The 55,933-nt window shown below is 70.8% G+C and carries 54 protein-coding genes and 4 pseudogenes (1 of these 58 running past the window's edge); 22 read left to right on the forward strand and 36 right to left on the reverse strand.

All coding sequences use genetic code 11. The features are described from left to right. The coding region (gene ggt / locus SSOG_RS10635) for a gamma-glutamyltransferase (protein WP_009714222.1) at positions 1–1,811 on the reverse strand (1,811 nt) is incomplete at its 3' end. 137 nt (positions 1,812–1,948) lie between these two features. Between ggt and SSOG_RS10640 the strand changes: the two genes are divergently transcribed. Beyond that, positions 1,949–2,701 carry a hypothetical protein gene (locus tag SSOG_RS10640; RefSeq protein ID WP_009714223.1) on the forward strand — a complete coding sequence of 251 codons (753 nt, stop codon included), beginning with the start codon at positions 1,949–1,951 and terminating at the stop codon, positions 2,699–2,701. 172 nt (positions 2,702–2,873) lie between these two features. Further along, a complete protein-coding gene (locus SSOG_RS10645; protein ID WP_039937145.1) occupies positions 2,874–4,472 on the forward strand; it encodes an alpha/beta fold hydrolase in 1,599 nt (532 codons plus the stop codon). Positions 4,473–4,481: 9 nt separating this feature from the next. On the opposite strand, the gene SSOG_RS10650 is transcribed toward SSOG_RS10645, so the two are convergent. From SSOG_RS10650 to SSOG_RS10670, 5 genes are all read right to left on the reverse strand, one after another. Continuing rightward, positions 4,482–5,342 (reverse strand): amino acid ABC transporter permease, encoded by an 861-nt coding sequence (locus SSOG_RS10650; RefSeq protein WP_009714225.1) that lies wholly within the window; start codon positions 5,340–5,342, stop codon positions 4,482–4,484. Continuing rightward, complete coding sequence (locus tag SSOG_RS10655) at positions 5,339–5,983, reverse strand: amino acid ABC transporter permease (protein ID WP_009714226.1); 645 nt, start codon at positions 5,981–5,983, stop codon at positions 5,339–5,341. The genes SSOG_RS10650 and SSOG_RS10655 overlap by 4 nt, the downstream gene beginning before the upstream one ends. Before the next feature lie 11 nt (positions 5,984–5,994). Continuing rightward, positions 5,995–6,912, reverse strand: coding sequence for a glutamate ABC transporter substrate-binding protein (locus tag SSOG_RS10660; RefSeq protein ID WP_009714227.1), 918 nt, complete (start codon positions 6,910–6,912; stop codon positions 5,995–5,997). 8 nt (positions 6,913–6,920) lie between these two features. Further along, the gene (locus SSOG_RS10665) at positions 6,921–7,667 is read right to left on the reverse strand and encodes an amino acid ABC transporter ATP-binding protein (RefSeq protein WP_009714228.1); all 747 of its coding nucleotides are present in this window, start codon (positions 7,665–7,667) and stop codon (positions 6,921–6,923) included. Positions 7,668–7,749: 82 nt separating this feature from the next. Further along, the gene (locus SSOG_RS10670; RefSeq protein ID WP_009714229.1) at positions 7,750–8,190 is read right to left on the reverse strand and encodes a DUF6278 family protein; all 441 of its coding nucleotides are present in this window, start codon (positions 8,188–8,190) and stop codon (positions 7,750–7,752) included. Positions 8,191–8,344: 154 nt separating this feature from the next. Between SSOG_RS10670 and SSOG_RS10675 the strand changes: the two genes are divergently transcribed. Continuing rightward, entirely contained in the window at positions 8,345–10,162 is a 1,818-nt protein-coding gene (locus tag SSOG_RS10675; RefSeq protein WP_039937148.1) for an SGNH/GDSL hydrolase family protein, read from the forward strand. Positions 10,163–10,350: 188 nt separating this feature from the next. Here the strand turns inward: SSOG_RS10675 and SSOG_RS10680 are convergent, their stop codons facing one another. The 14 genes from SSOG_RS10680 to SSOG_RS10745 all read right to left on the reverse strand — a co-directional run bounded on the left by SSOG_RS10680 (position 10,351) and on the right by SSOG_RS10745 (position 24,659). Beyond that, positions 10,351–11,130, reverse strand: coding sequence for an exodeoxyribonuclease III (locus SSOG_RS10680; RefSeq protein WP_009714231.1), 780 nt, complete (start codon positions 11,128–11,130; stop codon positions 10,351–10,353). Positions 11,131–11,163: 33 nt separating this feature from the next. Continuing rightward, the gene (locus SSOG_RS10685) at positions 11,164–11,808 is read right to left on the reverse strand and encodes an MBL fold metallo-hydrolase (RefSeq protein ID WP_009714232.1); all 645 of its coding nucleotides are present in this window, start codon (positions 11,806–11,808) and stop codon (positions 11,164–11,166) included. 51 nt (positions 11,809–11,859) lie between these two features. Then, positions 11,860–13,197 (reverse strand): bifunctional 3-oxoadipate enol-lactonase/4-carboxymuconolactone decarboxylase PcaDC, encoded by a 1,338-nt coding sequence (pcaDC, locus tag SSOG_RS10690; RefSeq protein WP_009714233.1) that lies wholly within the window; start codon positions 13,195–13,197, stop codon positions 11,860–11,862. A 33-nt stretch (positions 13,198–13,230) separates the two neighbouring features. Continuing rightward, a complete protein-coding gene (locus tag SSOG_RS10695) occupies positions 13,231–13,716 on the reverse strand; it encodes a hypothetical protein (RefSeq protein ID WP_106516617.1) in 486 nt (161 codons plus the stop codon). Between the two features lie 164 nt (positions 13,717–13,880). Next, positions 13,881–15,035: an ROK family glucokinase gene (locus SSOG_RS10700; RefSeq protein WP_009714235.1), complete on the reverse strand. Its 1,155-nt coding sequence runs from the start codon at positions 15,033–15,035 to the stop codon at positions 13,881–13,883. Positions 15,036–15,239: 204 nt separating this feature from the next. Beyond that, a complete protein-coding gene (locus SSOG_RS10705) occupies positions 15,240–16,040 on the reverse strand; it encodes an ATP-binding cassette domain-containing protein (protein ID WP_009714236.1) in 801 nt (266 codons plus the stop codon). Further along, positions 16,037–17,107 carry an ABC transporter permease gene (locus SSOG_RS10710; RefSeq protein WP_009714237.1) on the reverse strand — a complete coding sequence of 357 codons (1,071 nt, stop codon included), beginning with the start codon at positions 17,105–17,107 and terminating at the stop codon, positions 16,037–16,039. The genes SSOG_RS10705 and SSOG_RS10710 overlap by 4 nt, the downstream gene beginning before the upstream one ends. After that, a complete protein-coding gene (locus tag SSOG_RS10715; protein WP_483754814.1) occupies positions 17,104–18,087 on the reverse strand; it encodes a sugar ABC transporter substrate-binding protein in 984 nt (327 codons plus the stop codon). The genes SSOG_RS10710 and SSOG_RS10715 overlap by 4 nt, the downstream gene beginning before the upstream one ends. Positions 18,088–18,246: 159 nt before the next feature. After that, positions 18,247–18,966 carry a GntR family transcriptional regulator gene (locus tag SSOG_RS10720; RefSeq protein WP_009714239.1) on the reverse strand — a complete coding sequence of 240 codons (720 nt, stop codon included), beginning with the start codon at positions 18,964–18,966 and terminating at the stop codon, positions 18,247–18,249. Between the two features lie 116 nt (positions 18,967–19,082). After that, positions 19,083–20,078 carry an ABC transporter ATP-binding protein gene (locus SSOG_RS10725; RefSeq protein WP_009714240.1) on the reverse strand — a complete coding sequence of 332 codons (996 nt, stop codon included), beginning with the start codon at positions 20,076–20,078 and terminating at the stop codon, positions 19,083–19,085. Then, positions 20,075–21,097, reverse strand: coding sequence for an ABC transporter ATP-binding protein (locus tag SSOG_RS10730; RefSeq protein ID WP_009714241.1), 1,023 nt, complete (start codon positions 21,095–21,097; stop codon positions 20,075–20,077). The genes SSOG_RS10725 and SSOG_RS10730 overlap by 4 nt, the downstream gene beginning before the upstream one ends. Continuing rightward, the gene (locus SSOG_RS10735; protein ID WP_009714242.1) at positions 21,094–21,981 is read right to left on the reverse strand and encodes an ABC transporter permease; all 888 of its coding nucleotides are present in this window, start codon (positions 21,979–21,981) and stop codon (positions 21,094–21,096) included. Before SSOG_RS10735 ends, SSOG_RS10730 begins: the two co-directional genes overlap by 4 nt. Continuing rightward, entirely contained in the window at positions 21,978–22,961 is a 984-nt protein-coding gene (locus SSOG_RS10740; protein WP_009714243.1) for an ABC transporter permease, read from the reverse strand. Before SSOG_RS10740 ends, SSOG_RS10735 begins: the two co-directional genes overlap by 4 nt. A 21-nt stretch (positions 22,962–22,982) precedes the next feature. Next, complete coding sequence (locus tag SSOG_RS10745; RefSeq protein WP_245606272.1) at positions 22,983–24,659, reverse strand: ABC transporter substrate-binding protein; 1,677 nt, start codon at positions 24,657–24,659, stop codon at positions 22,983–22,985. 341 nt (positions 24,660–25,000) lie between these two features. Here SSOG_RS10745 and SSOG_RS10750 point away from each other — a divergent pair, with 341 nt between their 5' ends. Continuing rightward, positions 25,001–26,959: a cellulase family glycosylhydrolase gene (locus SSOG_RS10750; RefSeq protein ID WP_009714245.1), complete on the forward strand. Its 1,959-nt coding sequence runs from the start codon at positions 25,001–25,003 to the stop codon at positions 26,957–26,959. Positions 26,960–27,064: 105 nt separating this feature from the next. After that, positions 27,065–28,282, forward strand: coding sequence for an MFS transporter (locus SSOG_RS10755; RefSeq protein ID WP_009714246.1), 1,218 nt, complete (start codon positions 27,065–27,067; stop codon positions 28,280–28,282). A gap of 32 nt (positions 28,283–28,314) precedes the next feature. Here the strand turns inward: SSOG_RS10755 and SSOG_RS10760 are convergent, their stop codons facing one another. Then, complete coding sequence (locus SSOG_RS10760) at positions 28,315–28,701, reverse strand: MerR family transcriptional regulator (RefSeq protein ID WP_009714247.1); 387 nt, start codon at positions 28,699–28,701, stop codon at positions 28,315–28,317. Positions 28,702–28,754: 53 nt separating this feature from the next. Between SSOG_RS10760 and SSOG_RS10765 the strand changes: the two genes are divergently transcribed. Continuing rightward, positions 28,755–29,921 (forward strand): MFS transporter, encoded by a 1,167-nt coding sequence (locus SSOG_RS10765; RefSeq protein WP_009714248.1) that lies wholly within the window; start codon positions 28,755–28,757, stop codon positions 29,919–29,921. Between the two features lie 110 nt (positions 29,922–30,031). Here SSOG_RS10765 and sigJ read toward each other — a convergent pair whose 3' ends face one another. Next, complete coding sequence (sigJ, locus tag SSOG_RS10770; RefSeq protein WP_009714249.1) at positions 30,032–30,961, reverse strand: RNA polymerase sigma factor SigJ; 930 nt, start codon at positions 30,959–30,961, stop codon at positions 30,032–30,034. Positions 30,962–31,069: 108 nt separating this feature from the next. Between sigJ and SSOG_RS10775 the strand changes: the two are divergent. Next, a pseudogene (locus tag SSOG_RS10775) lies at positions 31,070–31,441 on the forward strand (hypothetical protein); the annotation flags it as partial. Between the two features lie 37 nt (positions 31,442–31,478). Here the strand turns inward: SSOG_RS10775 and SSOG_RS10780 are convergent. The 6 genes from SSOG_RS10780 to SSOG_RS10805 all read right to left on the reverse strand — a co-directional run bounded on the left by SSOG_RS10780 (position 31,479) and on the right by SSOG_RS10805 (position 36,988). Then, positions 31,479–32,762 (reverse strand): cytochrome P450, encoded by a 1,284-nt coding sequence (locus SSOG_RS10780; protein ID WP_009714251.1) that lies wholly within the window; start codon positions 32,760–32,762, stop codon positions 31,479–31,481. 222 nt (positions 32,763–32,984) lie between these two features. Next, positions 32,985–33,506, reverse strand: coding sequence for a hypothetical protein (locus SSOG_RS10785; protein WP_154685919.1), 522 nt, complete (start codon positions 33,504–33,506; stop codon positions 32,985–32,987). Between the two features lie 92 nt (positions 33,507–33,598). After that, positions 33,599–34,447 (reverse strand): transporter substrate-binding domain-containing protein, encoded by an 849-nt coding sequence (locus SSOG_RS10790; RefSeq protein WP_039937158.1) that lies wholly within the window; start codon positions 34,445–34,447, stop codon positions 33,599–33,601. Positions 34,448–34,543: 96 nt separating this feature from the next. Continuing rightward, on the reverse strand, positions 34,544–35,197 hold the full coding sequence (locus SSOG_RS10795; protein ID WP_009714254.1) for a bifunctional 4-hydroxy-2-oxoglutarate aldolase/2-dehydro-3-deoxy-phosphogluconate aldolase: 654 nt from the start codon (positions 35,195–35,197) through the stop codon (positions 34,544–34,546). 183 nt (positions 35,198–35,380) lie between these two features. Then, positions 35,381–36,346: a sugar kinase gene (locus SSOG_RS10800; protein WP_009714255.1), complete on the reverse strand. Its 966-nt coding sequence runs from the start codon at positions 36,344–36,346 to the stop codon at positions 35,381–35,383. Positions 36,347–36,562: 216 nt separating this feature from the next. After that, the gene (locus SSOG_RS10805) at positions 36,563–36,988 is read right to left on the reverse strand and encodes a ribonuclease (protein ID WP_039937160.1); all 426 of its coding nucleotides are present in this window, start codon (positions 36,986–36,988) and stop codon (positions 36,563–36,565) included. Between the two features lie 168 nt (positions 36,989–37,156). Here SSOG_RS10805 and SSOG_RS10810 point away from each other — a divergent pair, with 168 nt between their 5' ends. From SSOG_RS10810 to SSOG_RS10825, 5 genes are all read left to right on the forward strand, one after another. Beyond that, positions 37,157–37,813 (forward strand): helix-turn-helix domain-containing protein, encoded by a 657-nt coding sequence (locus SSOG_RS10810; RefSeq protein ID WP_039937162.1) that lies wholly within the window; start codon positions 37,157–37,159, stop codon positions 37,811–37,813. Continuing rightward, positions 37,810–37,986, forward strand: coding sequence for a DUF6126 family protein (locus SSOG_RS52305; RefSeq protein WP_154685920.1), 177 nt, complete (start codon positions 37,810–37,812; stop codon positions 37,984–37,986). Before SSOG_RS10810 ends, SSOG_RS52305 begins: the two co-directional genes overlap by 4 nt. Before the next feature lie 60 nt (positions 37,987–38,046). Further along, on the forward strand, positions 38,047–38,904 hold the full coding sequence (locus SSOG_RS10815; RefSeq protein WP_039937165.1) for a maleylpyruvate isomerase family mycothiol-dependent enzyme: 858 nt from the start codon (positions 38,047–38,049) through the stop codon (positions 38,902–38,904). A 49-nt stretch (positions 38,905–38,953) separates the two neighbouring features. Beyond that, positions 38,954–39,814, forward strand: coding sequence for an SCO6745 family protein (locus SSOG_RS10820; protein WP_009714260.1), 861 nt, complete (start codon positions 38,954–38,956; stop codon positions 39,812–39,814). A gap of 96 nt (positions 39,815–39,910) precedes the next feature. After that, on the forward strand, positions 39,911–40,384 hold the full coding sequence (locus SSOG_RS10825; RefSeq protein ID WP_009714261.1) for a carboxymuconolactone decarboxylase family protein: 474 nt from the start codon (positions 39,911–39,913) through the stop codon (positions 40,382–40,384). A gap of 240 nt (positions 40,385–40,624) precedes the next feature. On the opposite strand, the gene SSOG_RS50980 is transcribed toward SSOG_RS10825, so the two are convergent. Next, positions 40,625–41,023, reverse strand: a complete 399-nt coding sequence (locus tag SSOG_RS50980; protein ID WP_039937167.1) for a hypothetical protein — start codon at positions 41,021–41,023, stop codon at positions 40,625–40,627. Between the two features lie 165 nt (positions 41,024–41,188). Here SSOG_RS50980 and SSOG_RS10835 point away from each other — a divergent pair, with 165 nt between their 5' ends. The 4 genes from SSOG_RS10835 (at position 41,189) to SSOG_RS10850 (ending at position 46,089) form a co-directional block, all read left to right on the forward strand. Next, positions 41,189–42,472, forward strand: coding sequence for an NsdA family TPR-like regulatory protein (locus tag SSOG_RS10835; protein WP_009714263.1), 1,284 nt, complete (start codon positions 41,189–41,191; stop codon positions 42,470–42,472). Beyond that, positions 42,460–43,008, forward strand: a complete 549-nt coding sequence (locus SSOG_RS10840; protein WP_009714264.1) for a GNAT family N-acetyltransferase — start codon at positions 42,460–42,462, stop codon at positions 43,006–43,008. The genes SSOG_RS10835 and SSOG_RS10840 overlap by 13 nt, the downstream gene beginning before the upstream one ends. A gap of 449 nt (positions 43,009–43,457) precedes the next feature. Beyond that, positions 43,458–45,068, forward strand: coding sequence for an ATP-dependent nuclease (locus SSOG_RS10845; protein WP_009714265.1), 1,611 nt, complete (start codon positions 43,458–43,460; stop codon positions 45,066–45,068). Continuing rightward, on the forward strand, positions 45,055–46,089 hold the full coding sequence (locus SSOG_RS10850) for a UvrD-helicase domain-containing protein (RefSeq protein ID WP_039937170.1): 1,035 nt from the start codon (positions 45,055–45,057) through the stop codon (positions 46,087–46,089). The genes SSOG_RS10845 and SSOG_RS10850 overlap by 14 nt, the downstream gene beginning before the upstream one ends. Positions 46,090–46,351: 262 nt before the next feature. Here the strand turns inward: SSOG_RS10850 and SSOG_RS10855 are convergent, their stop codons facing one another. Together SSOG_RS10855 and SSOG_RS10860 are read right to left on the reverse strand one after the other, a co-directional pair. Further along, positions 46,352–47,605 (reverse strand): APC family permease, encoded by a 1,254-nt coding sequence (locus tag SSOG_RS10855; RefSeq protein WP_039937171.1) that lies wholly within the window; start codon positions 47,603–47,605, stop codon positions 46,352–46,354. Positions 47,606–47,656: 51 nt separating this feature from the next. Beyond that, a complete protein-coding gene (locus tag SSOG_RS10860; protein ID WP_009714268.1) occupies positions 47,657–48,508 on the reverse strand; it encodes a helix-turn-helix transcriptional regulator in 852 nt (283 codons plus the stop codon). 86 nt (positions 48,509–48,594) lie between these two features. Here SSOG_RS10860 and SSOG_RS10865 point away from each other — a divergent pair, with 86 nt between their 5' ends. Continuing rightward, complete coding sequence (locus SSOG_RS10865) at positions 48,595–49,380, forward strand: SDR family NAD(P)-dependent oxidoreductase (protein ID WP_039937172.1); 786 nt, start codon at positions 48,595–48,597, stop codon at positions 49,378–49,380. Positions 49,381–49,391: 11 nt separating this feature from the next. Here SSOG_RS10865 and SSOG_RS10870 read toward each other — a convergent pair whose 3' ends face one another. Next, positions 49,392–49,784, reverse strand: a complete 393-nt coding sequence (locus SSOG_RS10870; protein ID WP_009714270.1) for a nuclear transport factor 2 family protein — start codon at positions 49,782–49,784, stop codon at positions 49,392–49,394. Positions 49,785–49,887: 103 nt separating this feature from the next. Here SSOG_RS10870 and SSOG_RS58850 point away from each other — a divergent pair. Further along, positions 49,888–50,481, forward strand: a pseudogene (locus SSOG_RS58850) (helix-turn-helix transcriptional regulator); the annotation flags it as partial. Between the two features lie 127 nt (positions 50,482–50,608). On the opposite strand, the pseudogene SSOG_RS58855 reads toward SSOG_RS58850, so the two are convergent. Then, positions 50,609–50,722 (reverse strand): annotated as a pseudogene (locus SSOG_RS58855) (hypothetical protein); the annotation flags it as partial. Positions 50,723–50,757: 35 nt separating this feature from the next. On the opposite strand from SSOG_RS58855, the pseudogene SSOG_RS58860 reads away from it, so the two are divergent. Next, positions 50,758–50,913: pseudogene (locus tag SSOG_RS58860) on the forward strand (WCX domain-containing protein); the annotation flags it as partial. Here the strand turns inward: SSOG_RS58860 and alc are convergent. Next, positions 50,910–52,040 (reverse strand): allantoicase, encoded by a 1,131-nt coding sequence (gene alc / locus SSOG_RS10880; protein ID WP_009714272.1) that lies wholly within the window; start codon positions 52,038–52,040, stop codon positions 50,910–50,912. The pseudogene SSOG_RS58860 and the gene alc sit on opposite strands and share 4 nt — an antisense overlap. Next, positions 52,037–53,410: an allantoinase AllB gene (gene allB / locus SSOG_RS10885; protein ID WP_245606274.1), complete on the reverse strand. Its 1,374-nt coding sequence runs from the start codon at positions 53,408–53,410 to the stop codon at positions 52,037–52,039. Before allB ends, alc begins: the two co-directional genes overlap by 4 nt. Positions 53,411–53,623: 213 nt before the next feature. On the opposite strand from allB, the gene SSOG_RS10890 reads away from it, so the two are divergent. Next, on the forward strand, positions 53,624–54,436 hold the full coding sequence (locus tag SSOG_RS10890) for an IclR family transcriptional regulator (RefSeq protein WP_009714274.1): 813 nt from the start codon (positions 53,624–53,626) through the stop codon (positions 54,434–54,436). An 8-nt stretch (positions 54,437–54,444) separates the two neighbouring features. Here SSOG_RS10890 and SSOG_RS10895 read toward each other — a convergent pair whose 3' ends face one another. Then, complete coding sequence (locus SSOG_RS10895) at positions 54,445–54,729, reverse strand: DUF5955 family protein (protein ID WP_039937174.1); 285 nt, start codon at positions 54,727–54,729, stop codon at positions 54,445–54,447. A 221-nt stretch (positions 54,730–54,950) separates the two neighbouring features. On the opposite strand from SSOG_RS10895, the gene SSOG_RS10900 reads away from it, so the two are divergent. Together SSOG_RS10900 and aceB are read left to right on the forward strand one after the other, a co-directional pair. Next, positions 54,951–55,559: a nucleotidyltransferase family protein gene (locus SSOG_RS10900; RefSeq protein WP_009714276.1), complete on the forward strand. Its 609-nt coding sequence runs from the start codon at positions 54,951–54,953 to the stop codon at positions 55,557–55,559. Positions 55,560–55,661: 102 nt separating this feature from the next. Then, a protein-coding gene (gene aceB, locus SSOG_RS10905; protein WP_009714277.1) for a malate synthase A crosses the window boundary here: on the forward strand, positions 55,662–55,933 show its 5' end (the start). It continues 1,348 nt past the right edge of the window; 272 of the gene's 1,620 nt are visible here — the first part of the coding sequence; its start codon is at positions 55,662–55,664; its stop codon lies off the right edge, out of view.

Raw genomic sequence — 55,933 nt, forward strand, 5'->3', positions numbered from 1 at the left:
TCGGCCGCGGCCAGCCACCGGCCGTCGGCGAGCCGCTGGACGCCGGTCGCGGCCCCGATCTCCGGGTTCTGCTTGAAGGCGTGGCCCAGCGCCTCCAGCCGGGCCCGCTCCGGGCTGTTCCACAGCCCGGGCTCCAGCTCCGTCTGGGCGGCGTTGCGCTGGCTGGCGCGCGGCGCGGCGATCGCGTCGACCAGCGGCATGCCCCGGTCGAGGTGGTTCAGCAGGGTCTGGAGCACGGTGGTGATGATCGTGGCGCCGCCCGGCGAGCCGAGCGCCAGCACCGGCTTGTGGCCGTCGAGCACGATGGTCGGCGACATGGACGAGCGCGGCCGCTTGCCCGGACCCGGCAGGTTCGGGTCGTGGACGGCGGGGTCGGCGGGCGCGAAGGAGAAGTCGGTCAGTTCGTTGTTGAGCAGGAAGCCCCGGCCGGGGACGGTGATGCCGCTGCCGCCGGTCTGCTCGATGGTGAGGGTGTACGCGACGACGTTGCCCCACTTGTCGGCGGTCGTCAGGTGCGTGGTGCTCTGGCCCTCGTAGGTGGTGGGGGCGGCGTGTCCGCGGGTGTCACAGGCGCCGGGGGCGCCCGGGTTCGTGGGGTCGCCGGGGGCGAGCGGGCTCTTCAGCACCTTGTCGGGCTTGATGAGGCAGGCCCGGGAGTCGGCGTACCGCTGGGAGGTGAGTGCCTTGGTCGGTACGTTCTCGGCGGCCGGGTCGCCGACCCAGCGGCCGCGGTCGGCGAACGCTATCCGGCTGGCCTCGATGTAGCGGTGCAGATAGTCGCGCTCGCTGAGCTTGGTGAGGTCGGTGCGCTCCAGGATGTTGAGCGCCTCGGCGACGCTGGTGCCGCCGGAGGACGAGGGCGCCATGCCGTACACGTCCAGCCCGCGGTAGGAGGTGCGGGTCGGGGCCTGCCGTTTCGTCTCGTACGCCCGCAGGTCCTCGGCGCGCAGATCGCCGGGGTGCACGGTGCGCTGCGCCTTGGGGTCGACGGGGGGCTTGCGCACCGTGGAGACGATGTCGCGGCCCAGCTCGCCCTTGTAGATCGCGCCGACGCCCTTCTTTGCGAGCAGGGCGTAGGTGCGGGCGAGATCCGGGTTGCGGAGGGTCGAGCCGACGGCCGGGAGCTTTCCGCCGGGCAGGAACAGCTCGGCGGAGGCCGGGAAGTCCTTGAAGCGGTCCTCGTTGTCGGCGGTCTGCTCGCGGAAGGTCTTGTCGACGGTGAAGCCGTCGCGGGCCAGCCGTTCGGCGGGCTTCAGCACCTGGCCGAGCGACCGGGTGCCCCAGCTGCGGAGCGCGTCGCTCCAGGTGGCCGCGGTGCCGGGGGTGCCGACGCTGAGCCCGCTGGTGACGGCGTCGTCGAACGGCAGCGGCTTGCCCTGCCCGTCCAGGAAGAGGTCCTTGTCCGCGCTCTGCGGGGCGGTCTCGCGGCCGTCGAGGGTGGAGACGCTGTGCCGCTTGGCGTTGTAGTAGACGAAGTATCCGCCGCCGCCGACGCCCGCTGAGTACGGCTCGGTGACCCCGAGCGCGGCCGCCGTCGCCACCGCCGCGTCCACCGCGTTGCCACCGCGCCGCAGCACGTCGATCCCGGCCGCCGAGGCGTCCGGGTCCACGCTGGAGACCGCGCCGCCGTAGCCGGTGGCGACCGGCGTCTTGGCGGGGGTGCCGTCGCCCTTCGTGGCAGGCTGCGCACCGGCCGGGGCGACGCCGAGCACGGCGACCATCCCGGCCGCGGCGGCGAGCGCGGGCAGCGCGCGCCGGGCGGCTCGCGCCGTGGTTCTGGTTGCTGTGGCTGGTCGTGCGGCGTGCCCCATCCGGACCTCCAAGCGGACGACAGAGAGAGCGGAGCCTACCGGCGACGCTCATGCTCACGACAGGGGGCGAGTGTCCCTTGAGTGCCCCTATGAGATTCACTCGAACACCACTCGGATGGCAGCTACGATGCGCGGCCATGACTGACACCGTGCAGGACCTGATCGCTTCCGGAGCGGCCCTGATCGTGGGACTGGCGCTCGGCTGGGCCGCGCATTCGGCGGCCGGACGCCGGGGGCGCACCCGCGAGCAGCGCTTCTTCGGCCTGCCGGACGGCTCGGAATGCGTCCTGGTCACCCACCGGGACAGCACCTCGTCGCACTGGTCCATCCCGCGCCATGACGCCCTCGCGCTGCTCGGCCTCGCCTCCGTCGTGGAGAACTGCGGGGCGCACGCCGAGGTGGCCCCGCACGACACGGGGCTCCAGGGCTTCGGCGCGCGCACCGAATTCTGCGTCGGCGACCCGACCGCGCACCGCCGGCTGTCCGCGCATATGACGAACCTGCTGCCCGGCGTGACCGTGTCCCAGGGCGACGAGTCCGGGGCCGACCGCGGCACCTTCACCATCGGCGGCACGGAGTACCGCCCGGAGCCCGGCGCGCTCGAACACGTACTGGTGGCGCGGCTGACGGCCGGTGACGGCGGCCGTCCCGTCTTCCTGGCCGCCGGGCAGCGCCCGGTCACCCACCGCGCCGCCGTACGCCACCTGGTGCGCAACCGCGCCAAGCTGGCCCGCAAGTACGGGGCGCAGGGCTCGTTCTGCCTGCTGCTGAAGGTGGTCAACTCGCAGGCGTACGGCCCGGATGTGGTCGAACTGGTCGCGGACGTCACCAAGGCGGCGACCACGTCGGGCGGCCGGGCGTCCACGAAGACGCTCCTCAAGGAGGGCTGAGCCGGGGGAATATCGCATCGCGGACGGCCCATGGGATCACTACGGCCACATCGTTACCCAGGCGTAACTTACCGCCCTATTACCAGCGGTAAGGCGCGGAGTTACCGTCAGGTCACTTAGCCCCGCACCGGTGCTCCCCGCCCCCCACGGCATCCCCACGTCTGGAGCCACAGTGACCCCTGCCCGCCGAGCGCTGCGTACCACCACCGCCGCCGCCCTTTCGGCGACCGTCCTGGCCGGTGCGACCTCCGTCCTCGCCCCCGCCGCCACGGCCGCCCCCGCCGCGCCGCCCACGTCCACGGCCGCCGCGGCGGCCGACACCTCCGTACGGTTCGTCGAGATCCCCGGCGACGGCGGCACCACCCTCGCCGCCAACGTCGTCGCCCCGGCGGACACCTCGCGCCGCCACCCCCTCGTCGTGCTGCCCACCAGCTGGTCCATGCCGCAGATCGAATACCTCGCGCAGGCCAAGAAGCTCGCCGACTCCGGCTATGTCGTGGTCAGTTACAACACCCGCGGCTTCTGGCAGTCCGGCGGCCGGATCGAGACGGCCGGGCCACCCGACGTCGCCGACGCCTCCAAGGTCATCGACTGGGCGCTGGCCAACACCGCCGCCGACCCCGACCACATCGGCATGGCGGGCGTGTCGTACGGCGCCGGGATCAGCCTGCTCGCCGCCGGTTTCGACGCGCGCATCAAGGCGGTCGTCTCGATGAGCGGCTGGTCGGATCTCATCGGGTCCATCTACAGCGGCCGCACCCAGCACGCCCAGGCCGCCGGGCTGCTCGGCGGCGCGGGCGCGCTCACCGGCCGCCCGAGCGACGAACTCAACCAGATCCTCAAGGACTTCCTCGGCTCCAACCTGGCCAAGGAACAGGACATGATCGAGTGGGGCCGCAAACGCTCGGCGGCCACCTACCTCGACAAGATCAACGCCAATGGCGCGGCCATCATGCTGGGCAACGCCTGGGGCGACTCCATCTTCCCGCCCAACAGCTACGCCGACTTCTACGAGAAGCTGACCGGCCCCAAGCGGCTGGAGTTCCGGCCCGGCGACCACGCGACCGCCGAGTTCGGCGGGCTCTTCGGGCTGCCGAACGACACCTGGGAGCACAGCAGGCGCTGGCTCGACCGGTACCTCAAGGGCGACCGCAACGGCATCGACCGCGAGCAGCCGGTGCAGCTCATGTCCCGGACCGGCGGCGGCTACGAGGGCTACGGCAGCTGGTCCGCCGTACCCTCGGAGCGGCGCCGGATCGCGCTCGACAAGGCCGAGACGGTCACCGCGAACCACGACTCGGGCGCCAACGCCGGGACCGTCATGCTGACCGGCGCGCTCGACCAGTTCCTCAAGCTCCCGCCGCTCGCCTCGATCCCGCTGCTGCCGCGCTCGTACGCCGCGGTCTGGCAGACCGGGGCGTACGCGACCGAGCAGCGCATCCGCGGCACGGTGTCCCTGCACACCACCGTCACCAGCGACAAGGCCGACGGCACGGCGGTCGCCTACCTCTACGACGTGGGCCCGCTCGGCGTCGGCAAGCTCGTCAGCAACGCGCCCGTCACCTTCCACGACCGCACGCCCGGCAAGCCCTTCCCGGTCGACCTGGACCTGTTCTCGACGGCGTACGACGTCCCGGCCGGGCACCGGCTCGCGCTGGTCGTCGACACCGTGGACCCGCTCTACATCGAGCACAACCCGGACGGCGCCCACCTCACGTTCTCCTCGCCGGCCGCCGACCCCTCGTATCTGTCGGTCCCGGTCCGCGACTAGCCGAGCCCCCTAGGGAGTGTCGCCCGGCAACGGGGCGCCCGGGCCGGGCGGCGCCACCCGCACCTTCTCCGTCTTCACGCTGCGCCGCTGTCGCTTCGCCACCCAGTTCGCGCACCACGACAGCAGCATGCACATCCCGATGTAGACGGGCGAGATGACCATTACGACGGGGATGAAGGGCAGGTCGTAGTCCAGGTTGGACGCGATGAGCTTGCCCGCGTGCAGAAACTCCTCGTAGGTGATGAGGAAGCCGAGCGAGGTGTCCTTCAGCGCCACCACCAGCTGGCTGATGATCGCGGGCAGCATCGCCCGTACCCCCTGGGGCACCAGGACGTACGTCATGACCTGCGTCTTGCGCAGCCCCAGCGAGTACGCCGCCTCCCGCTGCCCGCGGTCCACCGCCGCCACGCCCGCGCGGAACACCTCGGCGAGCACCGAGCCGTTGTACAGGGTCAGCCCGGTGACCAGGGCGGGCAGCGGCTGCACCTTCAGCGCCACGAAGACGAAGAAGATCATCACCAGCACGGGCATCGCCCGGAAGAACTCCACGACCAGCGTGGCCAGCCAGCGCACCGGACGGTGGTCGGACAGCCGCCCGGCGGCCAGCACCGCGCCCAGCGCCAGCGAGAGGACGGCGGCGAGCGCGAACGCCTTGAGCGTATTGGCCAGCCCGCGCAGCAGCAGCTCCTGGATGCCCACGTACTCGAAGGGCATCCACTTCCGGTAGGCGAACTGACCCGTGTCGACAAGGAGATAGATCACCCAGCCGATGAGGGCCAGCAGCACCAGCGTGGCGATCACCCCGTAGAGGCGGTGACGGCGGACGGTGCGCGGCCCGGGGACGTCGTAGAGAACGGCGGTGGTGGTCAACGCGGCACTCCCCAGCGCTTCTCCAGCACGGTGAAGATCGCGCTGATGGTCAGGGTCACGAGCAGATAGCCGACGGCGATCCAGACGAAGGACCAGATGATGCTGTAGCCCATCTCGTTGAGCGGTTTGTAGGTGCCGAGCAGTTCGGTGACGCTGAACGACCCGGCGATGGCCGAGTTCTTGGCGAGCGCGATCAGCGTCGAGCCGACCGGCGGGATCACCGCGCGGAACGCCTGCGGCAGCACCACCGCCCCCAGCGTCTGTTCGAAGGTCATGCCCAGACTGCGGGCGGCCTCGCCCTGCCCGACCGGCACCGTGTTGATGCCCGAGCGCACCGCCTCGCAGATGAACGCCGAGGTGTAGCAGCCGAGGGCGAGCACCGCGAAGGCCGTGAACGGCAGGATCAGCCCGAAGCGCGGCAGCCCCAGCATCACCGCGAAGAACAGCAGCGTCAGCGGGGTGTTGCGGAGCACCGTCACCCAGGCGGTGCCGAAGGCGCGCAGGCTCGCGACCGGCGCGACCCGGAAGGCAGCCATCAGGACGCCGAGCGCGAGGGCGAGCAGCGAGGCGTAGACGGTCAGCTGGACGGTGCCGAGCAGACCGCGGCCGTAGAGCGAGAAGTTCTGGGTGAGCACGTCCATGGTTCGGGCTCTCAGTGGTAGCGGTCGACGGCGGGCGGTTTCGGGGCGGGCACACCGGACAGGCCGAGGGTCGCGTTGTACGCCCGTCTCCAGTCGCCGTTGCGCTCATGGGCCTCGATGGCGTCGTCCAGCGCGAAGCGCAGCGCGTTGTCCCGCTTGGGCACGCCGATGCCGTACGGCTCCTTGGAGAAGGGCTTGCCGACGAGCTTCAGCTCCTCGGGGGCTTTGGCCGCGTAGCCGAGCAGGATGACGTTGTCCGTGGTGACCGCGTCGACCTGGTAGCTGAGCAGGTTGTCGACGCACACCGAGTAGTTGTCGTACGCGACCGCGTGCGCCTTGGGGTAGTCGTGCTGGATGCGCTGGAGCGGGGTGGAACCGGCCGCCGAGCAGACCGTCTTGCCCGCCAGGTCGGCGGGGCCGTGGATGTCGTCCGTATCGGTGCGCACCAGCAGCGACTGCCCGGCCATGTAGTACGGACCGGCGAAGCCGACCAGCCGCTTGCGCAGCGGATTGATGGTGTACGTGCCGACGTAGTAGTCGATCTGGCCGTTCTGGAGGGCGGTTTCCCGGTTGGCGGAGGCGATGCTCCGGAAGCGGATGGTCCGGGGCGGGAAGCCGAGGGAGGCCGACATCATCTTCGCGATCTCGATGTCGAAGCCGGAGTAGCGGCCGGTGGCCGGGTCCTTCTCGCCCAGATAGGGCTGGTCCTCCTTGACCCCCACGGTGAGGTAGCCGAGCCGCTTCGCCTTCCGCCAGGTGGGCGAGGAGGGCAGCCGGAAGTCGGTGGCCACCCGGTAGCGCGGCAGTTCCTCGGGCGCGGGGCCCTTGGCGGGCGGGCTGCCCTCCTTGCCGCAGCCGGAGCCGGTGAAGGCCAGGAGCAGCGCGAGGATCACGGTCAGGGTGCGCCTCATGTGCGTCATGTGCGTCATCGCCCGGCTCAGTGCTTGAGGATCTTCGACAGGAAGTCCCGGGCCCGGGCGGACTCCGGCGCCTTGAAGAACTCCTCCGGGCTGCGGTCCTCCACGATGCGGTCGTCGTCCATGAAGATCACGCGGTTCGCGGCGTAACGGGCGAAGCCCATCTCATGGGTGACGACGGCCATCGTCATCCCGTCCCTGGCGAGCTGCCGCATGACCTCCAGCACCTCGTTGATCATCTCCGGGTCGAGCGCCGAGGTCGGCTCGTCGAAGAGCATCACCTTCGGGTCCATGGCCAGCGCCCGGGCGATCGCCACGCGCTGCTGCTGACCGCCGGAGAGCTGCGCGGGGTACTTGTCCGCCTGGTCCGCGAGCCCCACCCGGTCCAGCAACTCCCGGGCCCGCCGCTGGGCCTCGGCCTTGCCGCGCTTGCGGACCTTCACCTGCGCGAGCATCAGGTTGTCCAGCACGGTGCGATGGGCGAACAGATTGAACGACTGGAAGACCATCCCCACTTCGGCCCGCAGCCGCGCCAGGTCCCGGCCCTCCTCCGGCAGCGGCCGCCCGTCCACCACGATGGAGCCGGACTGGATGGTCTCCAGCCGGTTGATCGTCCGGCACAGCGTCGACTTCCCGGACCCGGAGGGCCCGATGACCACCACCACTTCGCCGCGGCCGACGGTGAGGTCGATGTCCTGGAGGACGTGGAGCGCGCCGAAGTACTTGTTGACGTTGCGCAGCTCGATCAGCGGTTCACCCACGGCCATACCGCGCAAACTATCCACATGAAAGCGGCACTTCGGTCAGGACACGCACCGAGGGGTGGATACCGCCCGATAGTGGGCGGCCTCAGACTTCCGAGACCTCCGCGTACAGCTGGGACAGCTCGGGGGCGCCGTCCGCGGCCCACTGGTGGCCCGCCTCGACCACGTCGACCTCCCGGCCGGAGCCGAGCCGGACCACGGGACGGCCGTTGGGCCACACCTGCCAGACCGCGCCCGGCACGGTGCGGATGATGACCGTGCCCAGATACAGCCCGGCGTCGTTACCGAGCCAGGGCAGCTCCTCCGGGTCGTCGCGCCAGCGCGGCACCAGTTGGTCCAGCGCCTCCAGCGATCCGGCCGAGTCGTCGAGTCCGATGCCCGCCTGCGCGGCCCAGGCGCGCAGCAGTTCGCATTCGGAGAGGAGTTGTGCCACGCCTTGGGGGTCCGCCTCCTGGGCGCTCATCAGCGCCGTACCGGAGGCCGCACCGTGCCGCTTGCGCCAGTTGTCCAGGAAGGGGATGTTCATACAGCTCAGCGTCGCACCAAGCGCACGGGCGCACCACAGGGCGCGCGGTGGGCTCCGTGACCCGTTGCTTGTCTTGACGACACCCCTCCGTCTTTCTACGTTCGCCATGCACCTGTCGAATCGCCGGTCGGGTCGGTTACGAGAGGGGACACATATGCGCGTCGTCAGACCATGGTCAGCGGCCGGGATCGTCGCGGGAGGTGCCGTCCTCGTACTCCTCGCACCGGCCGCACCCTCGGTGGCCCAGGCCCCCACCACCACCAAGCCGCTCCCTTTGGAGCGGCTTTTCGACAACCGGGCGGTCGGTGACGACACCGCGCCGGGCACGGCGGACTTCGACGGGGCGGGCAACTCCCTCTCCGCACAGGACCTGCGGGCCGCGGGCTGGACCCCCGGGCGCACCATCGCCCTCGACGCGGCGCGGCTCACCTGGCCGCGGAGCGCGGGATCCGCCCGGCCCGACAACGTGATCGCCGACGGGCAGTCGGTGCGGCTGCGGGGGCGCGGCGACGCGCTCACCTTCCTGGTCGCCAGCAGTACCCCCGGCGGCCCCGGCGCCGGGGCGGGCGGCACCGGCCGGGTCCGCTACGAGGACGGGTCGACGGGTACGTACACCCTGAGCGCCCCCGACTGGCGCGCGGGCCCCGCCGCCACCAAGGCGGTCGGCCTCCCGCACGTCAACACCGCCGACGGGCAGCGGCCGGAGGCGGCCCGGCTGTACGCGGTGACGGTGCCCCTGCGCGGCGACCGGCAGGTCGCATCGGTGACCCTGCCGAGGGACCCGGGCTCGGGGGCCGATCTGCACGTCTTCGCCGTCTCGCTGCGGCAGCCCGCGCGGGGCTGGACCGGCAGCTGGGCCGCCAGCACCGCCGGATACACCAAGGTCGGGCCGTGGACCGACCAGACGCTACGGCTCGTCGTGCACACCAGCGCGGGCGGCCCTGGCGCCCGGGTCCGGCTGGAGAACACCTTCGCCGCCGCCCCCGTCGACATCGGCCACGCCACGGTCGCCCTCCAGGCCACCGGCGCGGCGGCGAGCGGCACCCCGGTGCCGCTGACCTTCCGGGGCCGGGCCGGTACGTCGATCCCGGCGGGCGCCCAGGTCTTCAGCGATCCCGTGAACTTCCCCGTACCGGCCGACGCGAACCTTTTGGTCAGCATTCACCTTCCCGGGCCGGTCGCGGCGGTGCCGGTGCATACGCAGGCCACGCAGCGGTCCTTTCTGAGCGCGCCGGGGAGTGGTGACCGTACGGGTGAGGCGGGCGCCGACGCGTACACCGGCACCCTCACCACCTGGCCCTTCCTCACCGGCGTCGATGTCCGGGGCGGCCCGGGGTCGGTGGTGGCCCTCGGCGACTCCATCACCGACGGCACCAAGTCCACGATGGACGCCAACCGGCGCTGGCCCGACGTCCTCGCGCGGCGGCTGCGCGCGCCGTCGTCCGGCGTGCCCGCGTACGGCGTCGTCAACAGCGGCATCTCCGCCAACCGCGTCGTCACGGACGTCTACCCCGGCGACGGCGTCAGCACGGTCACCAGCGGGGTGAGCGCGGCCAGCCGCCTGGAGCGGGACGTCCTCGCCCAGACCTCCGCCCGTACGGTCGTCGTCTTCCAGGGCATCAACGACCTGCGCTGGGGCACGTCTGCCGAATCCGTCATCGCGGGGTTGAAGGGGCTCGCCGCGCGGGCGCACGCGCGGGGGCTGCGGGTGGTGGGCGGGACGATCACGCCCTGCGAGGGCGAGGCGCTGTGCACCGCCGACGCGGATGCGCGGCGTTCCGTGGTGAACGCCTTCATCCGCGACAACGGCGGGGTGTTCGACGCGGTCCTGGACTTCGACGCGGTCGTACGCGACCCCGCGCACCCGTCGCGGATCCTCCCGGCGTACGACAGCGGCGACCATCTGCACCCGGGGGACGCGGGCTTGAAGGCGATGGCCGATGCGATCCCGCTGCGCTCGCTACTGGGCTGAGCTGCCCCCACCCCGCCCCTCCCCGAAACCGGGGGCAAGCCCCCGGACCCCCGGGCGGGGGCTCCGCCCCCACACCCCCGCTCCTCAATCGCCGGAGGGGCTGAATTTGCGACCCGGTTGTGGGCAATCGTTCCGCGGAGGGGCACCTCCCAGCGGTAGCTGGGGGAGCCGCCAGCCAGGCGGCGGCGTTATGCCTGGACGTCCACCACCACCGGGGCGTGGTCCGACGCGCCCTTGCCCTTGCGCTCCTCGCGGTCCACGTACGCGTCGCCGACCGCGTCGGCGAACGCCCCGTTCCCGTAGACCAAATCGATCCGCATGCCGCGGTTCTTCGGGAAGCACAGCTCCCGGTAGTCCCAGTACGTGAAGGGGTGGTCGTACTTCAGGGGGCGGGGGACGACGTCCGACAGGCCCGCGCCCCGCAGGGCGGCCAGGGCCTCGCGCTCCTTGTCGGTGACATGCGTGAGGCCGTCGAAGCGGGTGCGGTCCCAGACGTCGTCATCGGTGGGGGCCACGTTGAAGTCGCCGAGGACGGCGAAGGGCCGGGGGCCCTTCGCGTCCTCGCCCACGGCCTCCCGCAGGGTGTCCAGCCAGCGCAGCTTGTAGTCGTAGTGGGGGTGGCCGATCTCGCGCCCATTGGGCACGTAGACCGACCAGACGCGCACCGGACCGCACGTGGCGGCTATGGCGCGGGGCTCCTGGTCGCCCTCGTAGTCGGGGCCGCCGGGGAGGCCGGAGACCACCTCGTCGAGGCCGACCCGGGAGAGGACCGCCACCCCGTTCCACCGGCCGGTGGCGTTGACCGCCGCCTCGTAGCCCAGCTCGCGCAGGGGCTCGAAGGGGAAGGCGGCCTCGGCGCACTTGGTCTCCTGGACGCACAGCACATCCGTGCCGCTGCTCTCCAGCCAGGCGAGCAGCCGGGGCAGCCGGGCAGTGATCGAATTGACGTTCCAGGTCGCGATGCGCATGGGGGACAACCTACATCCCGGGTCTGACAAGGCTCAGAGCGTGAGGCCCTCGCCCGGGGTCAGACGGATGTGCTCCGCACCACCCGTACCCGGCCCGTCGGGGCCGAGCATCCGCCCGTACACCGTCGGCCCCAGGTCGGACAGCAGCGCGTCGTGGATGTCGATCGCACGCCGCGGCGCGACCTCGCGCACATAGTCGAGGATCTCGGAGAACTTGTTCCAGGGCGCGTGCAGCGGCAGCAGCAGCGTCTCCACGGGGCGGTCCGGGACGGTGAGCGCGTCGCCCGGGTGGAAGACCGCGCCGTCCACGACGTAGCCGACGTTGGTGATCCGGGGGATGTCGGGGTGGATGACGGCGTGCAGCTGGCCGTGCACCTCGACCTCGAACCCGGCCGCGGTGAAGGTGTCGCCCTCGCCGACCGTGTGGACCCGTCCGGGGAACGCCGCGGAGATCTGTCCGGCGACGCTGGCGAGGGTCCAGATCTGGGCGGCGGGGTTGGCGTCGAGCGCCGCCCGCAGCCGCTCCTCGTTGAAGTGGTCGAAGTGCTCGTGGGTGACCAGGATCGCGTCCGCGCCGACCGCCGCGTCCTCTTCGCTGACCCCTCCGGGGTCGATGACGAGCAGCTGCCCGTCCTTTTCCAGCCGGACGCAGGCGTGGCCCTTCTTGGTGAGGTTCATGGAGATCATTGTCCTCCCCACCACCCGCGTTACGCGCCCGGGACCACGCGCCTACTCCTCGGGGCTGGTCTCCTCGCGGATGACCCGCTGGGCGACGGCGAAGGCGGAGTTCGCGGCGGGCACCCCGCAGTAGATCCCGGTGTGCAGCAGCACTTCCTTGATCTCGGTCGGCGTCAGCCCGTTGCGCAGCGCGGCCCGGGTGTGGAAGGCGAGTTCGTCGAGGTGGCCGCGGGCGACCATGGCGGTGAGGGTGATCACGCTGCGGGTGCGGCGGTCGATGCCGGGCCGGGTCCACACCTCGCCCCACACATAGCGGGTGATGAAGTCCTGGAAATCGCCGGTGAACTCGTCGACCTGTGACTCCGCGCGGTCCACATGGGCGTCGCCCAGCACCTCGCGCCGGACCTTCATGCCCTGGTCGTAGCGGTCGGCGCGGCCGTCCGGCACGGGCTCGGGCGGCTGGGTGTAGCCGATCTCGACGGGCGGGCCGGTGGGCGCGGAGGCGGGGGCGGTACGCGGCGGGGCCGGGGCGGTGACCGGCTGCGGCACCGGCGTCAGCACGGGCTTGACGTGCGGGGCGTTGACCGCGGTCATCCCGGTCGGGTGGTCCGAGGACTGCCACGAGCTGGAGAAGTGGCGTACCAGCAGGTCGGTGACGGCGGCGGGCTGCTCGACGGGCGCCAGATGCGAGGTGCCGGGCACGAGCGCGAGCCGGGCGTCGGGTATGCCGGCGACCAGGACGCGGGCGTCGGCGGCCGGGGTGACCTGGTCCTCGGCCCCGGCGAGCACGAGCGTGGGGATGCCGATCCGGCCCAGCTCGGGGCGGATGTCGAAGGCGGCCAGCGCCTCGCACGCGGCGATGTAGCAGCCGGGGTCGGTGGTGCGGACCATCTGGACGGCCCAGTCGACGATGGCGGGCTGGGCGGCGGCGAAGGTGGGGGTGAACCAGCGCTCGGGGGTGGCGCGGGCGATCGGGTCGAGGCCATTGGTGCGGACCACGACGCCGCGCTGCCGGAAGGAGTCGGCGGTGCCGAAGCGCGGGGAGGCGGAGACGAGCGCGAGTGAGCCCACTCTCAGGGGATGTCGTAGCGCCAGTTCGGCGCCGATGGCCCCGCCGATCGAGCAACCCGCGTAGCCGAAGCGGTCGATGCCCAGCATGTCGAGGGTGGCCAGCAGCCGGGCGGCGAGTTCCGCGACGGACGGGGCGGGGTGGGCGGGCGAGCCGCCGTGGCCCGGCAGGTCGAAGCGGAGGACGCGCCAGTGGCGGGACAGCTCGGGTATCTGGCGGTCCCACATATGCCAGGTGGTGCCCAGCGACGGGCCGAGGACGAGTACGGGCCCGTCCTCGGGGCCGTCGGTCCGGTACTGAAGTGTCTTGGTCTCGCTCACCCGGAAACGGTATCCCGAACGTCGCGAAGGTCCCTACGGCCTGATGGTGGAGACCACGTAGACCTTCGGATGGGCCGGGTTGTCGTTCCTGACCGTAATCCTCAGCTTGGGCTGCGGTTCCTTCTGCTTGATGACCATGCCCGACCAGTCGTGACCGGCGGCTCCGACCTGCCAGCCGACCTTCTTCGCCTGCTCGTCCGTGATCGTCACCGCGCCCTTCTTCAGCGCGGAGGGACCGGTGCCGAGCTTGGCCAGAAAGCGGTCCAGTCCGTCGCGGGAGGTGACGAACTGCACGTACAGCGAGCTGACCTTCCAGGAGTTGGTCTCGAACGAGGCGACCTTGAGCGAGTTCTGCGGAACCGGAATGTCGTAGATGCGCCGCTGCACCCGGGACGGATAGCCCGCGGACAGGCCCTTGGCCTTGGCCGACTGGACCTTCTCCGAGCCGCCGTCGCGGCTCTGCATGGCGGAGATCGCCAGATAGCCCGCCGGGATCGTGATCAGGAGAAAGACGATCACGGCCTTGAGCCAGCGGCGCGGCGGACGGCCACCGTCGCCGCCGGACCCACCGGACCCACCGGACGAACCGGGCGCACCCGGCGCACCGGACCCGCCGGGCCGGTCGGACGTAGGGCTTCCGTTGGTACCGGACACGGACGCTCCGGGGTGCTGCTCTGCGGTGGTCACTCGCGGCCTCCTGCCTGGCCCCGCGGCGCCAGCCGCAGCGGGGAGGATCCGGCGCGTTCGTACCGCTCGACCCGGCGGCGGGTTGCGCGGCGGAAGCGGCGGGCGACGAGCCGGGCGAGGTCGGCGGCGCCGACCATTCCCGCCTCGGGCCCCAGCTGGGCCTTGACGATACGGGCCTCCGGCCGGTAGCCGCGCCCGGTCAGGGTGCGCCGGAAGGCTTCCCGGGCCGGAACGATCAGCAGATCGTCGGCGGCGCTGACGCCACCGCCGATCACGAAGCAGGAGGGGTCGAGGGCGGCGGCGAGGTTGGCGATGCCGACCCCGAGCCACTGCCCGATGTCCTGGAGGAGCTCGATGCACATGGCATCGCCGTCCCGGGCCAGCTCGGTGATCAGCGGCCCGGTGATCTCCTGGATGTTGCCGCCGACCCGGTCGGTGATCCCGTACGCCACCGGCGACTCGGCGGCCGCCAGCTCACGGGCCTCCCGGACCAGCGCGTTGCCCGAGCTGTACTGCTCCCAGCAGCCCCGGTTGCCGCACGGGCAGCGGTGCCCGGCGGGCACGACCTGCATATGGCCGAACTCCCCCGCGACCCCGTACTTGCCGCGCTTGACCTGGCCGTCCTCCAGGATCGCGCCGCCGATGCCGGTGCCGAGCGTGATCATGACGAGATGGTCCTCGCCGCGCCCGGCGCCGAACCGCCACTCGGCCCACGCCGCCGCGTTCGCGTCGTTGTCGACCATGACGGGGACGGCGAGGCGCTCGGCGAGCCGGTCGCGCAGCGGTTCGTTGCGCCAGGACAGATGCGGCGCGAACAGGATCCGGTTGCGGTCCGCGTCCACCCAGCCCGCCGCCCCGATGCCGACCGCGTGCACATCGTGCCGGTCGGACAGGTCCAGGACGAGTTCGGTGATCGTGTCCTCGACGACCTTCGGGCTCTTGGACTTGTCGGGCGTCTCGGTGCGCACCTTCTCCAGGATGTTGCCGTCGGCGTCGACGACCCCGGCCATCACCTTCGTGCCGCCGATGTCGATGCCGACCGTGGGGACCCGGGGCGCGCTCAGATGCGAGCGGCGCTCGCGCGTGCCGACGGTCCGCAGCACGGTGGCCCGGGCCGAGCCCCGGTGCACTCTTTCGCGGTAGATGCTCATCGGCCGGCCCCTTCACCGGTGCGGGGGATGCGGTCGCTGCGGGTGCGTGCTCGCAAGAGTTCGTCGTCCCTGCGGGTGTCTCGGGAGGCCGGGGCCTCGGCGTGCGGTGGTCATGACGCGGGTGGGGCCCGCCGTGCGATTGTGCCTCAACCGCCCCTCACGGTGCATGGTGAGCCGCCGGGCACCCGACCGGTCCCGGCCGACTCAGCGCGCCAGCTCGTGGGTGAGTTGTTCCAGCTCGCTGCCGCCCGCCATCTGGCGGGTCAGGTCGTCCAGGGCGATCTCGTCCTTGGCGTGGCTGCCCGCCATCGTGCCCCGCTTGAGCAGGACGAAGCGGTCGCCGACCAGGTAGGCGTGGTGCGGGTTGTGCGTGATGAGGACCACTCCCAGCCCGGCGTCGCGCGCGGCGGCGACGTACTTCAGCACCACCCCGGACTGTTTGACGCCCAGCGCCGCCGTCGGCTCGTCCAGGACGAGGACCTTGGCGCCGAAGTGGACGGCGCGGGCGATCGCCACGCACTGGCGCTGACCGCCGGAGAGGGTGCCGATGGGCTGGTCGACGTCGCGCAGGTCGATGCCCATGCGCAGCAGCTCGCGGTGGGTGGTCTCGCGCATGGCGGACACGTCGAGGCGGGCGAAGGGGCCGCGGCCCTTGCGGATCTCGGAGCCGAGGAAGAAGTTCCGCCACACCGGCATCAGCGGGACGACGGCGAGGTCCTGGTAGACCGTGGCGATGCCGCGGTCCAGGGCCTCGCGCGGCGAGCCGAGCCGGGTCTCCTCGCCCTCGACGGCGAAGGCGCCCTCGTCGTGCTGGTGCAGCCCCGCGACGATCTTGATGAGGGTGGACTTGCCCGCGCCGTTGTCGCCGAGCACGCAGGTGATCTGCCCGGCGTGGACGTCGAGCGTGACGCCCCCCAGGGCCTTGACGTTGCCGTAGCGCTTGCCGATGTCGCGCAGCGCGATCAGCGGCGTCCCGGATGTGGTCGTGGTCCCGGATGTGGTCATGCGCTTTCCTCCGCCCGCTTGCGGACCCACCAGTTGAGCAGCGTGGCGAGCAGCAGCATCGCCCCGAGGAAGAACTTGAACCAGTCCGCGCCCCACTGCGCGTACACGATGCCCTTGTTGGTCATGCCGAAGATGAACGCGCCGACGGCCGCGCCGACCGCCGAGCCGTAGCCGCCGGTCAGCAGGCAGCCTCCGATGACGGCCGCGATGATGTACAGCAGTTCGTTGCCGACGCCCTCACCGGACTGGACGGTGTCGTACTTGAACAGCAGATGCTGCCCGGAGATCCACGCCGCCAGGGCGACCCCCATGTACAGCCCGATCTTGGTGCCGTTGACGGGCACGCCGACCGCGCGGGCCGCCTCCTTGGCGCCGCCCACCGCGAAGATCCAGTTCCCGGCGCGGGTGCGCAGCAGGATCCAGGTGGCGAGCGCGATCAGGGCGAACCACCACACCACGGTGATCTGGAGTTCCACGTCCCCGATGGTCAGGTGGGAGGCGAAGACCTGCCGGGCGGAGGGGAAGCCCTCCATGTCGGCGATGGTCTTGGTGGAGACGGTCTCGCTGATCAGCTTGGTGAAGCCGAGGTTGCAGCCCTGGAGGATCAGGAAGGTGCCGAGCGTGATGATGAAGCTCGGCAGGTTGGTGCGCACCAGCAGATAGCCGTTGAAGAAGCCGATGGCGAGGGTGACCAGCAGGGACACCCCGGCGCCGACCCAGACGTTCGCCGTCATCTGGTACGAGAACATCGACGAGATCAGCGCGGACGAGGTGACCAGGACGCCGGTCGACAGGTCGAACTCGCCGCCGATCATCAGCAGCGCGACCGGCACCGCCATGATCCCGATGGTGGACGAGGCGTACAGCACGGTGCTGAAGCTCGACCACTGGAGGAAGGCGTCGGCGGCGATCGAGAAGAAGACGAAGACGGCGGCGGCGCCGACGACCGCGCCCAGCTCCGGGCGGCCCGCCAGGCGGCGCAGCAGCGGGGTCCGCGCCACCGGGCGCGCGTCGGCCTTGTCCGTTTCCGTTGCGTCTGTCGCGTCTGACGTGTCCGCCGCGCTCATCGGGTGCCCCGCTTCGTGAACGCCGCCAGCTTCTTGGCGTCGTCCTTGGTGACGATCTGCGGGCCGGTGAGGACCGGCTTGCCGCCGCCGAGGACGTCCGCGTTGTAGCGCTGGAGCCAGAGCAGGTCCACCGCCTCGTACCCCTGGAGGTACGGCTGCTGGTCGACGGCGAAGCCCAGCGTGCCGTCCTGGAGCCCGGCCGCGACCTTCGCGTTGAGGTCGAAGGTGTCGATCTCCGCCTTGCTGCCCGCCTGCTCGGCGGCCTGGGCGGCGGTGTCGGCGAACGGCGCGCCCAGTGTGAGGACGCTGTCGATGTCCTGGTCGGACTGGAGCTTGGCCTCGATGGAGGACTGCACGTCGGGCATGTTGGTGCCCTCGACGTAGATCTTCTCCAGCTTGCCGTCGAAGGTGTCGGCCGCGCCGTCGCAGCGCTGCTCGTGGCCCACGTTGCCCTGCTCGTGCAGAACGCACAGGGCCTTCTTGCGGCCGCGCTTGTTCAGCTCGTCGCCGACGGCCTCGCCCGCGATGGTCTCGTCCTGGCCGACGTGGGTGAGCGCGCCGAACTTCTTGGACTCCGCGGATCCGGAGTTGACCGTGATCACCGGTATCCCGGCCTTCTCGGCGCGCCGCACGACGGACTTCATGGCGTCGGGCTTGGCGAGGGTGACGATCAGGCCGTCGACCTTCTGGTCGATGTACGACTGGACCAGCTGGGCCTGTTCCTTGCCCTCCTCGTTGTGGGCGTAGAGGAACTTGACGTTGTCCTTGACGGCGGCCTGCTTGGCGCCGTTCTGGACGATGTCCCAAAAGGTGTCGCCGTCGCCGGAGTGGGTGACCATGGCGAAGGTCATCCGCGGGGTGTTGACCGCCGCGTGCCCCGAGGCCGCCTGCGCGGCCCGCTTCTCGGCCCGCAGCCCGCCGGTGCTGCTGCACCCCGCCAGGGCCGTACCCAGCAGTGTCGCCAGCACGGCGGCGGTCAGCGCGCGTGCCCCTGTCCCAACTCTGGCCACGAAGAAGCCTCGTCCCTCTTGTCCCGTTTCATGTCGGCGGCCGGGAACGACATGATCGGCCCCGGCCGCCGCCAAGTATCCGTTACGGGGCGCGGCCGGGGTGGTGGGGGGCCAGGGACGTCTGGTGAGTCAGGGACGTACGAGCAGCTGGAACTCGAACGCGTAGCGCGAGGCGCGATAGGTGTGCGAGCCGAACTCGACGGCCCGGCCCGTATCGTCGAAGGTCGTCCGCTCCATGGTCAGCAGCGGCGCGCCCTCGGGCTCGCCGAGCTGCTTCCCCTCGTCGGCGGTGGCCGCGCGGGCGCCGACCGCCTGGCGGGCGCTGTGCAGGGTGATCCCCGCGGCGCGCATCAGTCGGTAGAGGCCGGTGTCCTCCAGTTCCGCGCTGTCCAGCTTGAGCAGTCCGGCCGGGAGCCGGTTGGACAGATGCGCCATGGGCTCGCCGTGCGCCAGCCGCAGCCGCTCGATCACCACCACCTCGGTGCCCTCCGCGATGCCGAGCGCGGCGGCGACCTCGGCGGTGGCGGGCTCGGTGGTGTTGAGCAGGACCCGGGTGGCGGGGCGCTGGCCCGCGGCCTCCAGGTCGTCGTAGAGGCTGCTCAGCTCCAGGGGCCGCTTGACCTGGCTGTGCACCACCTGGGTGCCGACGCCGCGGCGCCGCACCAGGAGGCCCTTGTCGACCAGGGACTGGATGGCCTGGCGGACCGTGGGGCGGGACAGCCCGAGCCGCCCGGCCAGCTCGATCTCGTTGCCGAGCAGGCTCCCGGGTGCCAGCCGTCCTTTTTCGATCGCCGACTCGAGCTGTTGGGACAGCTGGAAGTAGAGCGGGACCGGGCTGCTGCGGTCCACACTGAACTGGAGCGCATCCGCCCCGCCGGATGAGTCTTCTTCCTGCTTTGCCACGGGGCGAGCGTAGCCGGATGAACTGATGACGGGAAGTCGTGAAGTTCGGTTGTCCGGACAAACTACGCAGAGAAACCGACAACGCTGTCGTTCGTGTCCGTCCGTAACCAGCACAGCGAGCGATGGCCCGGGCCCACCTCCGTCTCGGGCGGCCGCCGCGTACAGACGTCCATGGCGTACGGGCAGCGCGGCCGGAACCGGCAGCCGTCCCCCACCACCGCCTCCCGCCGCTCCGCGTCCCGCCCCGCCCGTGCCGCCAGCCGCTCCGCGCGCGCCGCCCGCGCCCGCTCACGCCCCGCGGCCGAGCTGGGCGCGGCGGCGGCCAGCGTCTGGGTGTACGGGTGGCGGGGCGCGAGGATCACCTCGTCGCTGGGGCCGCGCTCCACGATCTCGCCCCGGTACATGACCATCACCTCGGAGGCGAAGTGCCGGGCGGTGGCCAGATCGTGGGTGACGTACAGCAGGGCGAGCCCGCGCTCGTCCTTGAGCCGGTCCAGCAGCCCCAGGATCTCCAGCCGGATCGACACGTCCAGCATCGACACCGGCTCGTCGGCGAGCAGCACCTCGGGCCCCGGCGCCAGCGCGCGGGCGATCGCGACACGCTGCCGCTGCCCGCCCGACAGCTCATGGGGACGCTTGTGCGCCATGTCGTCGGCGGGCGTGAGGTTGACCGACCGCAGCAGCTCCCGCGCCTTCTCCTCGGCATCCGCCCCGCGCCGCGCCCGGCCGCCCACCAGCAGCGGACGGATGAGGTGATGGCCCACGGTGTGCGCGGGGTTGAGCGAGGCGAACGGGTCCTGGAACACCATCTGTACGGCCCGCCGGTACTCCTTCCCCCGCGTCCGCCGCGCCCCGCCCAGCCGCACCTCCCCGGCGGTGGGCGCCACCAGCCGCGAGAGGGCGCGTACGACGGTCGACTTGCCGCTCCCGGACTCCCCCACGAGCGCGAGCGTCCGCCCCGCGTGCAGCGAGAAGGACACCCGGTCCACGGCCCGGAACGGCACCCGGCCACGCTGTGCGAAGTCGACGGTGAGGTCCTGCACGTCCAGTGCGGTCACGGCTGCCGCCCTTCCGGTAGGAGGCCCGCCACCGCGTGCAGATGGCAGGCGGCGGAGGTGCCAGGGGCGAGGCCGGGGGCGAGGGGGACGAGGGTCGGTGTCTCCGTACCGCAGGGCTCGAAGGCGTGGTCGCAGCGGGCGGCGAAGGGGCAGCCGGGCAGGGCGTCGCGGAGGTCCGGCGGGGAGCCGGGGATGCCGCGCAGCGCGCGGCGTTCGCCCGCGAGGTCGGGGAAGGAGCGCAGCAGGCCCTGGGTGTACGGGTGGGCGGGGTCGGCGGCGATCCGCTCCGCGGGGCCGTACTCGACGATCGAGCCCGCGTACATCACGGCCAGCCGGTCGCTGATCTCCAGCAGCAGCGACAGGTCATGGGTGATGAAGACGACGCTGAAGCCGAGGTCGTCGCGGAGCCGCTGCACCTCGTCCAGGATCTCGCGCTGGACGACGACGTCGAGCGCGGTCGTCGGCTCGTCCATGATGACGATCTCGGGTTCCAGCGCGAGCGCCATCGCGATGACGACGCGCTGCCGCATGCCGCCGGACAGCTCATGCGGATACGCCCGCACCCGAGCCGGGTCGATACCGACCATGTCGAGGAGGGCGCGGGCGCGTTCGTACCGCTCGGGGCGGCGCATGCGGGGGCGGTGGGCGCGGAAGATGTCGTCGAACTGGCGGCCGACGGTGGTCACCGGGTTGAGCGCGTTCATGGCGGACTGGAAGACGACGGACAGCCGGGACCAGCGGAAGGCCCGCAGTGCGTCCCCCTCCAGCGCGAGCAGATCCGTTTCGGCGCCCGTACGGTCGCGGTACAGCACCCGCCCCCCGATGAGCCGCGCCGGGGGTCCCAGCATCCGGGCGACGGCGTACGCGAGCGTCGACTTGCCGCAGCCGGACTCGCCCGCGATGCCGAGGAGTTCACCGCGCCGCAGCTCGAAGCCGACGTCGCGGACGGCGTGGGTGGGGCGCTCGCCCTCGTACGTCACGCTGATGTGCTCGGCGCGCAGCACCACGTCATCGGTCATGCGCTCACCTTCCGTACGCGCAGCCGCGGGTCCAGGACCTCGTCCAGGCCGAAGCTGATCAACGACAGGGCCGTGCCGAGTGCGGCGATGCACAGGCCGGGCGGGATGAACCACCACCAGGCGCCGCTGGTGAGCGCCTCCGCGTTCTGGGCGAAGTAGAGCATCGTGCCCCAGGTGAGGTGGGACGGATCGGCGAGGCCCAGGAACGCCAGACCGGCCTGGGTGAGGATCGCGAAGATCACCGCGAAGATGAACTGGGAGACGATGATGGCGAGTTCGTTGGGCAGGATCTCCACCAGCACGATCCGCCACCGCTTCTCCCCGTACACCCGCGCCGCCAGCACATAGTCGCGGCTGCGCAGCGACAGCGTCTGGGCGCGCAGCACCCGGGCGGAGGCGGCCCAGCTGGTGAGGGCGATGACGAGGATGGTGGACCAGGCGCCGCCGCCCTTGACGTACGCCGAGACGACGATGACCAGCGGCAGCCCGGGGATCACCAGGAACACGTTGCTGATCAGGGACAGCGCCTCGTCCGCGAGCCCGCCGAGGAAGCCGCCGCCGATCCCGACGACGACGGAGACGACGGTCGCGATGAGGGCGGAGGCGGCGCCGATCAGGAGCGTGCCGCGGGCGGAGACCACGAGCTGGGCGAGGACGTCCTGCCCGGTCTGGGTGGTGCCGAGCCAGTGCGCCCCGGAGGGGGCCTGGCCCAGATCGGTGGTGAAGGCGTTCGGATCCCCGACCAGCCAGGGGCCCAACGCCGCGGTGAGGACGAAGACGGCGAGCAGGGCGAGCCCGGCGGCGAAGCGCCGGGAGCGCAGTGCGGGCCGCAGCCAGCCGCGGCCGGTCGCGCGGGGCGTCGTGGGAACGGTGGGGGCGGTCATCGGGCCTGCCGGGTGCGGGGGTCGACGAAGCCGTACACCAGGTCCACCAGGAAGTTGGCGGCGAGCACGCCGAAGGTGATGACGAGGAACACGGCCTGCATGAGCGGGTAGTCGGTGTTCTGAACGGCTTGGAGCAGGGTGAAGCCCATGCCGGGGTACGAGAAGACGATCTCCATCACGAGCGAGCCGCTGACGATGAAGCCGAGCGAGATGGCGAATCCGGCGACCGAGGGCAGCACGGCGTTGCGGGCCGCGTAGCCGACCATGATCGTGCGCGGCGGCAGCCCCTTGGCCTCGGCGGCGACCACGTAGTCCTCGGCCAGGGTGGAGACCATCATGTTGCGCATGCCGAGCATCCAGCCGCCGACCGAGCTGAGCACGATGGTCGCGGCGGGCAGCACGGCGTGTTCGGCGGCGGAGCCGAGGAAGGCGCCGCTGAGGCCGATGTCCAGCGTCTCGTCGTAGCCGCCGCCGAGCGGCAGCACGCCCCACACCTGGCTGAAGAGGTAGAGGAGCAGCAGCGCGAGCCAGAAGTAGGGGATCGCGGCGAGGAAGGTGGTGGACGGCACGAGGGAGTCGAACCAGCTCCCGCGTCGCCAGCCGGCCAGCATGCCGAGCGTGAGGCCGAGGGCGACGCTGAGGAGGGTCGCGGCGCCGACCAGGACGAGGGTCCAGGGGACGGCGTCGCCGACGACATCGGTGACCGGGCTCGGGAAGTACGTGACGGAGAGCCCGAAGTCGAGGCGGGCGAGCGCGTGCAGATAGTCGCCGTACTGGACGAGGAGGTTGCCGTGGCCGAGCCCGAGCATGGCGGCCAGGGCCTCTTCCTGGCCGGGTTCGACGGGCCCGGACTGGGCCTGGCGAGCGAGCATCATCTCCACCGGGTCGCCGGGGATGAGGCGCGGGAGGAAGAAGTTGACCGTGATCGCCATCCACGCGGCGATGGCGTAGAAGCCGAGCTTGCGCAGGAGGTAGCGCACGCCGTCCGCCCCCGCCCGCCGCTACTTGCCCTTGCCCGCGGCCGGTTTGATGCGGGCGGCGACCCAGCCGCCGTCGGGGTCGAGCCAGATGGAGGGCGCGGCGTACAGATTGTCCTCGGTGGGATAGCCGGTGACCCGGTTGCCGTTGAATTCCTGCTCGTTCTGCGCGGAGAAGAGCGGAATCAGCGGCATGTCCTTGATGAATTCCTGCTGGATCTTGTAGTACCAGGGCTTCTGCTTCGCCAAGTCGGTGGTTTCGCCGATCTTGTCGAGCGCCTTGTCGATCGCGGCATTGGCGTAGCGGCCGAAATTACCGACGTTGGTCGTCTCACCGATCTTCGGCGGGATCGTACTGTCCAGCATCTGCGCGTAGTAGGCGCGCGGATCGGGCGTGTATCCGGCGTTGTCCAGTAGCATCTGGAACTGGCCGCGGGCCCGGTTGTTGGACCACTGGCTGTACGACTCGGCCTTGACGACCAGGTCGATACCGGCCTTCTTCAGCTGCTCCTTGGCCATCTGGGCGACGCTGACGTAGTCGGTCCAGCCGGAGACGAGTTCGACCGATACGGACAGCTTCTTCCCGTCCTTCCGCCACATGCCGTCCGACCCCTTGGCGTACCCGGAATCGGTGAGATGGCCGTCGACCTTGTCCTGTCCGGTCTCCATCGTCGCGTCCTTCAGTGACGGGTCCAGGACGGACTGGTAGTTGGGCAGCAGCAGCGCCATGGGGTTGGCCGCGGGCGCCTGGCCGTCGTACACGCTCTTGTTCATGAAGTCGCGGTCGAGGGCGGCGCTGATCGCCTTGCGGACGTTCACGTCGGCGGTGGGGCCGCGCTGGGCGTTGGGCACGAAGGACGTGGTGGCCAGCGGAATGTTGACCAGGTCGAACTTCTTGTTCTTGGCGAGGTAGTTCTTCTTGATGTCGGGAATGAATCCGCCCGCCCAGTCGATCTGCCCGGAGGTGACCGCGGCGTTGGCGGCGTTGTTCCCGGTGAAGGCGCGGTACCGCATGAGCTTGAAGTGCGGAAGACCCTTGATGTAGTAGTCCTTGCGGGCGACGAGATCGAGCGTCGTGCCCTTCACGGACTTCACCTTCCACGGCCCGGTGCCCACCGGATTCGGGTTGAGCGTGGTCGCCTTCTCCTTGGCGGAGAGCTTGGACCAGATGTGCTGGGGCAGCATCTTTATCTTGCCGAGGAGGAAGTACTCCTTGGTGTACGCGGACTTGGTGAAGGTGACGACCACGGTGTGCTTGCCCTCGGCGGTCGCGGAGGCCACCGGGAGGGCGTACATGTTCAGCGCCTTGTTGTCCTTCGTCATCCGGAAGGTGTAGGCGACGTCCTCGGCGGTGAAGGGCTTTCCGTCGTTCCAGGTGACATTCGTCCGCAACTGGATGCGGATGGATTTCCCGCCGTCCGCCCAGGTGTACTTGGTGGCCAGCCAGGGATCGACCTCGCCGGTTCTCGCCGCGTTGAAGTGGAACAGCGGCTCGTAGATCATTCCATTGGTCGCCTGGAGCGGCTGCGGCGCGTACGGATTGAAATTGCGGACGAAGTTGCCGCCGGCCCCGGCGGACACCGTCAGCACCCCGCCGGCGCCCCCTCCCCCGCTGCCGCCACCGCCGCAGGCGGCCAGCGTGCCGGAGAGTGCGAGTGCGGCCGCCGCGGCGATCGCGCGGCGCGGACGGCCCGTGCTCATCAACATCATGGTGTCCCCCTCGGTATGCCCGCACTCGGTATGCCAGCACAGCCCCGGCGCCGTGAAATTAGGGGGCCCTGTCAGAGGGTGTCAATAGAGCCGACAGCGCCTTGTGACTGAACCGGCTTAGTAGCGACTTGTCGAATCCGTCGAATACCCAGGTCCGGCCGTGTAGGGCCGTATTTGGTCGATCTGGAGCGCGGAACCGACCTCGTACGATCCTCGTCGATGTCGTTGACTCTAAACCGGTTTAGTCTTTCACTGCTTGAGGAGCCGCCCCGCAGGTGTGTGCGGCACCGCCCGCTTCCCCATCCGGCACCCGGCCAAGGGAGAGTCCGTCGATGCAGCGCCCCTCCGCCCGGCTCAGCCTCCACGACCGCCCCGTCACCTGGCTCGGCGCCAACTTCTGGTCCAGGACCGGCGGCCCGCTCATGTGGCGGAGCTACGACGGCGAGGTGATCGACGCCGAGCTGCGGGTGCTGCGGGACCACGGGCTCACCATGACCCGCTCGTTCTTCTACTGGCCCGACTTCATGCCGGCCCCCGACCGGCTCGATCCGGACATGTGCGCGCGCTACGCCGACTTCCTCGACCGGCACCACGCCCTCGGCATGACCACCGTCCCCACCTTCCTGGTCGGCCACATGTCCGGCGAGAACTGGGACCCGTCCTGGCGCGGCGACCGCGATCTGTACGGCGACGTCTGGCTGGTCGCCCGGCAGGCGTGGTTCGCCCGCGAGACCGTGCGCCGCTTCGCCGCGCACCCGGCCGTCGCCGGGTGGCTGGTCTCCAACGAGATGCCGATCTACGGGCGCGAGCCGGGCACCTCCGCCCCGCCCGCGCCGCGCGAGACCGTCGCCGCCTGGGCGCAGCTCGTCGTGGACGCCGTCCGCGCCGGGGGCGGCACCCAGCCCGTCTCGCTCGGCGACGGCGCCTGGGGTCTTGAGAACACCGGCCACGACAACGGTTTCCGGCTCCGCGACACCGCCGACCTGTGCGACTTCCTCGGCCCGCACGTCTACCGCATGGAGGACGACCCGGTGCGCCAGCACTACGCGGCGGCCTGGGTGTGCGAGCTGACCGGCACGTACCGACGCCCCGTGATCCTGGAGGAGTTCGGCGTCAGCTCCGACTTCGCCTCCGGCCCGGGTGCGGCCCGCTACTACCGGCAGACCCTGCACAACAGCCTGCTGGCCGGGGCCACCGGCTGGATCGCCTGGAACAACAGCGACTACGACGGGCTGCGCGGCCAGGACCCGTACCGCCACCACGCCTTCGAGATGCACTTCGGCCTGACGACGTCGGAGGGCGCCCCCAAACCGCAGCTCCTCGAACTGAAGGCGTTCGCCCGCGTCCTGGACGAGGTGGACTTCCCCCACTGCCACCGCGCCCCCACCGACACCGCGCTCCTCGTCTCCTCGTACCTCGACACGCCCTACCCCTTCACCCGCGCCGAGGACCGCTCCTACGTCCAGCAGACCTGCCGTCAGGCATGGGTCGCCGCCCGCCTCGCGGACACCCCGGCGGCGGTGGTCCGCGAGAGCGACGGCCCGCTGCCCTCCGGCGTCGCGCTGTGGCTCGTCCCCTCCACCAAACAGCTCCTCTCCCCCACCTGGTACGCCCTGGAGCAGCGGGCCCGCGACGGCGCGACCGTCTACGTCTCGTACTCCCCCGGCGCCCACGACGAGCAGCGCGGCCCCTGGTACGCCCACCTGAACGAACTCTTCGGCGTCCGCCACCAGCTGGACTACGGCCTGCTCAATCCCATCGAGGACGACGAGACCACCCTCACCCTCACCCGCCCCTTCGGCACCCTCCCCGAAGGCGCCCGCCTCACCTTCCGCACCGCGGGCGCCCGGGCCTTCCTCCCCGTCGAACCGCACGGCGCCGAAGTCCTCGCCGTCGACGGCCACGGCCGCCCGGCCCTGCTGCTGCGCGCGGTGGGCCGGGGCTCCGTCGTCTTCTGCACCTACCCCGTCGAGCACATGGCCGCGGTCACCCCGCGCGTCAACCCCGAGTCCACCGCCACCCTGTACGACGCCCTCGCCACCCACGCCGGAGTCCACCGCCCGGTCACCGTCGGCGACCCCCGCGTCGCCGTCGACCGCCTCGCCCACGCCGACGGCCGGACCTTCGTCTGGCTGGTCAGCCAGGCCCCCGACGAACTCACCGTCAAACCGTCCGTCACCGGCGGCGCCCAACTCCGGGACCTCACCGGCGACCCGGCCGACACGGTCACCCTCCCGCCGTACGGGGTGCGGGTGCTGCGGCTGGACGCGCCGCGGGCGGCCGGACGTTGACGTCGCAACCCTGCCAGACCTGAGAGACCGCGATTGCTGGACTGGTGCGCACACCCCTTGGAATCCCCGAGGGATGCCCGGTTGCCCACTCCAGGGACGGAATCCATGTCCACGGCCATCGCCTCCGCCGACCGCACCGCAGAACCGCAGAACCGATCGCCCTTGCGGGATTGGCTCGCGGTGATCTCGGTGATGATGGGGATCTTCTCCATCGTCACCACCGAAATCCTGCCCATCGGCCTGCTGACGTCGATCGGATCGGACTTCACCATCTCGGACGGGATGGCGGGGCTGATGATGACCATGCCGGGGCTCCTGGCCGCGGTGTCCGCTCCCCTGGTCACCGTGGCCACAGCACGATGTGAGCGGCGGCTGATGCTCTACGCCTTCATGCTCGTGCTGGCCCTGGCCAACTTCCTCGCGGCGGTGGCGGAGACCTACTGGCTGATGCTCGTTTCCCGGGTGATGGTCGGGGTCACCATCGGCGGGTTCTGGTCCATCGGCGCCGGGCTGGCCGGGCGGCTGGTGCCCCCGGCGTCGGTCGGCAGGGCGACCTCCGTGATCTTCGCCGCGGTCCCCCTGGGCTCGGTGCTCGGGGTCCCCGTCGGCACGTACATCGGCGACATCGCGGGCTGGCGCACGGCCTGCGCCGTCATGGGGGTGCTCGCGGTCGGCGTGCTGGTCGCGATGATGCTGGTGCTGCCCCCGCTGCCCGTCACGCAGGCGACCCGCCTCGACGGGCTGCGCACCCTGACGCGGAACGTCAACACGCGCTACGCGCTGCTGATGACCTTCCTCATCGTGATGGCCCACTTCGGCGCCTACACCTATGTGACGCCCTTCCTGGAACAGGTCACCCAGGTGAGCCCAGGGCTGATCACGGTGTTCCTGCTGACCTACGGAGCCGCCGGGATCGTCGGCAACTTCGCCGGGGGTTCAGCGGTCACGCGTCATCCGCGGGCCACGTTCGGGATCACGGCCGCGATGATCTCCAGCGCGACCCTGCTCCTTCCTGTTCTCGGCCGCTCGGACATCGGTGCGGTGACCCTGCTGACGATCTGGGGTGCCGCTTACGGCGCGGTTCCGGTCTGCACGCAGACGTGGTTCGCCAAGGCGGCCCCACACCTGCCCGAGGCGGCCTCCGTGCTCTTCACCGCGTCGTTCCAGTTGACCCTTTCCCTGGGGGCGCTCGCCGGTGGCGTCGTCGTGGACCACACCTCCCCCGCGACGGTCATGACCCTCGGTGGGGCGACCGCGGCCCTGGTGGTCCTCACGGTCTCGGTCCACCGCGCCAAGCGGCTCACCTGGACCGAAGGGGCGTGAGGTCCTGCCGGTCAGCGTCATCCAGAACCCCATCACGGCCCTTCCGGGGAGTTGTTGTCGCGGTTGTCGCGGACCACGGCGAGGTATTCGGCGATTGCGTCGCGGTTGCGGATCAGGAAGGCGATGCGCTCGGTCATGCGGTCGCGTTCGTGTTCCAGGGTGGCGAGCATCTCCGGGGTGGCGTCGGAGAAGTGGATGACGCGGGGTTTGTCGAGGCAGGGCAGGATCTGCTTGATGATGCGGGTGGGGAGGCCCGCGTCGAGGAGGCCGCGGATCTGGAGGACGCGGTCGACGTTGCGTTCGTCGTAGGCGCGGTAGCCGTTGGCACAGCGGAGGGGGAGGATCAGGCCCTGCTCCTCGTAGTACCGCAGGAGTCGGCGGGATGTGCCGGTACGTTCCGACAGCTCTCCTATGCGCATGGGGCTCTCTCTGTTTGACCTTCACATCAGTGTGATGGTTTGAGCATAAGCACATGACGCAGAAACTTCCTCTGCCGGCGCTGCTCGCGCTGGCCACCGCCGTATTCCTGACCAGCCTGACCGAGACGCTGCCCGCCGGGGTGCTGCCCGCGATGAGCGGGGATCTGGGGGTGGGCGAGTCCGCGATGGGGCAGTCGGTGACGATCTACGCGCTCGGGACCGCGCTCACGGCGATCCCCCTGTCCGCGGCCACGGCGGGGTGGCGGCGCAAGCGGCTGCTGCTGACGGCGATGGCGGGGTTCGCCGTGGGCAACACGGTGACGGCGGCCTCGTCGGACTACACCCTCACCATGGTGGCCCGGTTCGTCGCCGGGGTGGCGGCCGGGCTGGCGTGGGCGCTGCTGGCCGGGTACGCACGGCGGATGGCGCCGGTGCCGTTGCAGGGCAAGGCGATCGCGATCGTGATGACGGGGATCCCGGTCGCCCTCTCGCTGGGCGTACCCGCGGGGACGTTCCTCGGCCAGGCGCTCGGCTGGCGGGTGACGTTCTCGGTGATGACCGCGCTCGCCGTCGCCCTGATCGCCTGGATCGTGGCGCTGGTGCCGGACTACCCGGGGCAGCGGCCGGAGGGCCGGACGTCGGTCCGGCGGACCCTCACCGTCCCGGGGGTGGCCCCGGTGCTGTTCGTCACCCTGGCGTTCGTCCTGGCCCACACCATCCTGTACACGTACATCGCCACCTTCCTCGGCGAGGTGGGCATGGGCGGCTCCACCGACCTGGTGCTGCTGGTGTTCGGCGCCGCGTCCCTGGCGTCCATCTGGATCGTCGGCGTCCACATCGACCGCCGGCTCCGCGCCCTCACCCTCGCCGCGACCGTACTCTTCGCCGCGGCGGCCACGGCCCTGGCGGCGGTTTCCGCCAGCCCCGCCCTGGTCTACGCGGCGGTCACCCTGTGGGGCCTCGGCTGGGGCGGCGCGCCCACCCTGCTCCAGACGGCCGTGGCCGACGCGGGAGGCGAGGCGGCGGACGCGGCACAGGCCATGCTCGTCACCCTCTGGAACGCGGCCATGGCCGGTGGCGGCCTCGCGGGCGGCCTCCTCCTCGACCTCCTGGGCCCCGCGTCCTTCCCCTGGAGCGTGCTGGCACTGCTGGCGCCGGTGCTGATCGTGGTGGCGGCGGCGCGGGTGCACGGATTTCCGGCGGCGCGGCAGGCGATATGACGGCTGGTTGAGGGCGCGGGGCAGCATCGTGGAACAACTCGCCCCGACGGAGGCGGGGTGGTCCATGGCGCCGCAGACGTTCCGGCAAACGTCCAGCGTGGCCTGCCGGGCTAGGGCTGGCCAGCCCTGGCTCGGCCCCACGGCCGCAGCTTCTCCGGGTTGCGGACCGCCCAGATCCGGGTGACGCGCCCGTCGGAGACGTCGAACGCGGCCACGGTCATGACGACACCAGCGCGCTGGGCCACCAGGCCCGGCACACCGTTGACCGACCGCTCCAGCAGTTCGAGCCCCGGAGCCTTGTCGGCGATGGCGACCATGTACTGGGCGATGCGCGCGCCGCCCTCGACCGGGCGCAGGACGCTGCCGACCATGCCGCCGCCGTCGGCGGTCATCACGGCGGCCGGGTCGAGGAGGCCGACGAGGGTTGCGATGTCCTTGGTCTCCCATGCCTCTTTGACGTGCCTGACCACGTCGGCCCGACCGGTCGCCGTCGCCGGAGCGCGCGCGACGCTCACCCGCCGCCGGGCGGAGGCCGCCAGCTGCTTGCAGGCCGCGGGGGTCCGGCCGAGGACGTCGGCGATCTCGGCGAACGGGTACCGGAAGACATCGTGCAGGACGAACGCCACCCGCTCGGCGGGCGTCATCGACTCCAGGACGACGAGGAAGGCCATGGACACCGACTCGTCCAGGACGATTTGGTCGGCGGGGTCCGCGGCGCCGGCGGAGTCGGCGCCGCCCGCACGGGCCCACTCGGTACGGTCGGGCAGCGGCTCGGGCAGCCACGCGCCGACGTAGCGTTCACGGCGGACCCGCGCCGAGCCGAGCAGGTCCAGGCAGATGCGGCTGGTCACCGTCGTCAGCCAGGCGCCGGGGGACAGGATCTCCTCCTGTCGGCTTCGTGGCAGCCCGTACCAGCGTGCGTAGGCATCCTGTACGGCGTCCTCGGCCTCGGTCACCGAACCGAGCAACCGGTAAGCGACATTGATCAGTTGGCCTCGTTCGCCGATGAGCCCCTCTGCGCTGGTCCCGACAGTCCCCATGCTTCCGGCCGCCCCTCGCCTTACCTTTCGCAGGCCCGTGTCGTCGGACTGGTGAGACCTTATCGACTTACTGCCCGAGCGCCCGAGGGCGGAAAAGGGGACTGCGACATGGCCACTCAAGTGACGGCGACGGCGAACGCACAGCGCGGCTCCTCGTTCCTCCGGATCGCGATCGCCCTCCAGACCCTGACCATCTTCCTCCAGGCGGTCTCCGCCGGACTGCTGCTGACCGCCTCCTACGGAGAGACCCTGCACAGTGTCGGGGCCCGGGTGATGTACGGGGCGTCGATGCTGTACGTGCTCGCGGCGGTGCTGGCGTGGAAGCCGGGCGGCGGCTCGCCCCGGCCTGTCTGGCACGCATCGGGTTTCCTCGTACTCGCCTCGGTCCAGGTCGTGCTCGGCATCGCGCACGTCCCGTCGGTTCATCTCCCCTTAGGGGTCTTGATGTTCGGCCTGAGCGTGCTGGCGCTGGCCCGGCGTCAGGTCCGATACGGGCCCGCCCGGAGCCCCGGCGGGCCTAGCGGGCGCCCTTGGGCGCGGGGGTGAAGGCTACGGGGAGGGCGGACAGGCCGCGGACCCAGGCTGAGGGGCGCCAGAGGAGGGTGTCGCTGGGGACGGCGAGGCGTACGTCGGGGAGGCGGTCCAGGAGGACTTCGACGGCGGTCTTGGCGATCGTCTCGGCGATCTCCTGGGCCGGGTGGGGGCAGCGGTGTTCGCCGTGGCCGAAGGAGAGGAAAGCGCTGTTGCCCTCGGTGAAGGCGTCGGAGTCCGGGCGGACCAGGGGGTCGGTGTTGGCGCCGTGGAAGCCGAGGATCAGCAGGTCGCCCTTGCGGATGTGCTTGCCCGCGAGGGTGGTGTCGCGGGTGGCCCAGCGTGCGGCGAGGTTGGCGACGGGGGTGTCCTCCCACAGGACTTCGTTCATGGCCTGGCCGACGCTGTGGCGGCCGCCGGAGAGGGAGAGCGCGAAGCGCTCGTCGGTGAGGAGCAGCCGCAGGGTGTTGCCGATCCAGTCGGCCGTGGGCTGGTGACCCGCCGTCATGATGACGATGAAGTCCTGGACGAGCAGTTCGTCGGAGTAGCCCCGGTACGCGGCGACCAGCCGGGACGCCACATCGGGCGCGGGAGCGGTCCGCTTGGCCGAGGCGAGCTGACGCATCACCAGGTAGACGTGCTGGTACGACTCGAGGGCGTTCTCCTTGCCGTCGATCGCGTCGTTCATCGCCTGGACGAGGGCCGGGCCCTCGGCGTCGGGGATGCCGTAGATGCGGGCGAGGACCAGTTCCGGCAGCAGCCGGGCGTAGTCGGCGATCAGCTCGGCCTCGCCCTCGTGGCAGAACTCGTCCACCAGCCGGTCGGCGATCAGCTCGGCCTGGCTGCGGAGTTCGTACGGATCGACGGCCTCCAGGGCCTCCCCGATGGCCTCGGCGCGCCGCTGGTGGTCCTCGCCGGTCGCGTACACCACGGAGGTCTGATCGCGGCTGATCATGGGCGCGAGCGGCCAGTTCTCGGGCACGTTGGGCCACTGGTTCCACTGGTTCGCGTCCCGGGTGAACAGCTCGGCGTCGCTGGTCACCTGGTGCAGCTCGCGGTAGCCGAGCACCAGCCAGCCGGGTATGTCCCCGTCGAGCAGCACCGGGGCGACCGGCCCGTGCTCGCCCCGCATCTCCCCGTAGACCCCGAAGGGGTCGGTCTGGAAGCCGGGCCCGCTCAGCGACCGCGCGCCCTGGTGGGCGGGGCAGCCGGGCGGCGGTGTGGCGGGGGTGGCCGCGGCGTTCTCGGACGGTCGGGGCTGCGCTGTCATCGATCGGGATCCTCGTGGCCGGGTTGACGGTGAGCCAGGCCAGAATAGATCGCATAGTCGGTGATGTGACGGGGTCATGGGATTCGCCCCCTCCTGGAATCGTCGAACCCCGGCGCGCGACGAGCGCGCCGGGGTTCTTGACGACGGGGAGGGTCACGGCGCCACCGGCCCCGAACTATGCCTCCGCGAGGCCTGCGAGAGGGCTCGCACATGCCTCAAAGTTCAGTGAGGCGGATCGGGAAGCTGGGTGAAGACGCACGTCCCGACCGGCCGGGTGTTGGGGCAACGGCCCTCCCACACCTCCTGCGACCGGGTCAGCACGGTGACGAACAGCGGGCCGCCTTGGACGTCGTCGGTGTTGGATGCCAGCGTGGCTTCGAGAACGTCGCGGGGGCCGCCCACGGCCACCCACCCGCCGACAGGGGTGCCCGGATTCGTCGACTCGTCGATCGACAGGACGTAAACCTGGCCGTTGCACACCGTCGAGATGTACTTCGCGCCCACTCCGGCCGTGATGACACCTTCATTACCCGCGGAGTCGACGTCGGTACAGGCATTCGACTTCTCGTGCCCGGAGCGCCCGTCGCGCCCCTCGCGCCCCTCGCGCCCCTCGTGCCCGGTGGGGGCGGTCTGCGTCGTGTTGCTCTGATCGGGCTGCGGCTCGGTCGCCGCCGCACTGGTCCCGACGGCCGTCGCGAGTGCCGCGACGGCCATGGCTATGGCAAGCTTTCGCTTCTGCCTCATTCGATTCGCTCCTCTATGGAGAAAGCGGTTCGTAACCTGGCAAAGAAGGCTTACCCGGAAAATCCTATTTTCGGTCGGACGGGCCCACGTTTTCACTCAACTGGGCGCGCCAGCCACTCGTCCGCGTACTTCCGGTACGTCCCGTCGTGCGTCGCCAGGTGCACCCACTGGTCGACGTAACTCTTGAACTGCGCATCGGAGCGAGGCAGCGCGTACGCCTTCTCCGAGAACGAGAACGGCTTGTCCGGGTGGACCGCGCACAGTTCGGGGTGGATCTTCGACTGGTAACGCGTCTCGCTGGCGTCCGTCATCATCACATCGGCCCGGCCGTCGATGATCTCGTCGAAGATCGTGGTGTTGTCGGGGTGGACGGTGAGGGTGGCGCGCTTGATGTGGGCGCGGGCGAACGCCTCGTTGGTGCCGCCCGGGTTGACCACCACGCGTACGCCCGGCCGGTCGATGTCGTCCAGCGTCTGGTACTTCTTCTCGTCCTCGCAGCGCACGATCGGCGTCTTGCCGTCGGTGAGGTACGGCTCGCTGAAGGCCGCCTTACGGGCCCGCTCCAGGGTCACCGACACCCCGCCCATGCCGATGTCGCAGCGCCCGGCGGCGAGGTCGTCGACCAGCTTCGCCCAGGTCGTGGCGGTGAATTTCGGCTTGGCGTCGAGGCTCTTGGCCAGATTGCCCGCCATGGAGATGTCGATGCCGGTGTACGCGCCCGTCTTGGCGTCGCGATGGCTGAACGGCCGGTAGTCGCCCGTGGTGCAGACGCGCAGCACCCCGCGCCGGGGCACCCGGTCCAGCAGGGTGCCGTGCACCGCCGCCGAGTTGGCGGCGGAGTCGGCGGTGCGCTTGGCCGCCGTGCCGTCGGCCAGGGCCGAGCCCGCGGCGGTGGCGGCGAGCACGGCGGCGACGGTGGCGAGCGTGACGGCGCGTCTCATGGGGACTCCTCGGCAGCGGCGTGATCACGGCGCGCTCAGGGTGGCAGAAGACGCCGTTCGGGTGAACCCGCCGACCACCTGCTGGAATCCGGCCCGTCAGTAACGCTCCGGGCCCGGGTCGAGCGGCGGGCCGACCTCCTCGAGGCGGGCCAGCAGCTCGGAGGTGCGCTTGGCCACGGTGTCGCGGTCGCCCTCGGACAGCGCCGAGGCCATCCCGCAGGCGACCGCCCCGGCGGCGATCCAGTCCGGTGCGTCGGCCACGGTCACCCCGCCGGTCGGCACGAAGGCGGCCTGCGGCAGGGCGGCCCGTACGTCCTTGACCCAGCGCGGCCCGTACGCCGCGGCGGGGAACAGCTTCAGCGCGTCCGCGCCCAGTTCCATCGCACGCACCGCCTCGGTGGGGGTGGAAACGCCGGGGAAGACCGGCAGGCCGTAGCGGTGGCCGGTGCGGATGACGTCGGGATCCAGGCTCGGGGACACGAGGAAGCGGGCGCCCGCGTCGACGGCCATCCGCGCGGAGGCGCCGTCGAGCACCGTGCCCGCGCCGATCACCGCGTCGTCGCCGACCTCGCGGATCAGGGTGGTGACGGCCTCCAGCGCGAAGGGGGTGGTCAGCGAGATCTCCAGGCTGGTGATGCCCGCGGAGAGCAGGGTGTCCGCCGTGGCCGTGGCGTGGTCGTAGCTGTCGCTGCGGACGATGGCGAGGACGCGCTGCGCGAGCGCGGCCCGGGTGATCTCCCAGCGGTACACGGCAGTCGCCGCCTTTCCTCTCCTAGGGTCTGCTGCCTGATCGTGCCGCGCCCCTGTGCCTCCGGGATATGCGGCGCTGAGCGGTATGCGGTTGACGATGTGCGGTGCTGCGGTGCGCTTGATGATCGTGCTGTTTCCGAACCGTACGACGGGCGCCGGGCCAGGGAAGCGGGGGCGGAGGGGCTAGCGGTGGACCCCGTCGCTGCCGGTGACCAGCTCGGCGAGCGCCCGGTCCCGCGCGACCGCGGACGGCAGCCCGTCCGTATCGGAGGCGGCCTGGACGACGAGCGAGGCGACACACGCGGCCTCGGCCAGCGCCCGGGGCTCGGAGAGCCCGCGCAGCCTGGCCGACAGATACCCCGCGGCGAAGCCGTCACCCGCGCCGATCGGGTCGACCAGCGGCACCGAGTGCGGCGACTGCTGCCAGCGGCCGTCCGCGGTGACGACGGTGGCGGAGTGGTCGGCCCGCTTGATCACGACCTCCTGGGTGCCGCCGTCCAGCAGCTCCCGCGCGGCCTCGTCGGCGGGCTGGGCGGTGAGCAGCTCCAGCTCGTCCTCCCCCGCCAGGACGAGGTCCGCCTCGCGCAGCAACGGCCCCGCCGTCTGCGCCCACTGGGCGGCACCGCCCAGCTTGCGCCGGACGTTGGGATCGAAGGACACCTTCGCCCCGGCCTCCCGGGCCAGCTCCACCAGCCGGCGGCTGGCGGCCGCGGCGGTCGGCGAGAGCATCGGCGTGATCCCGGAGATGTGCAGCATCCGGGCGCCGGACAGCGCGTCGGGGCCGATCTCGTCGGGGGTGAGGCGGGACGCGGCCGATCCCATGCGGTAGTACTGCACGTCGATCGAGCGGTGCGGATGGCTGTCGCGCAGCAGCAGCCCGGTGGGCGCGTGCTCGTCCACGACGGCCTGCGAGACGTCCACCCCGTCGGCGCGCAGCTCGCGCAGCACGGCCTCGCCCGCCGGGTCGGCACCGACCCGGCCGAGCCAGCGCACCGCATGGCCGAGCCGGGACAGCCCGGCCGCCACATTGGACTCGGCGCCCGCCACGGAGCGGCGGAAGTGCACGGCCCGGTCGAGCGGGATGCCCGGCTCCGCGAGCAGCAGCAGCATCGCCTCGCCGCATGTGACCACTTCCGGACCGTTCGCCACCGCTGCCTCCCCGCACGTCCAGTTCTACGGGAACGGTATCGGCAACCACCGACAAACGGCGGGGTGGGGTGACGAGATCGTTCATAACGAGACCGAGAACATGGGCACATGGGCACATGAGCACAGCGCAACGGCCGCTGCCCGGGCGGGGCGGCGGCCGTTGTGCGTGGGGGGTGGCGGCTCTTGCGGTGCGCGCCGTACGACGGGTGACGGGGCTCAGCAGCCGCGGTCCACCAGGTCGAACGACTCGTAGTGGTCCGCGGTGTAGTAGTCCTCGTCCTTCTTGTCCCCGGTCACGATGCGGCGGGCGCCGCGGTCGTCGGAGCCGGGGGTGATGACGGTGTACTCGTGGTAATAACCGGAGGACTGGGCCGGAAGGATGCCCTCGCGGTTCTGGAAGACCGTGCCGTCCTGCGGGAACGGGTACGGGCCCCCCTTCTCGATCAGATCGAGGGTGTCATGGGCCTGGGACGGCAGCTTCGAGTAGCAGATGTCGCCGACGTCCGCGACGGCCCGTACCGATACGGCGGCCGCGGGTGCGGCCGGGGTCGCGGTCGCCGTGACGGCCGTGCCGCCGATGAAGAGCGAGGCGGCGAGGGCGCCGAGGGCGCCGATGCGGGTCATCCGTGGGGGGATTTTCATGCCTCTAGCATGACGCGCGTAGACAGTGACATGTCAATGCCAAGTGACGGAAGTTTTCGGGTAGTTCACATGATGCAGGCGAAGCCCGAGGGGGCGTGACCGTACCGTGATTTTGCCTCTCGGGCAAGCTTTTTGCCTGGGAGGCGAAGACCTCGCTATACCGGAGACATGAACCCGTTCCCCGAGGGGGACCCCGCCGAGCCGCCCGCGGAACCCTCCGCCGAGCTGCCCACCGTCGCTCCCCGCCTGCGGGACCTGCGGCGCGGCAGCGGGCTGACCCTGGAGGCGGCGGCCCACCGCGTCGGGCTCTCCCCCGCACATCTGTCCCGGCTGGAGACGGGCCGCCGCCAGCCGTCGCTGCCCATGCTGCTGGCTCTGGCCCGTACCTACGGAACCACGGTATCCGACCTCCTCGGCGAGGTCCCGCCGAGCCAGGACCCCATCGTGCGCGCCGACCGGATGGAGGCCCAGGAGGCGGGCGGCTGGACGTACCGGCGGGCCGGTGGCTCCGGCCGGGCGATGCAGGCGCTGCGGCTGCACGTGCCGGAGAGCTCGGGTGCCCAGGACGACCTGGTGCGCGTCCACGCGGGCGAGGAGTGGCTGTACGTCATCAACGGACGGCTGCGGCTGACCCTCGGCGACGCCGTCCACGTGCTGGGCCCCGGCGACGCGGCCCACTTCGACTCGCTCACCCCGCACCGCATCGCCGCCGCCTCCCCCGGCGGTACGGATCTGCTCTTCGTCCACACCCTGCTACAGAGCGGGGCCGCCGAGCTGTGCCTCGGCGACACCGCCCGCCGCGGAGGAAGGCCCGGAACGCCATGAACGACGCGACCCCGACCCCGAACCCCCACCCGGACCCTGCCGCCCCGAGGGTGACGCGGGAGCAGGACCGGGCGCCGATCCCGGTCTCCGTCCGGGTCTTCATCTACGTCGTCGGCGTGCACGTCTTCGCCGGTTTCCTCTATCTGCTGTTCTACCTGGGCGCTTCCAAGTAGCCCACTCAGCAGCCCGCGATCCGGGCTGCCGCGTGGCGCGGGGTGGCACAATCCCCGGGCATGGACTGGTCACACCTCGGCCCCCCGCTGGACGTACGCCCCCTCTTCCCCGTGGAGCGCGGCGCCCTGCTGGACCTGCTGGCCGGGCTCGGTCCCGACGACTGGCGGCGCCCGACCGCATGCCCCGGGTGGGACGTCCACGACGTGGCCGGGCATCTCCTCCACGGCCACATCCGCCGGCTGTCCGGCGGCCGCGACGGGCACCCCGGGCCGCCCTTCGGGCCCGGCGAGACGCTGCCCGCGTACATCACCCGCACCAACGAGGAGTTCGTACGCGGCACCACCCGGCAGCTCAGCCCCCGGCTGCTGAGCGACCTGCTGGCCACGCTGGGGCCGCAGCTGGACGACTACTGGGCGCGCTGCGACCCGGACGCGCCCGCCGGTTTCGACGTGTCCTGGGCCGCGCCCGGCGTCCAGGCCCCGAACTGGCTGGACACCGCCCGCGAATACACCGAGTTCTGGGTCCACCAGCAGCAGCTGCGCGACGCGGTGGGCCGGCCGGGCGCCACCGGTCCGGAGCTGCTGCACCCGGTGCTCGACACGTTCCTGCGCGCCCTCCCCCACACCCTCCGCGACCATCCGGCCCCGGACGGCGCCTCGTTGCGGCTCCGGGTGCCCGGCCCGGCGGGCGGGCGGTGGACGGCCGTACGCGCGGAGAACCACTGGCGCCTGGACACCACCGACGCACCGCCCACCGCCGAGGTGGGAATCGACGCGGACGCGCTGTGGCGCCTGGCCACCCGCGGCATCACCCCGGAGGCGGCCCGCTCCCGGGCGACGGTCCACGGGGACGAGCGGCTGGCCGGTGCCGCGCTGACGCTCCTGGCGATCGTCCGGGAGCCCGACGAACCGGCCTGAACCGACGGAGCCAGGCAGCTCCGTAACCACCCGGAAAGGGAGCCCACCGATGGAGGACCGCGCGGCGTCGACCGCCCGCAGGATGTGGACCCTGTTCGAACCGATCCACGCCGTCGCCTACTTCGCCCCGGAGGCCCTGGCGGTGTACGAGGACGCGGGCCTGCGCGGCTTCTGGCGCGGCTACTTCGCGTGCCGCGCCGCTCCGCTGGGCCCGGTCGGGCCGGAGCCCGTCGCCGCCGCCTTCTTCTCCTTCGCACCCGCCATGGTCGCCCGCGCCCTGCCCGACGTCTGGCAGCTGACCGCACCCGAACGCGCCCTGGAGATACGGCGCGCGGGCGCCGTGGCCGCCCTGCGACGCCTGCTCGCCGGCCATGAACCCGAGGCGGAACGAGCGGCGGAGGCCCTCGTCCCGAGGGCCGCCGGGCTCGACACCGCCGGGCGCGTCCTGGCCGCCGCCCACGCCTCGCTGGACTTCCCCGACCAGCCGCTGGACCGCCTGTGGCACGCCGCCACCCTGCTGCGCGAACACCGCGGCGACGGCCATGTCGCCGCCCTCGTCGCCGCCGGACTCGACGGCTGCGAGGCCCTCGCCCTCCGCGCGGGCACCGACATCCCCCGCGGCGAACTCCAGCCCTACCGCGGCTGGACCGACCAGGAGTGGGAGGCGGCCCGCCTCCACCTCACCGAACGCGGCCTGCTCCTCCCCGACGGCACCGCGAGCCGCAACGGACGCGAACTGCTGCGCGCCGTCGAGTCGGCCACCGACCGCGCCGCGGAACGCCCCTGGCGCGCCCTCGCCCCCGACGCGGTCCAGGACCTCACCGCCCGTCTCACCCCCGTCTCCCGCGCCTGCGCCGCCGCGCTCCGCTTCCCGAACCCGATCGGCCTGCCGGAGCCGAACAGCCGGTGACGGGGAGACGCGGGTCACACTCGCCCATGTCACACTCCGCCGAGCCGTTCCGTCAGAGAGGTGTAAGCACCGGCGACGAAACAAGGAGCACACACCATGGAAGCCCGCTTGAACCTCTTCGGCACCCCGTCCGCGGCCAAGTTCCTCAAGGCGATCAACTCGGCAGGCCAGGTGTTCTCGGACTCGACCCTGCCGACCACGACGCAGGAGCTGGTGAAGCTCCGCGCCAGCCAGATCAACGGCTGCGGCTTCTGCACCGACATGCACACCAAGGAGGCCGCGCACGCCGGGGAGACCTCGGTGCGCCTCCACCTGGTCGCGGCCTGGCGCGAGGCCACCGTCTTCACCGACGCCGAGCGGGCCGCGCTGGAGCTGACGGAGCAGGGCACCCGGATCGCCGACGCGGCCGGTGGCGTCACGGACGAGGCCTGGGCGAACGCCGCCAAGCACTACGACGAGGACCAGCTCGCCGCCCTGGTGTCCCTCATCGCCCTCATCAACGCCTACAACCGCCTGAACGTCATCGTCCAGCAGCCCGCCGGCGAGTACCGGGTCGGCCAGTTCGGATAGTCGGCGGCGCACGCCCGGGCCCCTCTCGCGGGGCCCGGGGCGTCGTTCACGAGCGTGGTTCGGGTCGCCGGGCCCGGCGCAGGGCCGCGATATCGGTGAGCGGATCACGCGGCTTCGGGAAGCCGGGCGCGCAGCCAGGGCACGCATAAGCGGTCCCACCGCCGACGCTGGCTCCGTGCTCCACCGCGACGACGACCGGCCCGTCAGTCGGCCGCTGACAGCGCGTACACACCTGCGATGTCACCGCCCGACCTCCTCGCCGAGCGCGGCCAGCAGCGCTCCGCGCAGTCGCGCGGCGTCGGTGAGGTAGCGGTCGGGACCGACGGCGATACGCCAGTGGGTGCCCGGGCTGGTGGTCCGGTGCCCGGGCGGTACGCCGATGTAGCTGGCCGTGGTGGTGGAAAGCCCCAACACGCGTACGTCCCGTACGTCCCACCCATCGGCGGCCCCCGGCCGCACCAACCAGTAGAGGGGCCCGTACCGGTCCTGGATGACGGCGCCGGAGTCGGCACCGAGCAGCCGCAGCGCGCGCTCCCCGACCGGCTCGGTTGCCCTGACGGCGTCCCACCAGCGCCCGGCGGGTAAGACCGTGAGTTCGTGACCGCATGGCGGCGTCCATCGGTGGAATTTGATCCTCACATTGGGCTCCCCTCGTCGCTCCTGCTGATGACGAGAGAACTGCGAGCGGCACTCCTCCGGACGGACCTGCCACGGGACGCTGTGGCGGACTTTCCGCCGGATCCCGGACTTTCGCGTAAGCGGCAACCGCTACGGTGAGTGTCACTGAGCACACCGGGGGTGTGAGTGGACGAATCACAAACGCCGTTCGCGCGCGAGTGCGCGGCGCGCGGCTGGGGCCGGACCAGCGCGTTCCTCCGTGCGTTCGACGCGACCGCGGACCTGTTGGGCGAGCACGTAGCGCTCACCGACCGGCAGTTCCGGCGTTGGCGCCACCCTCAACCGCCTCGGCCACGGCCACGGGCCTGGCGCGTGCTGCACGCCATGTTCGGCGTGAGCCCACTGGATCTGGGCTTCCCCGGGCCTGAGCCGAATGAGAAAGTAGAGGGGCCGTCTAGCCGCGAAGGAGCGGGGGTGGACCGTCGCGCATTCGTCACCGACTTCCTCGGCAGCGCGGCTGGTGTGGCGCTCGGCTCCGGCAACGCGGTCGGCACGGCGCACATAGCCGAATTGCGTGAGGGCTTACGCTCTCTGCTCGCCCTCGATAACACTTACGGCGGCAACGCCATCTGTTCGCTCGCGGTACGGCATCTCAAGCGCATCCGCCGCATCATCAACACCGGCACTTACCCGGACACCATCGGCCGACAGCTCCATCGGCTCGCCGGAGAAACAGCCGTGCACTGTGCATGGCTCTACTACGACGCTGAGGACCAGGACACCGCTCGCCGCTATTACGGCGAGGCGCTGACGGCAGCCACCATGCTCCGCGACGATCAGCTTGAAGTTCTGGTGCTCGCACTGCTCAGCTTGCAAGCCAGCCATGAAGGTCGACCGCGCGACGGCTACGACCTCGCACGCGCAGCCCGTCAGCGCGCCACCGGGTTCGACTCGCCGCTCTTGCTCTCCCTGATCGCCGGTCGGGAATCGCGGGCGCTGGCGATGATGGGCGACGCAAGCGCGGCGGGAAAGCGGCTGTCGGGTGCCATGAAGCTGCTGGAGAGGTCAAATCTTGGGCGTCCCGCCCCCGAGTGGGCGGCCTTCCACGGACATGCCGAACTGGACTACGCGCAAGGGTTTCTCTATAGCGAAGCGGGCCGCCATAAGGCGGCTGTGCCCTTCCTGCGTGCCGCTGTTGCTCACCAGAGCCACAGGTACGGACGCAACCAAGCGCTGTACCGGCTGTACCTGTCCCACAGCTTGGTACAAGCAGGAGAGATCGACGAAGGCTCCGCAGAAGCGATGGACAGTCTCGAACATCTGGACGAGGTCGAATCGGGGCGTGTGACCCGCGAACTCCACAACATCCGCGCGCTGCTCGGCCGAGCGGACGCGGTCAGCGCTCGAAACGCGGCCGAGGGACTGACCGAGTACATGCGAACAAGAGGAGAAGCGGAATGGCCGGGGTGACCTACGAGGTGTGGACGGGCAGCGAAGCCGAATCCCATCTCGACACGTTCCTCCCGGCGCACAAGGAGGTCTTCGCCGAGCCGCCGTACTGCGAGGGCCCCAAGGAAGTCGCCGATTTCATCGACCTCTTCCATATCCAGGCGAAGCGGCCGGGCTTCCGCGTGGCTGTCGCCCGAGATGGCGCCGAGATCGCCGGGTTCAGCTTTGGCTACCAGCTGCCCATGAACAGCCAGTGGTGGAGCGGTCTGCTGGAGCCGATGCCGGAAGACTTCACGCGGGAGACGAACGAGCGGACGTTCGCCATCATCGAGCTGGCCGTGCGCAAACCGTGGCGCCGCCAGGGCATCGCGGCCGGACTACACACCCGCATCCTCGACGGGCTGCCCGTGGAGCGGGTCACCCTCACGATGCTGCCGGATCCCGAAGCGGCGGCGGCACACAGGGCGTACGCAGCGTGGGGTTACCGGCGCATCGGAAAGTCGCGGCCCTGGGATGAGGCACCGCTGTACGAGGCGATGGTCCTCGACTTGCGCTGAAGGGGTGAAGCGGGTGAGCGCTGAGGCAGCGGCCATCAACCTGGGTCACACCGTGGCGACACGCGTCGTACGGCTGTGACTCGAGCCGCGTACGCGCGAGCGGGAGAGCTGGATGGAAATGTCCGCACCCATGCAGAGACGCGCATCGGGGCTGCGTGACCAGCGCGCGGTATGGGGCCGTAGTTCAAGTAGATCCCGAACGCCGTGGCAGCGCGACTAGAGCCCATGCGCGGGACTCAAAAGCAGCAGTTGCATCCATGATCTTTGGCCAAAGCAAATAGATATCTTGTTCGGTTTTGTCGGCACCTCCCCATAACTGGCGTGACACCTGCTACGCTCCTCGTCACTTGTTTCGAAGGCGTGCGGTGGGGACCCGTGCGGCGAATGATTCCGCCGCCATGCTTATGCTCGCCTCCGGAAAACAAAAGATTCACACTAGGGGGAGTGGCATGCTTTCTAAAATCGTCATTCATAACTATCGCACGTTCCGCGAGTTCGAGCTCGACTTCGATCCCGAGATGAACATCTTGGTCGGCGATAACGATGCGGGTAAATCGACGATTTTGGAAGCGATCGAACTCGGCTTGACCGGCAAACTGCGCGGTCGACCCCTCTATCAGGACCTGTCGCCGTACCTGTTCCACCAAGATGCCGTATCTGAGTGGATTGCCGACTTGAGAGAGGGTCGCGCGGTTCCACCTCCAGAAATCATCATCGACCTCTTTCTTGATTCAACACCTGAGGCCGCCACCCTCAGAGGGAACAACAATCTTCTTAAGGCCGACGAACCCGGCGTGCGTATCCGTGTAGCGCTCAACCCAGACTACGAAGCAGAGTACAAGGAGTTCATCAAGAAGCCGGACGAGGTGCGGCTAATTCCGACGGAGTACTACAAGGTCGACTGGCTTGCTTTCGACGGGAACGGCGTCACGTTTCGAAGTATTCCGGCCAGCGCTTCGCTCATCGATGCCGCGAACATCCATCTTCAAAGCGGCGTCGACTACTACATGAAGCACATTATCGATTCGCGCCTTAAGGCAGATGAGCGCGTAAAGCTGACGCGTGCGTACCGCAGCCTCCGTGAGACCTTTGCACAGGACGAATCGATCGTGAAGATCAACGGGGATCTACGGGGTACGTCGAACGACGTGAGCGACCGCGAACTGACACTGAACATCGACGTGTCGCAGAAGTCGAGCTGGGAAAGCGGCATCGTCCCGCACCTTGATGACCTTCCCTTCCAGTTCGTCGGCAAGGGAGAGCAGAGCACACTGAAGATCCTGCTTGCTCTCAACAAGAAGGTCGATGACGCACATATCGTCCTTGTCGAGGAGCCCGAGAATCACCTGTCGTTTCCGAATCTGGGGAAGCTGGTCAAGAAGATCAGCAAGAAATGCGAGGACCAACAGGTCTTCATTACGACGCACAGCTCGTTCGTGCTGAACAAGCTTGGCCTGGACAAGCTTGTCCTCCTCTCTCCAGGTGGAGGGTTCCGCATCGATCGCCTCCCTACAAGCACGCAGGAGTACTTCAAGAAGCTGTCCGGCTACGACACGCTGCGCTTGGTACTGGCCAAACGGTCAATCCTCGTTGAGGGCCCATCGGATGAACTAGTTGTCCAGCGCGCCTATATGGACACGCATGATGGCACCCTTCCCGCAGAAAACGGCATCGACGTCATCAACGTCCGCGGACTCTCCTTTAAACGGTTTCTCGACATCGCAATGCTGCTGCCAGGGAACCGCGTTGCTGTCATCACAGACAACGACGGGAAGGAAGCCAGGGACGTGAGGCAGCGGTACGCGAACTACACCGCCTCCGCTAACATCACCGTCCATGTGGGCAAGGACGCGAACTTCAAGACGATGGAACCGCAGCTGTTCAAAGCAAACGGTCGCGTCACGATGAATGCCGTCCTCGGTCAAAACTTCACCACAGATCAAGACCTGCTCGACCACATGAAGAAGCACAAGACCGACTGCGCGCTTGCCATCTTCGAGAGCGACCAGCTCATCAACATGCCGGAGTACATCAAGGAAGCCGTTGATGCAGTCTCATAACAACCGGGCGATCATCGCGGCGGCTGGCTCGCGCAAGACCCAGCACATCATCGACCAGGCGCTCGGTGACACGACGAAGCGCGTCCTGGTGACGACCTACACCAACGAGAACCTGAGCCAGATCGTGAACCGGCTGAGCGACGGTACGGGGATTCTTCCGAGCCACGTCACGGTCATGGGGTGGTTCACGTTCCTGATGAACCAGTGCGCACGTCCGTACCAGAGCTACGTACTCGACGAGACCGGCGTGATGGGCGGCCTCAACTTCCTGGGCCAACGTTCTCGGTTCGCACGCAAGGACAACCCCACGCGGTACTACCTCGACTCCGCCAGCGCGGTGTACCGGAACGAGGTCGCAGCCCTTGCCTGTGAAGCGAACCGGCGAAGTGGCGGCAAGGTCGTTGACCGACTTGCGGGGATGTACGACCACGTCTATGTCGACGAGATTCAGGACATGGCGGGCTACGATCTCGACCTACTCGACTTCCTAATGAAGTCGCCCATCGCCGTCACGATGGTCGGTGACCCTCGCCAGGCTACCTTTTCAACGAACACTGCGACAAAGAACAAGCAGTATAAAGGAAGTCGCATCGTCGACTGGTTCAGTGAACGCACCGAAAGTTGCGTCATCGACAACCGCGTGGAGAGTTATCGCTGCAACCAGGCGATCTGCGACTTCGCGGATGACTTGTACCCAGAGCTTCCCCGCACGATCTCAAAGAACATCGAAGTCACGGGCCACGATGGCATTTTCCCGATCCAGAGGTCGGAAATAGGCGAGTACATTCAGAAGTACTCACCGGTCGTGCTTCGTTGGGACCGTCGGGCAGACACGTGCGACCTTGCAGCAATGAACGTGGGTGCCTCGAAGGGCAACACCTACGACCGGGTTCTCATCTTCCCGACGAATCCCATGATCACCTACTATCACACCCGAGACTTCAATCAACTCAAGGAGCGGGCTAAATTCTATGTCGCGGTGACACGGGCGAAGTACAGTGTGGCCTTTGTCCTACCATAAGAAACTCTGGTCCGCAAAATCATATGTAACCTGCCCCACCTGGTGATTACCGTTGGGTGCATGATGGATAACCAAAATGACGCTCTCCTCAGGGCTGAAGGTCATTCTCGGTTATCTAGCACACGGACAGGCCCGACCACCACGCCTCCAGCGGTTAGATCGGACATCACTGCGCATCCAGTCGCCACAATCACCAACCCGGCGAGCCCATTCGGTGACAGCACCAGCTGGGCCACTCGAACTCTGCGTACCCCGCCGAAACCTAAGACTCGACGACCCGCCGGGCGCCGTACGCCGCCGCGCCCGCCGCGATCACCGCGGCTCCCGCCGCGACGGAGGTGAGCGGCAGGGCGCACGCCAGGGCAGCGCAGCCGAGCAGGCCCACGATCGGGACGGCGCGGGCAGGGCGGCCCTCCGCGGGGGTGAGGGTCCAGGCCGAGGCGTTGGCGACGGCGTAGTAGATGAGCACGCCGAACGAGGAGAAGCCGATCGCGCCGCGGACGTCCGTGGTCGCGGCGAGGACGGCGACGACCGCGCCGACGGCGAGTTCGGCGCGGTGCGGGACGTGGAAGCGGGGGTGGACGGCGGCGAGGGCGGGCGGCAGATGGCGGTCGCGGGCCATCGCGAGGGTGGTGCGCGAGACGCCGAGGATGAGGGCGAGGAGGGAGCCGAGCGCGGCGACCGCCGCGCCGGTGCGGACGACGGGCGCGAGCCCGGGGGCGCCCGCGGCGCGGACCGCTTCGGCGAGCGGGGCGGTGGCGTGGGCGAGGCGGTCCGGGCCGAGGACGGCGAGGACCGCGAGGGCGACGGCCGCGTACGTGACGAGCGTGATGCCGAGGGCGAGCGGGATCGCGCGCGGGATGGTGCGCTCCGGGTCGCGCACCTCCTCGCCGAGGGTCGCGATGCGCGCGTACCCGGCGAAGGCGAAGAACAGCAGCCCGGCGGCCTGGAGGGTGCCGCCGAGCGTGGCGTCGGCGCCGAGGCCGAGGCGGGCGGCCCGGGCGGTGCCGCCGGTCAGGCAGGCGATGACCACGGCGGCGAGCACGGCCAGCACGAGGGCGACGATCAGCCGGGTCAGCCAAGCGGCCTTCTTTACGCCCGCGTAGTTCACCGCGGTCAGCGCCACGACGGCCGCGACGGCGACCGCGTGCGCCTGCCCGGGCCATACGTACGAGCCCACCGTGAGGGCCATCGCCGCGCAGGAGGCGGTCTTGCCGACGACGAAGCCCCATCCGGCCAGATAGCCCCAGAACTTCCCCAGCCGCTCGCGGCCGTAGACATAGGTGCCGCCGGACTGCGGATAGCGGGCGGCCAGCCGGGCGGAGGAGGTGGCGTTGCAGTACGCGACGACGGCGGCCAGGGCCAGCCCCGGCAGCAGCCCGGACCCCGCAGCGGCGGCGGCCGGGCCGAGCGCGGCGAAGATCCCCGCGCCGATCATCGCCCCGAGCCCGATCACCACCGCGTCGAACACTCCGAGGTGCCGCTTCAGCTCCCCGGCGGCGGCTCCCGTTCCCATTGACTCGCTCCTCGGCACGGCCGGACGTCGGGGTCCCACCCTAGGAGGGTGTCAGCGGCTCACGTCCATGCGCTGGGTGCCGACGACCGACAGCAGCCGCAGTGCCTCCTCGGACGAGGAGCCGGGGGTCGCGGTGTAGAACACCACCCGCTGGTCCCGGTCGGTGATGTCGAGGGCGTCGCAGTTGACGGTGACGGGGCCGACCATCGGGTGCTGGAAGGTCTTGCACAGGGTCGGCGCGGCGCATACGTCGTGGGAGGCCCACAGCCGGGCGAACTCCTCGCTTCCGTCGAGGAGTTCGGCGATCAGCTCCGCCACCTCGGGGTCGTCGGGGTAGCGGGCGGCGGTGGCGCGCAGGGTCCGGGCCGTGGTGCGGGCGAACGCGTCCGCGTCCGACACCCCGTACAGCCGCCGCCCGTGCCGGTGCGGGCCGAGGAAGGCGCGGCGCGCCAGGTTGCGGTCGCGCCGGGGCAGGGCGGAGAAGTCCTCCATGAGCGCGCACGCGAGGTCGTTCCAGGCGATCACCTCGTAGATCGCGGAGGTGACGATCGCGGCGGCCTGCGGAAGCCGTCGCAGCAGGTCCAGGATGCTCTGCCGCACCTCGCGCGAGGGCCCGGGCGGAGGGGCGGGCGGGGCGCCGGCGAGGTGGTGGAGGTGGGCGCGTTCGGCGTCCGACAGGCGCAGCGCCCGGGCCAGCCCGGTCAGCACCTCGCGCGACGGGCGCGGGCCGCGGGCCTGCTCCAGCCGCGTGTAGTACTCGGTCGAGATGTACGCGAGCTGCGCCGCCTCCTCGCGGCGCAGCCCCGGGGTGCGGCGGCGCGGCCCGGCGGGCAGTCCCACGTCGGCGGGGGTGATCCGCTCGCGCCTGCTGCGCAGGAAGTCGGCCAGTTCTCGTTTGTCCACGCCTCCAGTGTGGGCGGGGCCGCGGGGCGTATCCAGGTACCGCCGGTGCCTGGATGGGCGCCGCGGTCGGACGCAGGCTCGCTGCCATGGACAACACAACGACAACCGCCGCGCCGGGCCTGCTGGCCGGCAAGGTCGCCTTCATCACCGGCGCCGGGCGCGGCATCGGCGCCGCCGCGGCACGGCTCTTCGCCCGGGAGGGCGCCCGGGTGCTGCTCGCGGCCCGGACGGAGGACCAGCTGAAGGCGGTGGCCGAGGAGATCCGGGCCGCGGGTGGCACCGCCGACCACATGGTGTGCGATCTGGCCGACGCGGCGAGCGTACGCGCCGCCGTGGACCGCACCGTGGAGCGGTACGGCCGCCTCGACGTCGCCTTCAACAACGGCGCGACGATCACCCCGCCCGGCCCGCTGGACCAGGTGCCGGAGGCCGACTTCGACCATCTCTACGCCGTGAACCTCAAGGGCCCGTGGCTGGCCATGGCCGCCGAGATCGCCGCCATCCGGGCCACCGCGGGGACGGGCGCCATCGTCAACAACTCCAGCATCGGCAGTCTGCGGGGCAACCCCGAACTGCCCGCCTACGGGGCGATGAAGCGGGCGGTCAACAGCCTCACCGAGTCGGCCGCCGTCACGTACGGCCCGGAGGGCATCCGGGTCAACGCCATCGCCCCCGGCGGCACGGTGACCGAGATGATCCGTACCTGGGAGACCCATGCGCCCGACCTGCTGGAGCGGATCACGGCGCACACCCCGCTGCGCCGCACGGCCGACCCCGAGGAGATCGCCCAGGCCGCCGCCTGGCTGCTGAGCGACCGCGCCTCCTATGTGACGGGCACGGTCCTCAGGGTCGACGGCGGCGCGCGGGCCTGACGCGGCGGGGGTCAGCCCTGCTGGGCGCGCCGGGCCTCGGTGATCGGGAGGCGGTCGAAAACGGTCTGCACGTATGTGATCTTGCCGTTCTCGATCGTCAGGTAGTCCGAGGCCCGCAGGTCCGATACGAACGTGGTGTCGGTGGTGTAGACGATCGCCGCGCTGGTCTCGTCACCGAGGACCTTGGTGATGGTCGCGCTGGTGAGCATCGGCAGGAAGCCCTCCAGGAACGTGCGGTATCCGGGCAGGCCCTCGATCCGGCCGGAGGGCGCGTCGCATACGACATCGTCGGCGACGAGGCCCAGTGCCGTCTCGGTGTCCCCGCTCATCCACGCGCGGCCGAAGGTCTCGGCGATCGAGCGGGCGGAGGCGGCGGAGGCGGCGGAAGCGTTGGTCGCGATCATGGCGGTATCCCTTCGTGATGATCCCCGCAGTGGGGATCCGTCACTGGATCCTCGGGCCGGTATATGACACGTTGTGTCTTATACGGCAGGGACTTTTGGGGCCATGAGATCCGACCGGTTGCTCTCGATCATGCTGCTGCTCCAGACCCACGGGCAGCTTCCCGCCGCCACGCTGGCCGAGCGCCTGGAGGTGTCGGTCCGCACGGTCATGCGTGACGTGGAGGCGCTGTCCGCGGCGGGCGTGCCCGTCTACACCGTGCGCGGTCCGCACGGCGGCATCGCCCTGCTGCCCGGCTTCCGTACGGATGTGACGGGGCTGACCGCCGACGAGGCCCGCGCCCTGTTCGTGCTGCTCTCCGACCGCGCCTACGCCGATCTGGGGCTCGGCAGTGCCATCGGCTCCGCGCTACGGAAGGTCATGGCCGCGCTGCCCGCCGCGTACCGGCCGGACGCGGACCTGGCCAGCCGCCGCATCCTGATCGACCCGGTCCGCTGGCGCGGCGGACCGTCGCGCCCGGCCGCCGACGGCCTCGGAGTGCTCCAGCGGGCCGTCTTCACCGACCGGCGCCTACGGCTGCGCTACCGGCACGGCGAGGACGGCCGTGTGCGCTCGTACACCGTGGACCCGTACGGGCTGGTCCACAAGGCGGGCGTCTGGTACCTCGTGGCCGATCACCGCGGCGAGCCGCGGCTCTTCCGGGCCGATCGCGCGCTGTCCTCCGGTGTCCTCGACGAGCCCGTCCAGCGGCGGGACGGGCTGGAGCTGAGCGACGTATGGGACGTGCTGCGCCGCCGCATCGACGACATCCCCGCCCCGGTGCCGGTCACGGTCGGCGTGCGGCGGGAGATCCTGGGCCGGTTCCTCCGCGTCCACCAGGCGGACCTGGCCGAGCCGCATCCCTCCGAAGCCGGGCTCCCCGAAGACGCGCTCCCCGAAGACGCGCTCCCCGAAGACGCGCTCCCCGAAGACGAACGGGTGACCGTCGAGCTGCGGTTCCGCTCCCTGGGCGCGGCCCAGGCTCTGCTCGCCTTCGGCGCCGACGCCGAAGTCCTCGCACCCGTCGAACTGCGCCGCGCCCTGGCCCGCAGGGCGGCCGAGGCGGCCACCCGCTATGCGGACGGGACCTAGGCGTCGCCCAACTGCCCATACCGCGCGGCCAGCCGCTTCGCGCCCTCCGGCGTCAGGGAGCCGTGGAGGCGGAGGCGGGCGATGCCGCCGTCCGGGTAGATGTCGATGCGGACGTGGGTCACCGGTGGAGCCTGGTCGAGGAGGAAGCGGTGGACGGTGTCCGGCTGGAGGGCGGTGCGGGGCAGCAGTTCGGTCCAGGGAGCGTCCGCGTCCGCGGTGGTGTCGCGGCCGTACAGGGTCGCCCAGCCGGGTGAGTTGCCCTTGTAGCAGCCGGTGTCGATCTCGACGGCGCGGATCAGGGCCTGTTCGGAGAGCCGGTAGCGGACCCAGTCGTTGCCCCGGTCGCGGCGGCGGCGGGTCTCCCAGCCCTCGTCCATCTTCTGGGAGCGGCCCGGCTGGATGGAGTTGGTGGGTGGGGAGTAGAAGCGGTCCGAGGCGTCCTCGGCCGCGCCGCCGTTCTCCAGGGCGGCCAGGTCGAAGGTGCCCAGCGCCGTGAGCCACGCCGGGTCGGGGACGACCTCGCCGTGGACACGGAGGCGCGCGATGCCGCCGTCGGGGTGCTGCTTGAGGCGCAGGTGGGTGAAGCGGCGGGGAACGGAGACGGGGAAGCCGTTGGCCGCGTGGCCGCCGACGGGGGTGCGGGGGACGAGGGTCGTCCACTCGGTGTCGTCGGCGAGCAGGTCCGCGGGGGACGGGGTGCCCGGCAGCGAGGTGGCCTCCACGCTCACCGCCTGCGGGTAGTTGCCGCGGAAGTGGGCGGTGTCGACCACGATGCCGTGGATGACGCCCGGTGCGCCCAGCCGGATCAGGGCCCAGTCGTGGTCCTCGTCCGTGGGGTGCGGGGTGTCGGCGGAGGCCCCGCGGCGGCGCCTGGTCTCCCAGCCGTCCATGACCTTGCCCTTGTGGCCGAAGTCCGCGGGGTCGAAGTGCGGCGCCTCGGGCCGCAGCAGGTTCTCGCGCTCGGCGAAGAACTCGTCGTTGGCCGCGGTCACGCTGCCGCCGAGCCGCCGGTCGGCGAGGTCGGGGAGGTGGGTGAAGGCGAAGTCGGCGGTGCGGTAGTCGGCGTACGGGTCGCCGCCACCGTACGGATGGGCGTCGCCGGTGAAACGGGGGGTCGGCGCGGTCATACGCGGGGCTGCCTTTCCAGGAGTCGGCCTGTGGGGAGGGGACCGGTCGGTGCGCCGTGGTCGGCGATCTTGTGGCCGCGCAGCCAGGTGGACCGTACGACGCCGTGCAGCGTCTTCCCGGCGTACGCGGTGACCTGGTTGCGGTGGTGGAGGGACGCGGGGTCGACGGTGAAGGTCTCCTCCGGCGCCAGGACCGCGAAGTCGGCGTCCCGGCCCGCCTCGATGGCGCCCTTCTGACGGAGGCCGACCAGGGCGGCGGGGGCCGTGGACATCCACCGCACGACGTCCGCGAGGGTGTGGCCGCGGCGGCGGGCCGCGGTCCAGATGGCGGGCAGGCCGAGCTGGAGGGAGGAGATGCCGCCCCAGGCCTGCCCGAAGTCGTCGGTCTTCAGGTCCGCGGTGCAGGGCGAGTGGTCGGAGACGACGCAGTCGATGGTGCCGTCGGCCATGCCCTGCCACAGCGCGTCCTGGTTGGCCGCCTCGCGGATCGGCGGGCAGCACTTGAACTCGGTGGCGCCGTCGGGGACTTCCTCGGCGGTGAGGGTGAGGAAGTGCGGGCAGGTCTCGACGGTGATCCGGACGCCTTCGCGGCGCGCGGCGGCGATGCGCGGCAGGGATTCCGCGGAGGACAGATGCAGGATGTGGACCCGGGCGTCCAGCTCGCGGGCGAGGTCGACCAGGCCCTCGATGGCCCGGTTCTCGGCGGCGCGCGGGCGGGAGGCGAGGAAGTCGGCGTAGCGCGGGCCGCTGGGCGGCGGGGCGCTCTCGATCAGCTGCGGGTCCTCGGCGTGGACGATGAGCAGCCCGCCGAAGCCCGCGATCTCGCCGAGGGCGGCCCCCAGCCCGGCCGGGTCGAGATGCGGGAACTCGTCCACGCCGGAGTGCAGCAGGAAGCACTTGAAGCCGAGGACCCCGGCGTCGTGCAAAGGCCGCAGGTCGGCCGTGTTGCCGGGGATCGCGCCGCCCCAGAAGCCGACGTCGATGTGGGCCGTCGCGCGGGCGACGGCCCGCTTGACCTCCAGCGCCTCGACGTCGGTGGTGGGCGGGATGCTGTTGAGGGGCATGTCGACCAGGGTGGTGACGCCACCGGCCGCGGCGGCGCGGGTGGCGGTGGCGAAGCCCTCCCAGTCGGTGCGGCCGGGGTCGTTGACGTGGACGTGGGTGTCGACGAGGCCGGGGAGGAGGACGTCGTCCCCGAGGTCTTCGAGACGCGCCCCTGGCGGGACGCCGGTGTCGTACGGCAGGACGGCCAGGATGCGGCCCTCGGCGGTGGACACGGCGACGGACGCGGCGCGCGGGCCGTCGGGGGTGATCACGCGCGTCGAACGCAGCACCAGGTCCGGGTCCAGTCCCGGGTCCAGCTCGGGCACCCCTGCTCCCCTCGATAATTCCGCAACACGGAATAAGTTTTCCGCTCGAAGTCTTCCCTTCTCCTCCGATCTGGTCAAGACTTCCCGGGCACCCCCGTTCGATTCCGTAGCATGAAAGTGGATTTTCGATACGTAGAACGTGGCGCCGAGAGGGACCGGTAGGCTTCCGATGGCCGGTCGGCCGCGATATCCGACGCGGGCGCGAGACCGGTGCTGCCCGCTGCGAAAGGAAACGCCGACGTGCCGTCCGCCGAGTCCAAGACCGCCGCCGCCACCGCCGGTGGCGTCCAGTCCCTCGAGCGCGCCTTCGACCTTCTGGAGCGGATGGCCGACGCCGGGGGCGAGGTCGGGCTGAGCGAACTCTCCGGCAGCAGCGGCCTTCCGCTGCCCACCATCCACCGGCTGATGCGCACGCTCGTGGCCTGCGGTTACGTACGCCAGCAGCCCAACCGCCGCTACGCGCTGGGCCCCCGGCTGATCCGGCTCGGCGAGAGCTCGGCCCGGCTGCTGGGCACCTGGGCGCGGCCGTATCTGGCGCGCCTGGTGGAGGAGACCGGCGAGACCGCGAACATGGCGCTGCTGGACGGGGACGAGGTGGTGTACGTCGCGCAGGTGCCCTCCCGCCACTCCATGCGCATGTTCACCGAGGTCGGGCGGCGGGTCCTGCCGCACAGCACCGGCGTCGGCAAGGCGCTGCTGGCCACCACGCCCCCGGACGAGGTACGCGCCCTGCTGGCCCGGACCGGCATGCCCGCCGCGACGGCGAAGACGATCACCACGCCGGACGCGTTCCTGGAGGCGCTGCACCTCGTACGCGAGACGGGGTACGCGGTGGACGACAACGAGCAGGAGATGGGCGTGCGCTGCCTGGCCGTGTCCGTGCCGGACTCCCCGACGGCGGCCGCCATCTCGATCTCCGGCCCGGCGGGGCGGGTGACGGACGAGGCCACGCAGGAGATCGTGCCGGTCCTGAAGGAGGTCGCCGCCGATCTGTCGGCCGCGCTCGCCAGCACGGACGGGACCTGACGCAACAGCTAGCGCGCCACCGTACCGAAGAGGTCGATCGCCGAGCGGACCGCCCGCAGCGACGGATTCAGGGCGCTGACCGAGCCCAGGGCGCCCGCCACCAGGAGCAGGGAGCGGTGGAGGCGGTGCAGTTCGGGGGTGCCGGTGCGGGCCATGGCGTCCAGCGCGGCCAGCTCGTCGTCCGCGATCGCCCGGTCCGGTAATTCCGCCGGGTGGGCGGCCAGGTCACGCCTGAGCCGGGCCACGGCGAGGCGCAGCTCCGCCACCCTCGGATCTTCCTCGGTGCACGCCATTGCGGCGCCCTCCACGTCGGACAACACGGCCCTTCTCCCCCTCGCGCGCGGCTGCACGAGCCCGCCCTCCCTCTCCCCTGCCCCTCCGGACGTCGAATCGGACACAAGGGGCTGCGGATCAGTTAACGCCACCGTGTGCGCAGTGCGCCATACGGAGAGCGAAAATCAGACCGGCTGGGATGAACCGTCCACGCGGCGCCCCGGTGCGGTAAGCAGGGGCCATGGATCGCACCACTGAGGACAATGCGCAGGTCGCCGGGTTGCTGCTGGCGGCGGGCGGGGGACGGCGGCTGGGCGGGCGGGCCAAGGCGCTGCTGGAGTACCGGGGCAGGCCGCTGGTGGAGCACGCGGCGCGCGCGCTGCTGGAGGGGGGCTGCGCACCGGTGCACATCGTGCTGGGCGCCGCCGCCGAGGCGGTACGGGAGCGGGCCGAGCTGCCGGGGTGCGTCCTGGTCGACAACCCGGACTGGGCGGACGGCATGGGCACCTCGCTCCGGGCCGGACTGGCCTCGCTGAGCGGTACGGGGGCGCGGGCGGTGCTGGTCACGCTGGTGGACCAGCCCGGGATCGGGGCCCCGGCGGTGGCGCGCGTACGCAGCGCCTGCCGCGACGCGGGGAGCCTGGTGACGGCGGCGTACGGCACCGAGCGGGGGCATCCGGTGCTGTTCGGCGCGGACCGCTGGGCGGACGTCGCGGCGAGTGCGGAGGGGGATCGCGGGGCACGCGCGTATCTGAGGGAACATCAGGCCGAGATCATCCGCGTCGACTGCGCGGACATCGCCCGCGTGGACGACATCGACACCCCTGAGGATCTGGCGCTGCTGCGGTGAGGCGCCCACGCTGTGCAGCGTGTCTCACACCGACACCCGATTGAACTTCCACGATGAGGAAATTAATATCCAGAAGCGATATCGACCTAGGAGTGAACGCCCATGTCCGCACCAGCGCCATCCCCGCTGGCCATCGTCGACGCCGAGCCTCTGGAGCGTCAGGGAGAGGTGCTGACCGACGCGGCCCTGGCCTTCCTGGCCGAGCTGCATCACCGCTTCACCCCTCGCCGCGACGAGCTGCTCGCGCGTCGCGCCGAGCGACGGGCCGAGATCGCCCGTACGAGCACGCTGGACTTCCTTCCGGAGACCGCGCACGTCCGCGAGGACCCGGACTGGCGCGTGGCCGAGGCCCCGCCCGCCCTCCAGGACCGCCG

Origin of the sequence: Streptomyces himastatinicus ATCC 53653 (assembly GCF_000158915.1) — a bacterium.
GTDB lineage: Bacteria > Actinomycetota > Actinomycetes > Streptomycetales > Streptomycetaceae > Streptomyces > Streptomyces himastatinicus.

Coding starts and splice junctions, on each gene's coding strand:
- SSOG_RS10640 (WP_009714223.1), top strand. CDS start 1,949: ATGACTGACACCGTGCAGGACCTGATCGCTTCCGGAGCGGCCCTGATC.
- SSOG_RS10655 (WP_009714226.1), bottom strand. CDS start 5,983: ATGGACGTGCTCACCCAGAACTTCTCGCTCTACGGCCGCGGTCTGCTC.
- SSOG_RS10660 (WP_009714227.1), bottom strand. CDS start 6,912: ATGACGCACATGACGCACATGAGGCGCACCCTGACCGTGATCCTCGCG.
- SSOG_RS10665 (WP_009714228.1), bottom strand. CDS start 7,667: ATGGCCGTGGGTGAACCGCTGATCGAGCTGCGCAACGTCAACAAGTAC.
- SSOG_RS10670 (WP_009714229.1), bottom strand. CDS start 8,190: ATGAACATCCCCTTCCTGGACAACTGGCGCAAGCGGCACGGTGCGGCC.
- SSOG_RS10675 (WP_039937148.1), top strand. CDS start 8,345: ATGCGCGTCGTCAGACCATGGTCAGCGGCCGGGATCGTCGCGGGAGGT.
- SSOG_RS10680 (WP_009714231.1), bottom strand. CDS start 11,130: ATGCGCATCGCGACCTGGAACGTCAATTCGATCACTGCCCGGCTGCCC.
- SSOG_RS10685 (WP_009714232.1), bottom strand. CDS start 11,808: ATGAACCTCACCAAGAAGGGCCACGCCTGCGTCCGGCTGGAAAAGGAC.
- SSOG_RS10700 (WP_009714235.1), bottom strand. CDS start 15,035: ATGAGCATCTACCGCGAAAGAGTGCACCGGGGCTCGGCCCGGGCCACC.
- SSOG_RS10705 (WP_009714236.1), bottom strand. CDS start 16,040: ATGACCACATCCGGGACCACGACCACATCCGGGACGCCGCTGATCGCG.
- SSOG_RS10710 (WP_009714237.1), bottom strand. CDS start 17,107: ATGAGCGCGGCGGACACGTCAGACGCGACAGACGCAACGGAAACGGAC.
- SSOG_RS10730 (WP_009714241.1), bottom strand. CDS start 21,097: ATGACCGATGACGTGGTGCTGCGCGCCGAGCACATCAGCGTGACGTAC.
- SSOG_RS10735 (WP_009714242.1), bottom strand. CDS start 21,981: ATGACCGCCCCCACCGTTCCCACGACGCCCCGCGCGACCGGCCGCGGC.
- SSOG_RS10745 (WP_245606272.1), bottom strand. CDS start 24,659: ATGAGCACGGGCCGTCCGCGCCGCGCGATCGCCGCGGCGGCCGCACTC.
- SSOG_RS10750 (WP_009714245.1), top strand. CDS start 25,001: ATGCAGCGCCCCTCCGCCCGGCTCAGCCTCCACGACCGCCCCGTCACC.
- SSOG_RS10755 (WP_009714246.1), top strand. CDS start 27,065: ATGTCCACGGCCATCGCCTCCGCCGACCGCACCGCAGAACCGCAGAAC.
- SSOG_RS10760 (WP_009714247.1), bottom strand. CDS start 28,701: ATGCGCATAGGAGAGCTGTCGGAACGTACCGGCACATCCCGCCGACTC.
- SSOG_RS10765 (WP_009714248.1), top strand. CDS start 28,755: ATGACGCAGAAACTTCCTCTGCCGGCGCTGCTCGCGCTGGCCACCGCC.
- sigJ (WP_009714249.1), bottom strand. CDS start 30,961: ATGGGGACTGTCGGGACCAGCGCAGAGGGGCTCATCGGCGAACGAGGC.
- SSOG_RS10780 (WP_009714251.1), bottom strand. CDS start 32,762: ATGACAGCGCAGCCCCGACCGTCCGAGAACGCCGCGGCCACCCCCGCC.
- SSOG_RS10785 (WP_154685919.1), bottom strand. CDS start 33,506: ATGAGGCAGAAGCGAAAGCTTGCCATAGCCATGGCCGTCGCGGCACTC.
- SSOG_RS10790 (WP_039937158.1), bottom strand. CDS start 34,447: ATGAGACGCGCCGTCACGCTCGCCACCGTCGCCGCCGTGCTCGCCGCC.
- SSOG_RS10805 (WP_039937160.1), bottom strand. CDS start 36,988: ATGAAAATCCCCCCACGGATGACCCGCATCGGCGCCCTCGGCGCCCTC.
- SSOG_RS10810 (WP_039937162.1), top strand. CDS start 37,157: ATGAACCCGTTCCCCGAGGGGGACCCCGCCGAGCCGCCCGCGGAACCC.
- SSOG_RS52305 (WP_154685920.1), top strand. CDS start 37,810: ATGAACGACGCGACCCCGACCCCGAACCCCCACCCGGACCCTGCCGCC.
- SSOG_RS10815 (WP_039937165.1), top strand. CDS start 38,047: ATGGACTGGTCACACCTCGGCCCCCCGCTGGACGTACGCCCCCTCTTC.
- SSOG_RS10820 (WP_009714260.1), top strand. CDS start 38,954: ATGGAGGACCGCGCGGCGTCGACCGCCCGCAGGATGTGGACCCTGTTC.
- SSOG_RS10825 (WP_009714261.1), top strand. CDS start 39,911: ATGGAAGCCCGCTTGAACCTCTTCGGCACCCCGTCCGCGGCCAAGTTC.
- SSOG_RS10840 (WP_009714264.1), top strand. CDS start 42,460: ATGGCCGGGGTGACCTACGAGGTGTGGACGGGCAGCGAAGCCGAATCC.
- SSOG_RS10845 (WP_009714265.1), top strand. CDS start 43,458: ATGCTTTCTAAAATCGTCATTCATAACTATCGCACGTTCCGCGAGTTC.
- SSOG_RS10850 (WP_039937170.1), top strand. CDS start 45,055: ATGCAGTCTCATAACAACCGGGCGATCATCGCGGCGGCTGGCTCGCGC.
- SSOG_RS10855 (WP_039937171.1), bottom strand. CDS start 47,605: ATGGGAACGGGAGCCGCCGCCGGGGAGCTGAAGCGGCACCTCGGAGTG.
- SSOG_RS10865 (WP_039937172.1), top strand. CDS start 48,595: ATGGACAACACAACGACAACCGCCGCGCCGGGCCTGCTGGCCGGCAAG.
- SSOG_RS10870 (WP_009714270.1), bottom strand. CDS start 49,784: ATGATCGCGACCAACGCTTCCGCCGCCTCCGCCGCCTCCGCCCGCTCG.
- alc (WP_009714272.1), bottom strand. CDS start 52,040: ATGACCGCGCCGACCCCCCGTTTCACCGGCGACGCCCATCCGTACGGT.
- SSOG_RS10895 (WP_039937174.1), bottom strand. CDS start 54,729: ATGGCGTGCACCGAGGAAGATCCGAGGGTGGCGGAGCTGCGCCTCGCC.
- SSOG_RS10900 (WP_009714276.1), top strand. CDS start 54,951: ATGGATCGCACCACTGAGGACAATGCGCAGGTCGCCGGGTTGCTGCTG.